The organism is Plantibacter sp. Mn2098 (assembly GCF_049319745.1).
Classification (GTDB): Bacteria; Actinomycetota; Actinomycetes; order Actinomycetales; family Microbacteriaceae; genus Plantibacter.
Genome location: NZ_JBMOUH010000005.1, coordinates 1 through 57,541, shown reverse-complemented (window position 1 = coordinate 57,541; position 57,541 = coordinate 1). Strand labels below are relative to the sequence as shown.

At 68.4% G+C, this 57,541-nt stretch carries 51 protein-coding genes and 1 tRNA gene (1 of these 52 cut by a window edge); 23 read left to right on the top strand and 29 right to left on the bottom strand.

Features of this window, described 5'->3' with window-relative positions; all coding sequences use genetic code 11:
* A protein-coding gene (locus tag ACL9RL_RS09020; protein WP_422780138.1) for an MFS transporter crosses the window boundary here: on the bottom strand, positions 1–275 show its 5' portion. The gene continues 1,207 nt to the left of window position 1, outside the view; 275 of the gene's 1,482 nt are visible here — the first part of the coding sequence; its start codon is at positions 273–275; its stop codon lies off the left edge, out of view.
* An 85-nt stretch (positions 276–360) separates the two neighbouring features.
* On the opposite strand from ACL9RL_RS09020, the gene ACL9RL_RS09015 reads away from it, so the two are divergent.
* The 5 genes from ACL9RL_RS09015 to ACL9RL_RS08995 are packed head-to-tail and all read left to right on the top strand — an operon-like array spanning position 361 to position 3,713.
* Positions 361–927, top strand: coding sequence for a phosphoribosyltransferase (locus ACL9RL_RS09015; protein ID WP_422779905.1), 567 nt, complete (start codon positions 361–363; stop codon positions 925–927).
* 9 nt (positions 928–936) lie between these two features.
* Positions 937–1,758, top strand: coding sequence for a Type 1 glutamine amidotransferase-like domain-containing protein (locus ACL9RL_RS09010; RefSeq protein ID WP_422779904.1), 822 nt, complete (start codon positions 937–939; stop codon positions 1,756–1,758).
* On the top strand, positions 1,758–2,309 hold the full coding sequence (locus ACL9RL_RS09005) for a hypothetical protein (protein ID WP_422779903.1): 552 nt from the start codon (positions 1,758–1,760) through the stop codon (positions 2,307–2,309). The genes ACL9RL_RS09010 and ACL9RL_RS09005 overlap by 1 nt, the downstream gene beginning before the upstream one ends.
* A 27-nt stretch (positions 2,310–2,336) precedes the next feature.
* Positions 2,337–3,122 (top strand): uracil-DNA glycosylase, encoded by a 786-nt coding sequence (locus ACL9RL_RS09000; protein ID WP_422779902.1) that lies wholly within the window; start codon positions 2,337–2,339, stop codon positions 3,120–3,122.
* 9 nt (positions 3,123–3,131) lie between these two features.
* Complete coding sequence (locus ACL9RL_RS08995; RefSeq protein ID WP_422779901.1) at positions 3,132–3,713, top strand: GNAT family N-acetyltransferase; 582 nt, start codon at positions 3,132–3,134, stop codon at positions 3,711–3,713.
* Between the two features lie 4 nt (positions 3,714–3,717).
* Here the strand turns inward: ACL9RL_RS08995 and ACL9RL_RS08990 are convergent, their stop codons facing one another.
* The 3 genes from ACL9RL_RS08990 to ACL9RL_RS08980 all read right to left on the bottom strand — a co-directional run bounded on the left by ACL9RL_RS08990 (position 3,718) and on the right by ACL9RL_RS08980 (position 5,833).
* Positions 3,718–4,503 (bottom strand): hypothetical protein, encoded by a 786-nt coding sequence (locus ACL9RL_RS08990; protein ID WP_422779900.1) that lies wholly within the window; start codon positions 4,501–4,503, stop codon positions 3,718–3,720.
* The gene (locus ACL9RL_RS08985) at positions 4,500–5,378 is read right to left on the bottom strand and encodes an ABC transporter ATP-binding protein (protein ID WP_422780137.1); all 879 of its coding nucleotides are present in this window, start codon (positions 5,376–5,378) and stop codon (positions 4,500–4,502) included. Before ACL9RL_RS08985 ends, ACL9RL_RS08990 begins: the two co-directional genes overlap by 4 nt.
* A gap of 92 nt (positions 5,379–5,470) precedes the next feature.
* Entirely contained in the window at positions 5,471–5,833 is a 363-nt protein-coding gene (locus tag ACL9RL_RS08980) for a GntR family transcriptional regulator (protein WP_422779899.1), read from the bottom strand.
* Between the two features lie 108 nt (positions 5,834–5,941).
* Between ACL9RL_RS08980 and ACL9RL_RS08975 the strand changes: the two genes are divergently transcribed.
* Positions 5,942–7,408 (top strand): amidase, encoded by a 1,467-nt coding sequence (locus ACL9RL_RS08975; RefSeq protein WP_422779898.1) that lies wholly within the window; start codon positions 5,942–5,944, stop codon positions 7,406–7,408.
* Here ACL9RL_RS08975 and ACL9RL_RS08970 read toward each other — a convergent pair.
* From ACL9RL_RS08970 to ACL9RL_RS08915, 12 genes are all read right to left on the bottom strand, one after another.
* On the bottom strand, positions 7,405–7,707 hold the full coding sequence (locus ACL9RL_RS08970; protein ID WP_422779897.1) for a transcriptional regulator: 303 nt from the start codon (positions 7,705–7,707) through the stop codon (positions 7,405–7,407). The genes ACL9RL_RS08975 and ACL9RL_RS08970 overlap by 4 nt on opposite strands.
* A complete protein-coding gene (locus ACL9RL_RS08965; RefSeq protein ID WP_422779896.1) occupies positions 7,697–8,164 on the bottom strand; it encodes a hypothetical protein in 468 nt (155 codons plus the stop codon). The genes ACL9RL_RS08970 and ACL9RL_RS08965 overlap by 11 nt, the downstream gene beginning before the upstream one ends.
* Positions 8,165–8,308: 144 nt before the next feature.
* Positions 8,309–9,559 (bottom strand): LLM class flavin-dependent oxidoreductase, encoded by a 1,251-nt coding sequence (locus ACL9RL_RS08960; RefSeq protein ID WP_422779895.1) that lies wholly within the window; start codon positions 9,557–9,559, stop codon positions 8,309–8,311.
* A complete protein-coding gene (locus ACL9RL_RS08955; protein ID WP_422779894.1) occupies positions 9,556–10,170 on the bottom strand; it encodes an LLM class flavin-dependent oxidoreductase in 615 nt (204 codons plus the stop codon). Before ACL9RL_RS08955 ends, ACL9RL_RS08960 begins: the two co-directional genes overlap by 4 nt.
* A complete protein-coding gene (locus ACL9RL_RS08950) occupies positions 10,163–11,152 on the bottom strand; it encodes an LLM class flavin-dependent oxidoreductase (protein WP_422779893.1) in 990 nt (329 codons plus the stop codon). Before ACL9RL_RS08950 ends, ACL9RL_RS08955 begins: the two co-directional genes overlap by 8 nt.
* Positions 11,149–12,096, bottom strand: a complete 948-nt coding sequence (locus ACL9RL_RS08945) for an ABC transporter ATP-binding protein (RefSeq protein WP_422779892.1) — start codon at positions 12,094–12,096, stop codon at positions 11,149–11,151. The genes ACL9RL_RS08950 and ACL9RL_RS08945 overlap by 4 nt, the downstream gene beginning before the upstream one ends.
* Positions 12,089–12,880 carry an ABC transporter ATP-binding protein gene (locus ACL9RL_RS08940; protein ID WP_422779891.1) on the bottom strand — a complete coding sequence of 264 codons (792 nt, stop codon included), beginning with the start codon at positions 12,878–12,880 and terminating at the stop codon, positions 12,089–12,091. Before ACL9RL_RS08940 ends, ACL9RL_RS08945 begins: the two co-directional genes overlap by 8 nt.
* On the bottom strand, positions 12,877–13,893 hold the full coding sequence (locus tag ACL9RL_RS08935) for an ABC transporter permease (RefSeq protein ID WP_422779890.1): 1,017 nt from the start codon (positions 13,891–13,893) through the stop codon (positions 12,877–12,879). Before ACL9RL_RS08935 ends, ACL9RL_RS08940 begins: the two co-directional genes overlap by 4 nt.
* Positions 13,890–14,849: an ABC transporter permease gene (locus ACL9RL_RS08930; RefSeq protein ID WP_422779889.1), complete on the bottom strand. Its 960-nt coding sequence runs from the start codon at positions 14,847–14,849 to the stop codon at positions 13,890–13,892. The genes ACL9RL_RS08935 and ACL9RL_RS08930 overlap by 4 nt, the downstream gene beginning before the upstream one ends.
* Positions 14,846–16,342, bottom strand: a complete 1,497-nt coding sequence (locus ACL9RL_RS08925; RefSeq protein ID WP_422779888.1) for an ABC transporter substrate-binding protein — start codon at positions 16,340–16,342, stop codon at positions 14,846–14,848. The genes ACL9RL_RS08930 and ACL9RL_RS08925 overlap by 4 nt, the downstream gene beginning before the upstream one ends.
* A 10-nt stretch (positions 16,343–16,352) precedes the next feature.
* Positions 16,353–17,708 carry an O-acetylhomoserine aminocarboxypropyltransferase/cysteine synthase family protein gene (locus ACL9RL_RS08920; protein ID WP_422779887.1) on the bottom strand — a complete coding sequence of 452 codons (1,356 nt, stop codon included), beginning with the start codon at positions 17,706–17,708 and terminating at the stop codon, positions 16,353–16,355.
* Positions 17,709–17,967: 259 nt separating this feature from the next.
* A complete protein-coding gene (locus ACL9RL_RS08915) occupies positions 17,968–18,942 on the bottom strand; it encodes an alpha/beta fold hydrolase (RefSeq protein ID WP_422779886.1) in 975 nt (324 codons plus the stop codon).
* Between the two features lie 178 nt (positions 18,943–19,120).
* Here ACL9RL_RS08915 and ACL9RL_RS08910 point away from each other — a divergent pair, with 178 nt between their 5' ends.
* Positions 19,121–19,567 (top strand): SIP domain-containing protein, encoded by a 447-nt coding sequence (locus tag ACL9RL_RS08910; RefSeq protein WP_422779885.1) that lies wholly within the window; start codon positions 19,121–19,123, stop codon positions 19,565–19,567.
* A gap of 190 nt (positions 19,568–19,757) precedes the next feature.
* Here ACL9RL_RS08910 and ACL9RL_RS08905 read toward each other — a convergent pair whose 3' ends face one another.
* From ACL9RL_RS08905 to ACL9RL_RS08880, 6 genes are all read right to left on the bottom strand, one after another.
* Complete coding sequence (locus ACL9RL_RS08905; protein ID WP_422779884.1) at positions 19,758–20,792, bottom strand: LLM class flavin-dependent oxidoreductase; 1,035 nt, start codon at positions 20,790–20,792, stop codon at positions 19,758–19,760.
* A 126-nt stretch (positions 20,793–20,918) separates the two neighbouring features.
* On the bottom strand, positions 20,919–21,320 hold the full coding sequence (locus ACL9RL_RS08900; protein WP_422779883.1) for a Fe-S oxidoreductase: 402 nt from the start codon (positions 21,318–21,320) through the stop codon (positions 20,919–20,921).
* Entirely contained in the window at positions 21,317–22,726 is a 1,410-nt protein-coding gene (locus ACL9RL_RS08895) for a dihydrolipoyl dehydrogenase family protein (protein WP_422779882.1), read from the bottom strand. Before ACL9RL_RS08895 ends, ACL9RL_RS08900 begins: the two co-directional genes overlap by 4 nt.
* Positions 22,723–23,640, bottom strand: coding sequence for an arginase family protein (locus ACL9RL_RS08890; protein ID WP_422779881.1), 918 nt, complete (start codon positions 23,638–23,640; stop codon positions 22,723–22,725). The genes ACL9RL_RS08895 and ACL9RL_RS08890 overlap by 4 nt, the downstream gene beginning before the upstream one ends.
* A 234-nt stretch (positions 23,641–23,874) precedes the next feature.
* Positions 23,875–24,669, bottom strand: coding sequence for a PspA/IM30 family protein (locus ACL9RL_RS08885; protein ID WP_422779880.1), 795 nt, complete (start codon positions 24,667–24,669; stop codon positions 23,875–23,877).
* A 76-nt stretch (positions 24,670–24,745) separates the two neighbouring features.
* Positions 24,746–26,785 carry a TPM domain-containing protein gene (locus ACL9RL_RS08880; RefSeq protein ID WP_422779879.1) on the bottom strand — a complete coding sequence of 680 codons (2,040 nt, stop codon included), beginning with the start codon at positions 26,783–26,785 and terminating at the stop codon, positions 24,746–24,748.
* Between the two features lie 301 nt (positions 26,786–27,086).
* Here ACL9RL_RS08880 and ACL9RL_RS08875 point away from each other — a divergent pair, with 301 nt between their 5' ends.
* The gene (locus tag ACL9RL_RS08875; protein WP_422779878.1) at positions 27,087–27,833 is read left to right on the top strand and encodes a gamma-glutamyl-gamma-aminobutyrate hydrolase family protein; all 747 of its coding nucleotides are present in this window, start codon (positions 27,087–27,089) and stop codon (positions 27,831–27,833) included.
* A gap of 197 nt (positions 27,834–28,030) precedes the next feature.
* Positions 28,031–28,864 carry a DUF3097 domain-containing protein gene (locus tag ACL9RL_RS08870; RefSeq protein WP_422779877.1) on the top strand — a complete coding sequence of 278 codons (834 nt, stop codon included), beginning with the start codon at positions 28,031–28,033 and terminating at the stop codon, positions 28,862–28,864.
* Positions 28,865–29,024: 160 nt separating this feature from the next.
* Here ACL9RL_RS08870 and ACL9RL_RS08865 read toward each other — a convergent pair whose 3' ends face one another.
* The gene (locus ACL9RL_RS08865) at positions 29,025–30,353 is read right to left on the bottom strand and encodes an aminotransferase class III-fold pyridoxal phosphate-dependent enzyme (protein ID WP_422779876.1); all 1,329 of its coding nucleotides are present in this window, start codon (positions 30,351–30,353) and stop codon (positions 29,025–29,027) included.
* A gap of 254 nt (positions 30,354–30,607) precedes the next feature.
* On the opposite strand from ACL9RL_RS08865, the gene ACL9RL_RS08860 reads away from it, so the two are divergent.
* Positions 30,608–34,798, top strand: coding sequence for a Pls/PosA family non-ribosomal peptide synthetase (locus ACL9RL_RS08860; protein ID WP_422780136.1), 4,191 nt, complete (start codon positions 30,608–30,610; stop codon positions 34,796–34,798).
* Complete coding sequence (locus ACL9RL_RS08855; protein WP_422779875.1) at positions 34,798–36,129, top strand: M1 family metallopeptidase; 1,332 nt, start codon at positions 34,798–34,800, stop codon at positions 36,127–36,129. The genes ACL9RL_RS08860 and ACL9RL_RS08855 overlap by 1 nt, the downstream gene beginning before the upstream one ends.
* 220 nt (positions 36,130–36,349) lie before the next feature.
* Here ACL9RL_RS08855 and ACL9RL_RS08850 read toward each other — a convergent pair whose 3' ends face one another.
* Positions 36,350–37,126 (bottom strand): 4'-phosphopantetheinyl transferase family protein, encoded by a 777-nt coding sequence (locus ACL9RL_RS08850; protein ID WP_422779874.1) that lies wholly within the window; start codon positions 37,124–37,126, stop codon positions 36,350–36,352.
* A 38-nt stretch (positions 37,127–37,164) separates the two neighbouring features.
* Positions 37,165–37,239: transfer RNA gene (locus tag ACL9RL_RS08845), tRNA-Arg, on the bottom strand.
* 141 nt (positions 37,240–37,380) lie between these two features.
* Between ACL9RL_RS08845 and ACL9RL_RS08840 the strand changes: the two genes are divergently transcribed.
* The 10 genes from ACL9RL_RS08840 (at position 37,381) to ACL9RL_RS08795 (ending at position 50,631) form a co-directional block, all read left to right on the top strand.
* Entirely contained in the window at positions 37,381–38,196 is an 816-nt protein-coding gene (locus ACL9RL_RS08840) for a transglutaminase-like domain-containing protein (protein WP_422779873.1), read from the top strand.
* A gap of 99 nt (positions 38,197–38,295) precedes the next feature.
* Positions 38,296–39,972 carry an arginine--tRNA ligase gene (argS, locus tag ACL9RL_RS08835; protein WP_422779872.1) on the top strand — a complete coding sequence of 559 codons (1,677 nt, stop codon included), beginning with the start codon at positions 38,296–38,298 and terminating at the stop codon, positions 39,970–39,972.
* Between the two features lie 155 nt (positions 39,973–40,127).
* Positions 40,128–40,898: a DUF2993 domain-containing protein gene (locus ACL9RL_RS08830; protein WP_422779871.1), complete on the top strand. Its 771-nt coding sequence runs from the start codon at positions 40,128–40,130 to the stop codon at positions 40,896–40,898.
* 268 nt (positions 40,899–41,166) lie between these two features.
* A complete protein-coding gene (gene lysA / locus ACL9RL_RS08825; protein ID WP_422779870.1) occupies positions 41,167–42,570 on the top strand; it encodes a diaminopimelate decarboxylase in 1,404 nt (467 codons plus the stop codon).
* Positions 42,567–43,898, top strand: coding sequence for a homoserine dehydrogenase (locus tag ACL9RL_RS08820; protein WP_422779869.1), 1,332 nt, complete (start codon positions 42,567–42,569; stop codon positions 43,896–43,898). Before lysA ends, ACL9RL_RS08820 begins: the two co-directional genes overlap by 4 nt.
* On the top strand, positions 43,898–44,977 hold the full coding sequence (thrC, locus tag ACL9RL_RS08815) for a threonine synthase (protein WP_422779868.1): 1,080 nt from the start codon (positions 43,898–43,900) through the stop codon (positions 44,975–44,977). Before ACL9RL_RS08820 ends, thrC begins: the two co-directional genes overlap by 1 nt.
* Entirely contained in the window at positions 44,974–45,915 is a 942-nt protein-coding gene (gene thrB, locus ACL9RL_RS08810; RefSeq protein WP_422779867.1) for a homoserine kinase, read from the top strand. The genes thrC and thrB overlap by 4 nt, the downstream gene beginning before the upstream one ends.
* 236 nt (positions 45,916–46,151) lie before the next feature.
* The gene (gene rho / locus ACL9RL_RS08805) at positions 46,152–48,509 is read left to right on the top strand and encodes a transcription termination factor Rho (RefSeq protein ID WP_422779866.1); all 2,358 of its coding nucleotides are present in this window, start codon (positions 46,152–46,154) and stop codon (positions 48,507–48,509) included.
* A gap of 129 nt (positions 48,510–48,638) precedes the next feature.
* Positions 48,639–49,718 (top strand): peptide chain release factor 1, encoded by a 1,080-nt coding sequence (prfA, locus tag ACL9RL_RS08800; RefSeq protein WP_422779865.1) that lies wholly within the window; start codon positions 48,639–48,641, stop codon positions 49,716–49,718.
* 16 nt (positions 49,719–49,734) lie between these two features.
* The gene (locus ACL9RL_RS08795) at positions 49,735–50,631 is read left to right on the top strand and encodes an EamA family transporter (protein ID WP_422779864.1); all 897 of its coding nucleotides are present in this window, start codon (positions 49,735–49,737) and stop codon (positions 50,629–50,631) included.
* Positions 50,632–50,826: 195 nt separating this feature from the next.
* Here the strand turns inward: ACL9RL_RS08795 and ACL9RL_RS08790 are convergent, their stop codons facing one another.
* Both ACL9RL_RS08790 and ACL9RL_RS08785 read right to left on the bottom strand, forming a co-directional pair.
* Positions 50,827–51,387 carry a hypothetical protein gene (locus ACL9RL_RS08790; RefSeq protein ID WP_422779863.1) on the bottom strand — a complete coding sequence of 187 codons (561 nt, stop codon included), beginning with the start codon at positions 51,385–51,387 and terminating at the stop codon, positions 50,827–50,829.
* Between the two features lie 179 nt (positions 51,388–51,566).
* Positions 51,567–53,162: an ABC-F family ATP-binding cassette domain-containing protein gene (locus ACL9RL_RS08785; protein ID WP_422779862.1), complete on the bottom strand. Its 1,596-nt coding sequence runs from the start codon at positions 53,160–53,162 to the stop codon at positions 51,567–51,569.
* Between the two features lie 925 nt (positions 53,163–54,087).
* Between ACL9RL_RS08785 and ACL9RL_RS08780 the strand changes: the two genes are divergently transcribed.
* Entirely contained in the window at positions 54,088–54,621 is a 534-nt protein-coding gene (locus ACL9RL_RS08780) for a hypothetical protein (RefSeq protein ID WP_422779861.1), read from the top strand.
* 107 nt (positions 54,622–54,728) lie between these two features.
* Here the strand turns inward: ACL9RL_RS08780 and epsC are convergent, their stop codons facing one another.
* A complete protein-coding gene (gene epsC / locus ACL9RL_RS08775; RefSeq protein ID WP_422779860.1) occupies positions 54,729–55,295 on the bottom strand; it encodes a serine O-acetyltransferase EpsC in 567 nt (188 codons plus the stop codon).
* A 10-nt stretch (positions 55,296–55,305) separates the two neighbouring features.
* The gene (gene cysK / locus ACL9RL_RS08770) at positions 55,306–56,244 is read right to left on the bottom strand and encodes a cysteine synthase A (protein WP_422779859.1); all 939 of its coding nucleotides are present in this window, start codon (positions 56,242–56,244) and stop codon (positions 55,306–55,308) included.
* Between the two features lie 251 nt (positions 56,245–56,495).
* Here cysK and prmC point away from each other — a divergent pair, with 251 nt between their 5' ends.
* Positions 56,496–57,398, top strand: a complete 903-nt coding sequence (gene prmC, locus ACL9RL_RS08765) for a peptide chain release factor N(5)-glutamine methyltransferase (RefSeq protein WP_422779858.1) — start codon at positions 56,496–56,498, stop codon at positions 57,396–57,398.
* Positions 57,399–57,541 lie beyond the last annotated feature (143 nt).

Sequence of the window (57,541 nt, the reverse complement as noted above, 5' to 3'; positions counted from 1 at the left end):
GCGCCGGCGGTCAGCACGGTCGCGATGAGGAGCACACGCTTGTGGCCGAACATGTCGCCGACCTTCGCGAGGACAGGCACCACGAGTGCGGAGAGCAGCAGCTGGGCTGCCTCGAACCAGTTGAAGTCCGCATCGTGGATCCCGAGGTGCTTGACGAGGTCGGGGATGAGCGGGACGTAGTAGCCCTGCAGCACACCGCTCGTGATCTCCACCAGGAAGAGCCATCCGATGAGCCCGAACGTGATGCCCGCGGCAGAGCCGCGGAAGAGTGCCATGCGATCCGTCGGAGCTTCGGGGCCAGTCGCCTTCGTCATGCACGGATGGTACAGGGAGCCGACACGCGCAGGATAGCGTTGGAGCATGTCGACAACGAACGAGGGTGCAGCGCCCGCAGAAGCTGTGCAGGAACCGCTCACGAGCGCATTGCCGGCATCGGCCCCCGAGCGCGAGGTCCTCACGTGGGCCGGATTCGGTGACGCGTCCCGGGAGCTCGGGACAGCGATCGTCGCAAGTGGATTCCAGCCCGATTCGGTCGTTGCGATCGCGCGCGGTGGACTGCTGCTCGCTGGAGCCCTCGCCTACGCGCTCGACGTCAAGACGTGCGGCGCGCTGAACGTCGAGTTCTACACCGGAGTCGACGCCCGCCTGCCCGAACCCGTCCTCCTGCCGCCGCTGCTCGACATCACGGGTCTGCCGGGGAGCCGGGTCCTCCTCGTCGACGACGTCTCAGACTCCGGTCGGACGCTCGCGCTCGTCCTCGAACTGATGAAGGCGAGCGGCGCAGAGGTCCGGACGGTCACGCTGTACGAGAAGCCGGGCACCGTCCTGCGCCCCGACTACGTCTGGAAGCGCGTCGATCGCTGGATCTCGTTCCCCTGGTCGACGCTGCCGACCATCACGCCGGAGTCGATCGCCCAGGGCCGGTAGGGTCGACGGGTGAGCGTATTCCTTGTCGGTGGGCCGAGCCTGCCTGAAACCGAGTCGACCGTCTACCGGGCCTTCCTCGCGGAGGCTGCCGCGCTCGCGGTCGTCGCCGGTCGCACGGCTCCGCGCATCGCGGTCGTTGTGGTGCACCACGAGGACGGGACGGACGATGCCGCGGCGCTCGCCGACAGCATCGCACGCGTCGCAGCAGCCTCACCAGACGCCCCCAACAGCATCGACGCGGCACAGATCGTCCTCGGCATCGGGGGAACGGTCGACCAGGCAGCACTCGCGAACGTCGACGGCATCGTCGTTGGCGGCGGCCTGCCGTCCGCGTACGCGAGCGCACTGGCACCCGTCGCGGGCGAGGTCCGCCGCCTCGTCGCGACCGGCCTGCCCTACCTCGGCATCTCCGCCGGTGCGATGATCACGGCCGACAACGCGATCGTCGGCGGCTGGCGCATCGGCGACGTCCCGGTGAGCCCTGAGGGCACCTCGGAGGGCCTGGACGAGGTCACCCTCGCGGACGGCCTCGGGCTCATCGACCTCGCGGTCGACGCCCACGCAGCCCAGTGGGGCACGGTGTCGAGGCTCGTCGCCGCCACGGAGGCCGGGATGGTCGACGGCGGCCTCGCTGTCGATGAGGACACGGCGCTCGTCGTCGGCCAGGGCGCGCTGCGCGTCCTCGGCGGCGGAAGTGTGTGGCAGGTCTTCACGACCGAGCACGGCGTCGTCGTGCGGACGGTCGGCGCAGAACACGAGGGCGACGACGACCTCGGGGACTTCGACGACCTCGACGACCGCACCACCGACACCGATGGGGAGCACGCCTGATGGAACGCCTCGAACGACTCCGTATCCCGGCCAGGCGCAAAGCCACCGAGATCGGCCGCCAGCTGACGGACACCACTCCCGGTTCGGTCGTCCGCGCCACCTTCGTGAGCGCCGGGTACGGCACGTACCAGGTCACCGGTTTCGCCAGACAGGTGTCCAACCTCTACGTCGCCGGACTCGAACTCGGCACGCCTGGGAAGCCGTCGCGCGACATCGTCGCACTCGAGCCGCGTGAGGACGTCGACTTCCCGACGGACACGGAGGCGGTGCCGGACCGGGCAGCGCTGCAGGCCTCGCTCGCCGCCGTGCAGTCCGGCGACGTCGTCCATGCGACTTTCGCCGACCCCAACTACGGGCCGTTCGCCGTGCTCGGCGTCGTCGTCGCGTCCCCGGATGCTCGCGAACGCCTCGTCGGCGCCTGGTTCCTCACCCGCGACGGCGGCCCGGCGGCCCGGCTGATCGACATCGAGGTCTTCGCTCAGGCCGCAGACCACGACCTCCCGGTCCCCGCCGCGCTCACGACCTGGCCGTCCGCGAAGGACGAGGCGTGACGATGACCGGGCCGCACGCGTAACGACATGGCCGCGGATATCAACGACGGCGCGGTTCCGCTCTGGGATCCTGAGCCGGGCGAGGCGGATCCGGCGCTTGCGGGTGTCGCAGCGGACAACGAGCCGTTCGGCACCTTCGCGGACCTCGTCGCGGCGGGGCGCATCGACGCGGGATGGGCCGAAGCCCTCGAACCCGTCGCCGCGCAGATCGATGCCGTCGGCCGGGTGCTCGACGCCGACATCGCCGCCGGTCATCCGTATCTGCCGGCCACCCTCAACGTCCTCCGGGTCTTCGAACGGCCCATCGACGATGTGCGTGTGCTGATCGTGGGCCAGGATCCGTACCCGACACCCGGGCATCCCATCGGCCTCTCGTTCGCGGCAGAGCGACACGTCCGTCCCGTCCCGCGCAGCCTGCAGAACATCCACCGGGAGCTCCGCGACGACCTCGGCATCGAGACGCCGGTGCACGGCGACCTCTCCAGCTGGAGCGAGCACGGTGTGATGCTCCTCAACCGGGTGCTCACGGTCAGGCCGGGTGAAGCCGGCTCGCACCGTCGCATCGGCTGGGAAGGGATCACCGAACACGCCATCCGGGTGCTCGCGGCACGGGATCGGCCGCTCGTCGCGATCCTGTGGGGGCGTGATGCGGCGACCCTCGCACCCGTGCTCGGCGACGCCGGGGTGATCGAGTCGGCGCACCCCAGCCCGCTGTCAGCATCGCGCGGGTTCTTCGGGTCCAAACCGTTCAGCCGCGCCAACGCGATGCTGGAAGCACGCGGTGCGGAACCGATCGACTGGCGCATCGCTTAGGCTTTCCTCGTGCTGGAAGAGGAATACGAGAACCGCCGGGTGCTGCCACCGCATCTGCGAAAGACCCCTGCGCCCGAAACACCGTTCACGTTCACGATGCGCGAGGCGACCGCGGAGGACCTGCCGTACATCCGGGAGATCTACAACCACTACGTGGCCAACAGTGTTGTGACGTTCGACGAGGACGCGATGACGCTGCGCGAGTGGAAGACGAAGTTCGCCTATCTGCAGAAGCAGGGCATGCCGTTCATCGTCGCGGTCTCGCCGACCGGTCAGATCCTCGGCTACGCGCTCGTCTCGCCGTGGAAGCAGAAGCGCGCCTACCGTTTTACGGTCGAGAACTCGATCTACCTCGGTGCAGCTGCCACCGGCAAGGGCCTCGGGACGGCGCTCCTCGGCGAGCTCATCGAGCGATCGAAGGCCGCCGGCCTCAAGGAGATCCTCGCCGTGATCGCCGACAAGGGCGCCGAGTCCTCGATCGCCCTGCACGAGAAGTTCGGATTCACCGAGGTGGGCCGGATGGGCCGGGTCGGCTTCAAGTTCGACCGCTGGATCGGGACCGTCCTGCTGCAGAAGTCGCTCAAGCGCTGATCGGTCAGAGCTTCGGGGTCGCCCGTCGCAGGATGAAGTACCCCGCGACGGCGCTGACCGCCGCCACGAGCAGCATCCAGGCGACGACGCCGACCGGCCCTGCCGTTGCGAACCAGTTCCAGAAGTCGCCCCAGGCGTGGTTGAGCGTCAGGAGCGCGATGCCGCCGGCCGTTGCCAGGGCGAGGACGCCCCCCATCACGTACATACCGTAGACGCGCCACCGCATGTACACCGTTCCCCAGGCGATGCCGAAGAAGGCGAAGAAGAGGAACAGCCCGACGAAGACGAACAGGCGCTCCCACACCGGCCCGTTGCCGAAGTAGACCACGGTGAACATGTGCCCGCCGAGCCACCAGCCGTTCGTCCACTGTTCGACGTAGGACAGGACGGTCAGGATGCCGCCCCACAGCGCCGACAGGAGCACGAGCGAGATCGCCGTGCCGAGGGAGAACTCGCGTCGGGTCACGCTGAGTCCGAGCGCGTAGGGGAAGGTGAGGTTGATGGCCTGGATCGAGATCACCATGAGGTACGCGAAGACGTAGGTCGTCGCACCCGTGAACTGTGTGCCCGCAAGCGCGTCCGCACGGTCGACCGGTGCCGTGTTCGCGACGATGAGCGCCCAGATGCTGATGTTCACCACCAGGATGAACGCGAGGATCATCGCAGGGATCCACAGGACGGTCCAGCGGTTGATCCAGCCGAGACGGACGACGTTCCAGATCCGGTTGCCGCCGATCGACGGTGTGCCGATGAGGTCGTGGGGCGATGGGGAGGCGATGGTCGTGGTCATGATGCGTTCTCGAATTCCTGCTCGGAAGACCGGGTCTTCTGCACGATGAGTTGTTGGAGGGACACCGGGGAGAGTTCGAGTCCGGCGCTGATGGCGGCGGTTCGCTCCGCGTCCGTGAGGCGGCCGACGGTCACGGAGGCGAGGCCGCCGATCCCGTCGCGGTGGAGGACTTCCCGGCCGGTGACGAAGTCGTCGACGGTGGTGCGGCGGCCGACGACGGTCGTGGCGGAGTCTCGCACGGTGTCGGCGTCCTCGTCGAGCAGGATGCGGCCCTGGTCGATGAGGATCACCCGTTCGAGGAGGTTCGCGACCTCATCGATGAGGTGGGTGGAGAGGATGACGGTCCGGGGGTGCTCTGCGTAGTCCTCGAGGAGCCGGTCGTAGAAGATCTGCCTGGCGACGGCATCGAGGCCGAGGTACGGCTCGTCGAAGAAGGTGAGGGGTGCGCGGGACGCGAGGCCGACGATCACACCGATCGAGGAGAGCTGCCCTCTGGACAGCTTCTTGATGCGGCGTTTGACCGGGAGCCGGAAGTCGTCGATCAGTCGTTCGGCGAAGTCCTGATCCCACTGCTCGGAGAACCACGGCGCGCTCCGGAACACGTGCAACGGTGTGAAGTCGTCCGGATACTTCTGGCTCTCCTTGATGAAGGACACCCTGCGGAGGACCGCCGGGTTCTCCATTGGATCCTCGCCGAAGACGCGGATGTCACCGCTCGTGCGGAACTCCTGACCCGTGAGCAGGTGCATCACGGTGGTCTTGCCGGCCCCGTTGCGACCGAGGAGGCCCGTGATCGTGTTCGGGTGGATGCGGAAGGAGACGTCGTCGACCGCCGTGAGGCCGCCGAAGCGCTTGGTGAGCCCTGCGACGTCGATGACGGGGGCGCCTGCTCCGTCCGCTCGATTCGAGACCGTCGCGGGGTGTGTGGCATCGGGTGCGGCATCGTGTGCTGCATCGTGTGCGGTGTTCACTGGGGAACCCCTTCCGTGTGGATCATGTCGGCCAGTTGGGAGGCATCGATGCCGAGCTTCGCGGCTTCGACGAGCAGCGGACGAACGTATTCCTCGCGGAACGCGTCCCTGCGGGTGCTGATGAGGCGCTCGCGGGCGCCGGTTGCGACGAACATGCCAATTCCTCGTTTTTTGTACAGGATGCCGTCGTCGACGAGACGATTGACCCCTTTTCCCGCGGTTGCGGGGTTGATGCGGTGGAATGCCGCGAATTCGTTGGTGGAGGGCACTTGGCCCTCCTCGGGGAGCGCGCCGTCGATGATGTCGTTCTCGATCTGCTCGGCGATCTGCACGAAGATCGGTCGTCCGTCCTCGATCATGGTCGTGCTCCGTTCGTGGTGCGGTGGTTCATTACTCAACTAATGAACCACCGAAGCCGCATCGTGTCAAGAGGATTCTGTGAACCTGTGCGGCCGTAGGGTTGGAGCATGCCTGAACTGCATGAGCTGAGCGCGCTGGAACAGTGGGATGCGTTGCACCGAGGAGAGGTCGGGCCACTGGATCTCGTGCGGCACTATCTCGATCGCATCGAGCGGGTGGACGGCGATGCGGTCCCGGACGATGAGCGGCTCGGGGCGTTCACGGCGATCGATCGGGAGGGGGCGGAAGCGCGTGCCAGCGGGCTGGGCGATCTCGTTCCACGCACGGCTGCGCTCTGGGGCCTGCCGTTCGCGGACAAGGACCTCGTCGCGCGGGCTGGAGTTCTGACCCGGTACGGATCGAAACTCTTCCGCGACAACGTCCCGACGAGATCGGACGACCTCGCCCTCGTGATGGACCGTGCGGGCGGCGTCAGCCTCGGCAAGACCGCGACGCCGGAGTTCGGGATGTACGGCTACACGACCTCGCTCATCGGCCCGCCGACGCGCAACCCCTGGGACCGCAGCCGCGGATCGGGCGGTTCGAGTGGCGGCGCGGCCGCAGCGGTCGCGGCGCGACTGCTCCCGTTCGCACCGGCGTCGGACGGCGGCGGTTCCATCCGGATCCCGGCGGCTGCGTGCGGACTCGTGGGCGTCAAGCCGTCGCGGGGACTCGTGCCGTCCGCATCGGGGATCGACAAGCTCGCCGGACTCCCGGTCGCCGGCCCCATCGCCCGCACAGTCGCCGACGCGGCCTTCCTCCTCGATCGCATGATCGAGCGCCGGAGGGGCCGCATCGACCACCGTTTCACCCTGCGCGCCCCCGACGTCGACGACGGCCCGCTCCTCGGGCACGCGATCCGCGGCGAGGGGCGGTTCCAGCTGGCGGTCCTGAACGGCACGCCGTGGGACACGGCCTACGATATCCGGATCGACGACGGCGCTCAGGCCGCGGTGGATCGAGCGGTCGAAACGCTCGCCGGGATGGGCCACGGCATCGAAGAGATCGGCCTGCGCGACGCTGAGGTCTACCCGGATGCCTTCCGGACGATCTGGCAGGCCTCTGCCGCCGGCATCCCGGCCAGGACTCCCGAGCAGCTCGCCCTGCTCGAGCCCATCACCCGCATCCTCGTCGAACGCGGACGTGCACTCTCGGCCGAGACCCTGCTCGACACCTTGGCCGTGCTCGCGCGGTTCGAGCAGAGCGTCATCGCCCAGTTCGCCGCCTATGACGCCGTGATCACGCCGTCACTCGCTCGTGCGCCGATCCCGATCGGGTCGTACGATCTGGAGTCGCCCGAACGGAACTTCGAGCAGCAGGTCCTCGATGCTCCGCACACCTCGTTCGTGAACGTCACCGGCCTGCCGGCCATCACGGTGCCGGTGCACCACGTGGCGGGTGTCGGGCCGGAGGGAATTCCGGCCGGTGTGCAGCTCATCGGGCGGCCAGGGGGAGAGGCTGCGCTGTTCGCGATCGCCGCTCAGTTGGAGCGGCGGTTCCACTGGGCGGAGCGGGTGCCTGCCATCGGTCGTTAGCGGGCCGTCGCGGCGTCGCCGTCGAGGAGTCGTCGCAGTGCCGCCACATAGTCGCGATACGCGTGTCTGCCGTCGGGGGTCAGGGCGATCCAGGCCCGTGCGCGGCCGAGCGAGGTGCGCCGCGACATGGTCGCGTAGCCCGCCTCGGTCAGGACGCGGAGGTGCTTGCTGAGCACGGAGTCGGATACGTCGAGAGCGGTCCGGAGCACGCCGAACTCCGCTTCCTCGACGACGGCCAGGTACGCGCAGATCTCCAGCCGCTTCGGCGCGTGGATGACCGGATCGAGGTCAAGCGCCATCTGGGCCCTGCCGTGTAGCCTGCCGGGACCTGCGGGCGAGCGTGCGCTCGAACAGGCGCCAGCAGAGGTTGCTCGTGCAGATGATGAGGGCTGCGGCTGCGATCGCCGGCCAGACGAGCGCCTGCGTGGTCCACAAATGTTCGGCGAGGAGCATGCTGCCGATGGCCAGCGCGACCCACGCGAACATCCAGATGCTCGCGACGCCGTTGCGGGTGCCGGAGACCCACATTCCGGTCGACCGGCGGTACGCGGCTTGCAGGAGCGCTCCGATCCCGAGGAGCGGCAGGACCGCGAGGGACCGCACGAACGGGGTGCCGAACACGAAGGTCAGTGAGAAGGCCGCGGTGAGGACGCCGATGCCCGAGGCGTACCACCACGGGGCTCGCAGTGCTCTGGTCGCAGCCGCCCGTCCTCGTTCCGCGGCGGCCAGCATCGCATCGTTCGACTGACTTTCCATGCCGGAAACCCTACGCTTTCCATCACGGAAAGTCGACGCCCGATGGATATCCCGATGCGCGAGGGGAGGCAGAGTGCCGTTCCTGGCGGCTCGGAAGGGCGAAGTGCCTCCCCTCGCGAAGGCAGGGGACGGGGCGGGACGACGTCAGGCGAGGCCGAGGCGGGCCCGAAGGGTGAGCGGGCGCGCGCCGGGGGCCGGGGCGGGGGACTCGGTGACGAGCCCGCGCCGCCGCAGCTCGGGGACCACGAGCTCGCAGAACGCGTCGAGCGTGTCGGGGAGGAACGGGAACGAGACGTTGAATCCGTCGGCCGCACCGGCCGACACGAGTGCCTCGACGTGGTCTGCGACGTCGGCAGCCGTCCCGATGATCGCGCCGTCGCCGCCCGCGACCTGCTTCGCGAGATCGCCGATCGTGAGCCCGTCGCGCGCGGCCTGCTCGTAGATCTCGGCACGCGCACCCAGACTCTTGTTGCCGGGCGGGGTCTCAGGCAGCGGCCCGTCGAGCGGGAATGCGGACAGATCGACACCGCCGAGCCAGTACTCGAGATCGCCGAGGGCGACGCGCGGATGCAGCAGATCGCGCACGGCGGCGAAGCGGTCCTCTGCCTCCGCCCGCGTGGCGGCGACGACCGTCGGCAGCTCTGGCAGGATCTTGATCGCGTGCGGATCGCGGCCGAGTCCAGCCGCCGTCGCCCGCAGCCCCTCGGCGTACGCAACCGCTTGATCGAGGGGAAGCGTCCTGGTGAAGACGAGATCCGCGACCCGGGCGGCGAGTGCCTGCCCCGGCCCGCTCGAACCGGCCTGGGCGATGACGGGCCGCCCGCCCGGCAACTCGTCGCGCGCCCATCGCCCGAGCACCTCGTCGACGAACGCTTCAGCCCGTGCGTAGCGCTCGGCGTGCCCGATGTGGCTGTCGAGACCGAAGTTGCGGGCCTCCGCATCGTTCAACGAGGTCACGAGGTTCCAGCCGGCCCGTCCGCTCGACAGCCGGTCGAGGGAGGCGAAGGTCGCTGCGACCGCAGCGGGGGAGCTGTAGGTGGAGGAGACGGAGGCGATGAGCCCCAGCGAGGTGGTCCGTGTGGAGAGCGCGCCGAGGAGCGTTGTGGGCTCGAAGGCGTCGTTCACCACGGCGACGCGCGAGAGGACCTCCGGATCCGCGTCAGGCACACCGACGAGGTCAGGTAGGAAGAGCGCGTCGAACCCTGCACGTTCCAGCCGCTTCACGAGCCCGGTGACGAACGGGAGGTTCACGCCGGCGTCGGCCGGCGCTCCTGGATGCCGCCAGCCGGCCAGGTACTCGCCGGCCGGTTTGAGGAAGGCGCCGAGCACGATGCCGCGGGTCGCCGACCGGGATGACGATGTGGCGGACACATCGCCGCCTGCGGAGTTGCTCATGCGTCGTCCTCCTGGACTGCGCCGATGAGACCACCGCGGTAGACGGCCGGCGATCCCTGCGATGCACGCGAGATGTTGAGCGGACCAGCGACGCTGAAGTGCTGTCCGACATGATTCACGGCTGGACGGCCACCGGGCCGCAGGTAGACGCCCCGCTCACGGTCCCGCGGGATCCCGTCGGGCTCTTCGGCAGACCAGAGCGCGTGGAGGATCGCGACGAACTCGTCTGCGACCGCAGAGCCCGCAGCATCCTCACCGGCGTCGACGTCTCCACCACCATCGGCGTCCCCGTCCCCGTCCCCGAGCACAAGCACTCCCGCACGCCCACCGGACAGGTGCTGGAGCGACGTCGCCTTCCTGGCGACCGTGTACGGCGGGTCCGTCAGCGGATCGACCGCCGCGAGCAGCCGGATGGTCGAGGTCGTGGTGCTCAACGCGCCGAGCAGCGTGAACGGTTCGAACCCGCCGTCTGCCGCCAATCCGGCGACGACGGCAGATGCTCCCGCCTGCTCAGCGTCGTGGGCGATCGCGGCGATGTCCGAGAACGTGACATCGGATCCGCCAGGTAGACGGACGACCGAGACGGCGTCGCGCGGTCGGGACTCAGACATCGCTGCGGCTCCAGCCGAGGGCGGGCGCGATCTCGGTCGCGATGAGTTCGAGCGTGCGGATGGCCTCGTCGATGGGGGTGCTCTCGTTCTGCACTGCGAGGATGAGGTCGCTCGAGTACGGCAGCACCGGGTCGGCACGGAGGTCGTCGATGATGTCCGCCGGTGTGCCGTGGTAGACGTTCATCGCATCGAGGAGTTCGTGCATCGAGGCGTCCGGCTCGAGCCAGCGGTTCGCGACGTGGTACCCGAGGTGCCGGCCGGTGTCCGGGGCGAGGCGGTTGTGGACGGCCTCGCGACTGGCGCCGGGGAACGCGGCGCGCACGGCGGCGGTCCTCGGCGAGCCGGTGCGCCCCGCCGCGTGGTGCGCATCGTGGAACGCCTGCGCGAGGGGCAGTTGGATCGCCTCCGCCGGACCGAAACCGAGCAGGAGTCCACGGCCATCCGCGGCGGCGGCACGCACACGGTCCTCGCTCGCGTGCGAGTCCCAGATCCGATCGGCGAGCCCTGGCGACGGCGGTTGCAGGACGAGGTCGCCGGCGATCGTCTCACCGCGGAGTGCGGCGTCGAGACGTGCATCGTGGTCGGCGTAGAGCGCACGCTTGTCGGCCGGGTCGCGTCCGAACGCCGCGAACTGATCCTCACTCGGACCGCCGCTGCCGATGCCCAGCTCAAGGCGTCCGTCGGAGAGCGCGTCGAGGACGGCCGCGTCCTCCGCGAGCCTGACCGGGTGCTCCAGCGGGAGGACGACGATCGCCGTCCCGAGGTGGATGCGCTTCGTCCGGGCGGCGACGGCTGCGAGCAGGACGAGCGGCGACGGCAGGCGCCCCTGCTGCGTCTGCAGGTGGTGCTGCGACACCCAGCCGGACTCGAAACCGAGCTCCTCCGCGGCGACGAAGAGGTCGACGACCGCGGGATACAGTTCCTTCGCCGGCATCGCCCCGTGCACGTGGGTGAGGAAGCCGAGACGGAAGGGGTTGGTCATACTTCGGCTCCAGGGGTGCTGTCCGACGGTGGGGTGGACGGGTCGTGCGGTGCTGCAGGCCGAGCCGTGGCGCCGCTCGTTGTGGCGCCGCCCGTCGGAACACTGATCGTCGGGACGCTGTCGAGCAGCTCCCGTGTGTACGCGTGCTTCGGGCGGTTGAGCACCTCGCCGACAGGCCCCTGCTCCACGATCTCGCCGTCTTTCATGACCACGACCCGGTCGCACAGATGCTGGACGACGCCGATGTCGTGCGAGACGAGGACGATGGTGAGGCCGAGTTCTGCGCGCAGCTTCGCGAGGAGTTCCAGGATCTGCGCCCGGACGGTGACGTCGAGCGCGCTCAGCGGTTCATCGCCGACGAGGAGCTTCGGACGGTGCACGATTGCGCGGGAGAGTGCGATGCGCTGCCGTTGGCCACCGGAGAATTCGTGCGGGTACCGGTCGGCGGCATCGGCATCGAGCCCGACGAGGCGGAGCACACCGTGCACCTTGGAGCGTCGGTCGCCCGGGATGTCGAGCGCGAGGAGGGGCTCTGCGATGATCCGCCCGACGGTCATCCGCGGGTCGAGGGACGCGTAGGGGTCCTGGAAGACGATGCCGGTCTCCCGGCGGAACCAGTGCAGGTCCCGGCCGCTCGGCGCCTTCCGGCCGTCCGTGGCGGTGACGGGCCGGCCGTCGAATTCGACGGTGCCGGTCGTCGGGGTGTCGAGCGCGAGGAGGAGGCGGACGAGCGTGGACTTGCCGGATCCGGATTCGCCGATGATCCCGACCGTCTCGCCGGTCTGTACATCGAGGTCCGCGGCGTGCAGTGCGGTCGTCGTCCGCTGACGTTGGAAGAAGGAGTCGCGGGGGAGCGTGTACGCGCGGCTGAGGCCGCGCGCGCGCAGGAGCGGCTGCCCCGGTTCTGCCGTCCGCGTGCTCGTGGTGGTCGTCGGCTCACTCATCCTCGTCACCTGTCTTCCAGCTGAGCGTCGTCGCAGCTTCGAGGAGTCGCTTCGTGATGGGGGAGCTCGGGCCGGTCAGCAGCGTCGAGACCGGTCCGGCCTCGACCACCCGTCCCTGCGACATCACCACGGCATCGGTCGCGATGCGGGACAGCACGGCGAGGTCGTGGGTGATGAACACGAGCGACGCGCCCGTCTCGGTCACGAGTCGTTCGAACAGGCCGAGGATCTGCGACTGGATCGTCACGTCGAGCGCCGTCGTCGGTTCATCGGCGATGAGCAGCGACGGCGAACAGGCGAGCGCAATCGCCGTCGCGACGCGTTGCCGCTGCCCGCCGGAGAGCTGATGCGGGTAGCGCCTCACGATCTGCGCCGGGTTCGGCAGGCGGACCCGCTCGGCGAGGTCCACGGCTCGCGCCATCGCCTCCCGTTTGCTCGCACCCGTGTGAATGCGCAACGGCTCGCCGATCTGCCGACCGATGGTCCTGATCGGGTTGAGCGCCGTGCGCGGCTCCTGGAAGACGATCCCGATCTCCTGCCCGCGCACGGTCGCGATCTCGCGATCGCTCAGGCCAACGAGTTCGCGGCCGTTCCAGCGGATGCTGCCGGTCACCTGCGCGCCCTCTGGCAGGAGCCCGAGGATCGCGAGGGAGGTGAGCGACTTGCCGGAGCCGGATTCCCCGATGATGCCGAACCTGGCGCCGTCGGGCACGCTGAAGCTCACGCCGTCGACGACCCGGCGGCCGCCGAGTTCGATCGTGAGGTCGGTGACGTCGAGGGTCACGAGGTCACTCCCTGTGGTGAGGTCGGTGTGCTGACGGTCGCATCGGCCGGGGTCGGTGCGACGGCGTCGGATGCCTGGCGGCGGCCGAGCGTCGGGTCGGTCGCATCACGCAGGGCGTCACCGAGGACGTTCAGCCCCAGCACGGTAACGGTGATCGCGAGCCCTGGCCAGAGGACCGTGAGCGGGTGCACGGCGAGGTACGTCTGCAGCTCGCTCAGCATCCGTCCCCACGACGGGACGGTCGATGGCGCGCCGTAGCCGAGGTAGGACAGGCCTGCCTCCGCGAGCACGGCCACCGCCATCGCCCAGGACAGCTGCACGATGAACACCGGTGCGATGTTCGGCAGCAGGTGCGTGGTGAGGTTGCGGAAGCCGCCGAGGCCGGCTGCACGGCCGGCGAGCACGTACTCGCTGTTCGAGACCCGGCGGATCTCCGGCCTCGTCACCCGGCCGATGTTGACACCGAAGCTGATGCCCACCGCCCAGATGACGACCCACAAGGATCCGCCGAACACGGAGGCGAGCATCATGGCGATGAGCAGCGTCGGGAAGGCGATCAGGATGTCGATGAGCACGGCCACCGATTCCCGGACCCACCGCCTCGTGAGCGAGCCGAGCGCCGCGAGGGCGATGCCGATGACGGTCGACACGATGGCTGACCCGACGGCGACCGCGACGGTCACCCTGGCGCCGACGATGATGAGGCTGAAGATGTCCCGGCCCACGGCGTCCGTCCCGAGGAGATGGGTGAACGACGGCGGCAACCACTTGTTGAACGGGTCGGCGACAGCCGGGTCGTACGGGGTCCAGAGGTAGGAGAGCGCGGCGGTCAGGACGACGATGCCGAGCACGATGACGCCGAAGAGCCCGCCCGGCTGCCGCAGGAGCTCGCGCACCCAGGAGGAGCGGGAGCGTGTGCGGGCAGCGCTGCTGCTGCTGGTCGTGGTGGCGGTGGTGGTCCGGCGGCCGCCGCGGCGAGCACCACGGCGAGCATCGGGTCGGGGATCGCTCATGATGCGCTCTCCCGTTCACGCAGGCGCGGGTCGACGAGTCGGTGGATGATGTCGACGATCGCACCGATGATGAGGACGACGCCCGTGAGCACGAGCAATTCGCCCTGCACCTTCACGAGGTCGCGGTTGCCGACGTCGGAGACGAGCATGCGGCCGATGCCTGGGAGGGTGAAGAGCTGCTCGATGATGACGCTGCCGACGATGAGGCCGGCGATCTGCAGCCCGAGCACGGTCACGACCGAAAGGGCGACGTTCGGCAGGCCGTGACGGATGAGCGCCGCGCTCTTCGTGAGCCCCTTCGCGGCGGCCGTGCGGACGTAGTCCTGGCCGATCGCATCGAGCGCGGCCGAGCGTACGAAGCGCAACAGCACGGCACCCTCGACGATGCCGATCGTCAGCGCAGGCAGGATGAGCGAGCGGAACGCGAGCCCAGGGTCTGACCAGCCGCCGCGCGGGAACCCCTGCGCAGGCAGCCAGCCGAGTGTGACGGCGAACACGAGCACGAGGATCATGCCGGCCCACACGACGGGCACGGCCGCGAGGCCCTGCGCCGCGAAACCGACCGCCGCGCCGCTCGGACGGTGGCGGCGTGACGCCGCGAACACGCCGAGCGGCACGCTGAAGGCGAGGGCGACGACGAGCGACATGATGCCGAGCGGAACCGTGACCTGCGCCTTCTGGGCCAACTCGCTCGCCACGGGAGTACCCGTGACGAGCGAGTTGCCGAGGTCGCCCCGGAAGATGCCGCCGATCCAGTCGAGGTATTGCACCAGCACGGGCTCGTTCAAGCCCAACTTCTCTCGCAGACTCGCGATCTGCGCCGGCGTGGAATCCGTACCGGCGATGACCTGCGCGACGTCCCCAGGCAGCACCCTCAGCGTGAAGAAGATGAGGGCACTGGCTGCGAGCAGTCCGATGACGAGCAGAATCAGTCTCGTCAGGACGAAACGCGTCACTGGGACACGGCGACCTTCGCCAGGTTGATGCGCGAGTTCACGGAGTCGACCGGGAAGCCGGTGACGCCGCTGCGCACAACCGTGAGGGTGATCGCGGTGTAGAGCCAGTCGGCTGCGTTGTCCTTCGACACGAGGTACGCCGCCTCCTTGAGCTTCTCGTCTGCGACAGCCGGGTCGGTCGCCGCTACGGATTCAGCATAGAGCGACTGCACCTGCGCGTTGTCGTAACCGAAGTAGTAGTTCGGGTTGGCCCAGTTGCCGAAGTCGCGCGCCTCGACGTGGTTGACGAAGCTGAGGTCGTAGTCGTGGTTCGTGTAGACGTTGTTGAGCCATGCGGTGAACTCGACGCTGTCGACCTTGAGGGTCACACCGATGGCCTTGAACTCGGAGACGAGCACATTGGAGACGTCGGTGCCGTAGAAGCTCGGGATGGTGAGCGTCAGCGTCAGGTTCTCCTGGCCGGCCTGCTTGAGGAGGTCCTTGGCCTTGGCCGGGTCGTAGGTGACGAGCTTGCTGAGGTTCTCGTAGCCGGGGTCGAGCTCCGGGATGGGGCCGAACTGTTCGACCGCTGCGCCGCCGACGGCCGCGACGATCGCCTTGTGGTCGATGGCCGAGCGGAGCGCTTCACGCACGAGCGGGTTGTTGAGCGGCGCCTTCTGGTTGTTGAAGGCGAGCGTGTACTTGTCGGTCGTCTTGCCCTCGGTGACCGAGAGGTCCTTGTCCTTGGCGATCTGGTCGCGCAGGTTGGCGTTGAGGGCCGTCTGCACGTCCACCTCGCCGGCGAGCACGGCGTTCACGGCCGCTGCGGGGTCCGGGATGTAGCTGAAGACGACCTCCTTGACCTTGACCTTGTCGCCCCAGTAGTCGGCGAAGCGGTCGAGCGTGATGCTGTCGCCCTGCTTCCACGTCTTGAGCGTGAACGGGCCGGTGCCGTTCGCGGTGTCGGAGAGGTTGTTCGTCGCGCCCTTCTCCAGGACGAGGCCGGCGCGGCCGGTCAGGTTCCAGAGGAGGTTGGAGTCAGGAGCGGACAGCTTCAGTTGAACCGTGTGGTCGTCCGGGGCGGAGATGTCCGAGACCTTCTGCAGGTCTGCGTTGCCCTGCACGGATGCGTCGCTCTTGACCTGCTGCAGTGAGTCGACGACATCGTCGACCGTGAGCTTCTTGCCGTCGTGGAAGGTGACGCCCGACTGCAGCTCGAAGGTGTAGGTGAGGCCGTCGGAGCTGATCTCGTGGCTCTTCGCGAGCGTGTCGACGATCTTGCCGTCCTCCGTGCGGGACACGAGGCCCTGGTACACGTTGTCGATGAGCACCTGGTCCAGCGCTGCGCCGGACGTCTTCCTGATGTTGAGGTCCGTCGGCTCGAGGACCAGGGCGACCTTGAGGGTCGCGTCGGTGCTCGCCGAAGGGGTTGCGGACGGGCCGGAGCACGCGCTGAGCATGATGGCAGCCGAGGTGACGGCTGCTGCCACGAGCAGGAGCTTGCGATGACGCATGGTGTTCCTTTCAGGAATGCTGTGGGTGGTGCGATGTCGACGCCACAGTGGCGTTCACCCGGGCGAAAGCCGTGTCGAGATCCGTGATGAGATCGCGTGCGTCTTCGATGCCTATGGACAACCGGATGAGTGTGGGGGAGACTCCCGAGCGCCGCTGCTCGGCCTCCGACAGCTGCGAGTGCGTTGTGGACGCGGGGTGGATGACGAGGGAGCGCACGTCGCCGATGTTGGCGAGGTGGCTGAACAGGTCGAGGGACTCGACGAAGGCGCGGCCGGCTTCGAGACCGCCGACGATGTCGAACGACAGGATGGAGCCCGCGCCGTTGGGGAGGTAGGCGGCGACCCGCTCGGCTTCAGGGCTCGTCGGGAGGCCGGCGTAGTGGACCGCTTCGACCTGCGGGTGGGACTCCAGGTAGGCGGCGATCGTCTTCGCGTTCTGCACGTGCTGGCGGATCCGCAGGCTGAGCGTTTCGAGGCCGAGGATGAGGAGGAAGCTGTTGAACGGGGACACGGCCGCGCCGTAGTCGCGCAGGAGGTTGGCGCGCAGCCGCAGGGAGTACGCGATGCCGCGCGCACCGAAATCGGGCCAGTAGCGGAGCGCTTCACCTGGCTGGTCCGGCTCGTTGAAGCCGGGCCACTTCTCGGGCTCCGCCCCGAAGTCGAAGGTGCCGTTGTCGACGACGACGCCGCCGATCGCTGCTCCGTGACCTGCGAGGAACTTCGTCGTCGAGTGGACCACGATGTCGGCGCCGTGCTCGAGCGGGCGGACGAGGTACGGCGTCGCGAGCGTGTTGTCGATCACGAGCGGGACACCGGCCGCGTGGGCGACGTCTGCGACGGCACGGATGTCGAGGACGCTGCCGAGCGGGTTGCCGATGCTCTCGGCGAAGACGGCACGGGTGCGCGGCGTGATGGCGGCCGCCCAGGCCTCAGGGTCGTGGATGTCGTCGACGAAGGTCGTGGAGATGCCGATCTCGGCGAATCGGCGGAGGAAGAGGCCGGTTGTGCCGCCGTAGACGTTGGAACTCGACACGAGGTGGTCGCCAGAGCGCAGGAGGTTCAGGAGGGCGAAGGTGGTTGCGGACTGGCCGCTCGCGAACGCGACGGCGGCCCGGCCGCCTTCGAGCTCTGCGATGCGCTGCTCGGCGACGGAGGTCGTCGGGTTGCCGGTGCGCGTGTAGGAGTATGAGCCGAGGTCCTGGAGCGTGAAGATGTCGCTCGCCGCCTGCGAGGACTCGTACACGTAGCTCGTGGTCTGGAAGATCGGCGTGGCGCGGGCACCTGTTGTCGGGTCCGGGCTGGCGCCTGCGTGCACCTGCACGGTGTCGAAATGCCATCCCTCTGCGTTGTGTTCGTGCGCGGTCATGCTGGCTCCAACTGGATCGGGTCCGGAAATCGTGCGGACGTGGGTGATGCGAGGGGGTGAGGCGAGCGTAGTTGGCCCTCCTGGACGCCGCCAGTTGGAGCGTTGCACAACGTCACAGAGTGACCTGATTGTGATGTCGCGTGGTATTCGAGCCTGGTCCGGTCGGAGATCGCTTGAGGCAGCGCATCGCTGATCGGACCGGGCTCGATCGCCTCTGGTCGGTGCAGGTCGGTGCAGGTCGGGCTGGAAGGCCGCTGGATCAGTCGGTCACGCCGTCCACGATGTCGCGGATCGCCGCTGCGAGGGCGACCGGGGCGTCCTCCTGGATGTTGTGTCCGGCCTCGATCGTGATGATCGTCGAATCCGTCAGGCGCTCCTGGAACTCGGCGAGCTGGGCTGCGTCGAGCACGCCGTGGGTGCCGGCGATGAGCGTCACCGGGACGCGGACGGCTTCGAGATCCGCCCAGATTCCGGAGAACGCGGACTGCTCGATCTCCGGGATGCCGCCGAGGTTCGCGAAGTGGTGCTTCCATGCGGCGCGACCGTCCTGAGTGATGCGGGAGTTCAGGAAGACGCCGCGTTCGACATCGGCCCGGCTCGGCCCGAACCCGAACGCGATGGCGCGGTCCACGATCTCCTCTCGGCTCGCGAAATCGGACGGGCCGGAGAGGAACTCGCGGACCTGGGATGCGCCGGTCGACGCGTTGAGGCTGGGGGAGACGTCCACGATGACGAGGGCGCGGACGAGCTCCGGGTGGGCCGCTGCGACGATCGCCGCGGTCAGACCGCCAAGGGACTGGCCGACGAGGACGATGCCTGAGTTGGTGCCTGAGTTGGTGCCTGCGTCGGTGCCTGAGCCGGCATCGGAGCCCGTCCCGCCGACGATCGCGGCTGTCGCCTCGGCGACGGCCGGAGCGATCGTCCGCGGCCGATAGTCCGCATCGTCCCGCCAGGTCGAATCGCCGTGCCCCGGGAGGTCGAGAGCGATGGCCGGGGTTCCGAGCGCGAGGACCGTGCCGTCCCAGGTGTGGGCGTTGAGGCCTGCGCCGTGCAGGAGGACGACGGCCGGAGCGGCGTCACCCCAGGCGATGGCGCTCACTGAGCCGTCCGCGGTCTGGACGCCCGTGCGAGCGACGGGCGGCAGATCTCCGAGGAGCCCAACGTCCTGCGCTTCTGCGTCGAGGAACTGGAATTCGCTCTGTTCGGAGAGCGGCGCGGACGTTTCGTGTGACATGGGGGCCTCTCTGACGGTGCGCGCCATTGCGTCGCGCGGTATCCATCCTTCGCCTCTTTGCCCCGAGCGCCAAGTCGATGTCGAGGTATGTCGGCCTCCCCACGGCGAATGGTCGTTGCGCCTGTGATCGTGGTGGGAAAGGTGTCCAGGTCAGGTTAGGCATGCCTATACTGAAATGGTGAGTTACTTCGAGGATCCAGCCGAGTTCGCGGTTGCAGACGCACGCCACGTGCTGCTGGCCGGCGATGCTTCGTCGATCGACGAGATCGATGCGGTCCTCGGCATGCTCCCCATCTGCGCTCGTGGTCAGGTCTTCGTGGAGGTCGACGCGGCGGCGGACGTCCGCACGCTCACCGCTCCCGGTCGTGTCGTTGTGACGTGGCTCGTCCGTGCCGATCGCACCGGTGAGCCCGGTTCAGGCCAGGCGTGCGCCGCAGGTCAGGCCGTCTCGCGTGCTGCCCGTGCCTGGGCGAGCGAGATGCTCGATGTCGACGGTCAGGACTCGGCCGACTACCACGTGTGGGTCGGCGGCTCCACGGCGCACCTCGTCGAACTCCGCAACGAACTCCGGATGGCGCTGGCCTCCACGGCTGCGGCGAAGCAGCGTCAGCACGCCTCCCGCTAGTCCCCCCGCCGTCGGTCCCCGACCCCGTCGAAGCGCCCTTCCTCGACGTCTTCCACCGCCGGTCCCTGAGCCTGTCGAAGGGTCCTTTCTCGACGTCTTCCACCGTCGGTCCCTGAGCCTGTCGAAGGGTCCTTCCTCGACGTCTCCCACCGCCGATCCCTGAGCTTGTCGAAGGGCCCTGGTCAGCCCCTCAGGCCCCCAGCTCCCGATCCACCTGCGGCTTCACCTCGGTCGCGAGCAGCTCGATCGATCGCAGCACCTCGCGTTGCGGCAGACCGGACAGGTCCATCTGGAACGTCTGGCGGTCGTGCCGCAGGTGCCCGTGCAGGGCGATGATCCGGTCGGCGATGTCGTTCGGCCCGCCGACGAAGAGGGCGCCGCGTGCAGCGGTCTCGTTCTCGAACGACATCGGCGTCGGTGTGGGGAACCCGCGTTCTGCGCTGATCTTCCGCATCGAGTCGAGCCAGTACGGCAGGAAGGTGGACTTGGCCTTCGCGCGGTCGTCCGCGACGAATCCGAATCCGGACACGGCCACCTTGAGGGCTGCCGCGTCGTGTCCGGCCTGTGTGGCGTGTTTGCGGTAGTGGTCGACGAGGGGCGCGAATCGCTCCGGGAGTCCGCCGATGATCGCGTAGTTGACGGGCAGTCCGAGCCGGCCGGCGCGGGCCGATGACGCCGGGCTGCCGCCGGTCGCGACCCAGATGTCGAGGTGGTCGCCGTTCGCGCGGGGCAGGATCTGTGCGTCGACGAGTGCCGGGCGGAAGTGCCCGGACCAGGTCACGCGTTCATTGCGGTCGATCTCGAGCAGGAGGGCGAGCTTCTCCTCGTAGAGGGCGTCGTAGTCGTTGAGCGTCGCGCCGAAGAGTGGGAAGGACTCGATGAAGGACCCGCGTCCTGCGGTCAGCTCGGCCCGGCCGGCGCTCAGGAGGTCGATCGTCGCGAACTGCTGGTAGACGCGCACGGGGTCTTCCGTGCTGAGGACCGTCACGGCGCTGCCGAGGCGGATGTGTTCGGTCACGGTCGCTGCCGCGGCGAGGACGGTCGCGGGCGCTGAGATCGAGTAGTCCGGTCGGTGGTGTTCTCCGATCCCGAACCAGTCGAGTCCCAGCTCATCCGCCAGTTTGACCCGCTCGATCGTGTTGCGAAGCTGTTCCGCCGGCCCCATCCGCTCCCCACTGACCGGGTCGCGATGAATATCCCCAAACGTATACACACCAAGTTCCATACCTATGCATACAATCCCGCGCGCCGATCTATTCCCCCCAGTCCGCGAGGGGTCGCAAATGGCGAGTTCGGAGGGCGTTCAACCCGCCATTTGCGACCCCTCGCGAGCAGAGAGCGGGGAGACGGGCTAGCGGAGGTAGCCTCCGCGTTCGAGGCCGGCTTCGATCTCGAAGCGGTTGCGGAGGGGATCGCGTCCGGAGATCGCGTACATCAGGGGGAAGAGCATGCCGTAGCGCTGCCATTGGCGTTTGTGCACGGCCTCGTGCTGCAGCACCGCCGATGACACGTTCTGGTTCGTGAGATAACACGCGCCGACACACGAACCGCCCCGACCGAAGGTCCACGACGGCATGCCCCTGAACACGAACAGGCCGTCGCGCCGCTCGATGCGCCCGGTGCTCCAGATCGAACCCCACGCGTACCCGACCGCGGTCGCGTACCAGTAGCCCAGGCGACTCAGCGGTGTGTCCAGGAAGAACCCGCCGCTGCGTCTGGACCTGGGGACTCCCGTGACGGGGCGTCGACTCACGCCTCGCTCCGGTACGTCTCCAGCAGTCGCAGCCAGACCTCGCTCATCGTCGGGTACGACGGCACCGCGTGCCACAGCCGTGACAGCGGTACCTCGCCGACGACGGCGATCGTCGCGGCGTGGATGAGCTCCGCGACGTCTTGGCCCACGAACGTCGCACCGACGATGACGCCGCGGTCCTCATCGACGACGATGCGCGCCTTCCCGGAGTAGCCGTCGGCCTGGAGGCTCGATCCGGCGACCCAGCCCAGTTCATAGTCGACCACCCTGGTGCGGAGTCCGGCAGCCTCCGCAGCGGCCGCGGTGAGCCCGACGGCCGACACCTCCGGCTCGCTGAAGATGACCTGCGGGACGGCGGCGTGATCCGCCGTGGCGACGTGGTCGCTCCACGGCGTCGACACGATCTGCGTACCGTTCGCACGGGCTGCGATGACCTTCCCGGCCGCACGGGCCTGGTACTTGCCCTGGTGGGTGAGGAGTGCGCGGTGGTTGACGTCGCCGGCGGCGTAGAGCCAGTCGAAGCCGTGCACCTGCAGGTGGTCGTCGACGTCGAGCCAGGTGCCTGGCTTCAGCCCGATGTGGTCGAGGCCGATGTCGCCCGTGCGCGGAGTGCGCCCGGTCGCGACGATGAGTTCCGCACCGGAGACGGATTCGTCGCCGAGGGCCAGTGTCACGACCCCGTCCTCACGAGTGACCGATGTGGGAGAGCCGTGGACGATCGTCACACCCAGCTCCCGCAGACCGGCGGACACGGCATCGCCCACGAACGGTTCCTGCCCGCCGAGCACCGACCCGCGCGCCACGAGCGTCACCTGCGAGCCGAGCGCCTGGTAGGCGGTCGCCATCTCGGTCGCGACGACCCCGCCGCCCAGGATGATCACGCTCTCCGGGATGACCTCGACGGCCGTCGCCTCTCGGCTCGTCCACGGGGCTACCTCGGTGATGCCGGGGATGTCCGGGAGCAGCGCCGCGCTGCCCGTCGTCACGGCGACCGCGTGGGTCGCGCGGAGGATGCGATGCTCGCCGTCCGGCGTCTCGACCGTCACCTCGCGCTCGCCCGTGATGCGTCCGTGCCCGCGGACGAGGTCGATCCCTGCGCCCTGCAACCAGTCCACCTGGCCGGCGTCGGACCAGTTGCTCGTGAACGAGTCGCGGCGGGCGAGGACGGCGATCGGGTCGAGCTTGGCGTCGGCCGGTGCAGCTCCGGCGACGCGCTGCGCCGCCCGCAGTGCCGAACCTGAGCGCAGCAACGCCTTCGAGGGCATGCAGGCCCAGTAGGAGCACTCGCCGCCGACGAGTTCGCTCTCGACCACAACGACGCTCAGCCCGTCGCGGTGGGCGTAATCGGCGACGTTCTCGCCGACGGGTCCTGCTCCGATGACGATGAGGTCGTACGTGGTGCTCATGATTCCTCCGTGGTGCTCGTGTGGTCCGTGTGGTCCGTGTCGTCCGTGGTTGTCGTTGGGGAAGTTTCGGGGGTGGGCTTCGGCTCCCGGGAGAGAGCACCGATGATCCGCAGGATGGTTCCCAGGTCCTCGCCGGCGGCATTCGCCGATGCCGGAGCGAAGCCGGTGACGCCGCCGCCGATGAAGGTGAAGCGGCTCTTGAGCGCCGTGATCGACTCGACGAGCGCGGGGAGTGGGACGCCGAACGGGACCGCTGAACTCACCGCGGTGAGATCGGCAGGATCGAGGACGTCGAGGTCGACGTGCACGTAGACGTGCGTCGCGCCCGTGGACGATACCGCGGCAACGATCTCCTCAGGACTGACGATGGCTGCACCGACGCTCGGCAGACCCGTCTCGTCGAGATAGGAGACTTCCGCGTCATCGAGATCACGGGCGCCGACGAGCACGAACCGTGACGGATCGATCCCTGGGGATGCGACGAGCGGGGCTTCACCCTCGCCGAGGAGCGCCCGGGCGACCATCCCGCTGAAGGCGCCGGTGATGGACGCGGCCGGGGTGTTGAGGTCGCCGTGCGCGTCGAACCAGACGAGTGCGATGTCGGACACGGCGGCAGCGGAGCGTGCGATCGCGTGCTGCACGGACGCGAACTCGACGCCGCAGTCCCCGCCGATCGTGATGACCGGGCCGTCCGTGTGCCCGAGCGCGATGCGCTGACGCTCAGCGGTCACCGCGAGAGTGCTGAGTCGGCGGACTCCCGTGTCGAGCGATTCGCCGGCCTCGGACGGAACGTCCACGACGGTCGTCGCGGCGCTCGGCAGGTCGCCGCGGATGGCGTCTGCGCCGTCGATGAGCTGCATCGCCCGCGACGATCCGGAACCCTGCCACTGGGGGACGACGACGAAGCTGGTCATGCGGTGCCTTTCAGAGCGGAACCCGTCGGAGGACGGGAGGGGAGGTCGAGAGCGGTCGACGGGACGAGACGGCGGTCAGTCCGGACGAGCCGGCAGCCAGCCCAGGGATGCGACGACCGCCGGTGAAGCAGCCCGGTGACGCAGCCCGGTGAAGCAGCACAGGGCCCGGGCCGAGCCGTGACGGCTGCGGTTCCGGACCCTGCACTGTTCCATGTACTGCTGGAACGACGTCGGTCAGTTCGTTGTTCCCGGCGTGTACTCGGGGCCGGACGCCTCGATGGCGCTCGCGGCAGGAGCCTGCGCCACGGCCGGCGCGCCGCCACCCTTGAGCGCTGCGAGACGGGCCTCGACCTCGGTGAGCTCACCCAGGTCTTCGAGGTCCTTGAACTGGTTGTCGAGGCTCGATGCTGCGAGTTCGGACTGGCCGAGGACCTTCGCCTCTTCGCGACGGATCTTGTCCTCGTAGCGGCTGAGCTCGCTCGTCGGGTCGAGGAGGTCGATGCTGCCGACGGCGTCGTTGACCTTCTTCTGCGCTTCTGCCGTCTTCGAACGGGCGACGAGCTCGCTGCGCTTCGACTTCAGCTGCTCGAGCTTCTGCTTCATGCCGTTGAGGCCGTTCTTCAGCTGATCGACGACCTTGGTCTGCGACGCGATCTGCGGTTCGGCCTGCTTGGCCTCGCCCTCCGAGCCGATCTGACGCTGCAGCGCGACCTTCGCGAGGTTGTCGAACTTGTCCGCGTCCGAGCCGTTGCCGGCAGCGCGGTACTCGTCGGCCTTGCGGCTCGCAGCGAGGGCCTTCGCGCCCCACTCGGCTGCCGCCTCGACGTCTTCCTTGTGGTCCTGCTCCAGCAGGCGCAGGTTGCCGATGGTCTCGGCGATGGCGCTCTCGGCGTCGGCGATCGAGTTCGTGTAGTCCCTGACCATCTGGTCGAGCATCTTCTGCGGGTCCTCTGCCGAGTCGAGCAGCGCGTTGATGTTCGCCTTCGTGAGCTGGGCGATGCGTCCGAAGATGGATTGCTTGGCGGTCATGGTGTTTCCTCCCTGGTTACTGCCGTACGTGTGGTGTGAGTGTTTCGAGTCGCGATGCGGACGATGGGACGACTGGTCAGAATCGACCGCCGCCTCTGCGGTCCCTGGTGCCGCTGCCGCCGAAGCTGCCTGAGCTGCTCCCGCCCCCGCCGCCTCCGCCGAACATGCCGCCGCCGGAGTTGTGCCGGCTGCCTCCGCCGCCCCCGCCCCCGAGCACGGAGTTGATCAGGATGCCGCCGAGCACGGCGCCGAGCACGCCGTTGTCTCCGCCGCCCTGCCCGCTGCTCTGGTTCTGGAACTGGCCGACGTCGTCGTTGGCACGTTTGATGGCCTGCGCCGCGAGGCTGTTGGCGCGTTGGGCGAGGGTGAGCGCCTGCGCCGGGTCGCTCTGCGCGAGTCCCTCCGCCTGGACAAGCGACCTGCCTGCTTCGGCGAGCCTCGTCCTGGCTTCGGCTCCGACGGCCCCTCGGCGCGAGGTGATGAAGTCCTCGGCCGCAGAGACCTGGGCCTGGGCGGTCGTGAGCGCCTGGCCGAGCGCGGCTGCCGCACGCTGCTGCTGTTCGAGCGCGGTGCGCACACCCTGCATCGCGCCGTCGATCTGCGTGTTCGCCGCATCGAGTTGCGCAAGGACGGGGAGCGGGTTGGCGCGCCCGGCCGAGAGGGTCTGCCGAACCTGGGTGACGGTCGACGTGGTCGATGCGATGACGGGGGCGAGCGCACCGCTCGGGTCGGCCTGGGCCTTCGCACCGGCGAGGTCGCCGTCGAGTTCGGCGAGGCGTGCGACGACCGCCTGATCCGCGGCCGCGAGATCCGATTCGACCCGGGTCACGGCGGACAGGAGCAGCGCAGACTGGTCGAGCGCCTCCTCGGCCGCCCGGATGCCGACTGCTGCTCCTCCGGTGTCTCCTGCTGCGAGCTTCGTGCTCGCGTCCGCGACGGCCGTTTCGACGAAGGTGAGGCGTTCAGCCGCCTGATCCGCGTTGTCGTGGACGGTCGTGATGGCGTCCGGCGTGTACTTCGTCGCGAGCGCGGCGAGCGTCTCTCTGGCATGTTGGACGGCTGGAGCCGATGCCGCTGCGCGAGCACGCATCTCCTCGATGGCCGCCGGGGCGTTCTTCTCCAGTGCGCGGAGTTCGTCGAACGCAGCCGCCTGCTCGTCGAGGACGTGGTTGGCGCGCTCGCATCGGCGGATGATCTCGATGTTCCACAACCGCTGGTCCGCTTCCGTGTCCGGTTCGGAGTCGTCGAGGAGCTGTTTGCGGGCGAACGCAGCCGACAGGTCGGCCTTCGCGAGCTCGAGGGCGTGGGTGAACGCCCTGGTCGACGCGTCGCCGTACGAGGCGGTCGCGAACCCGAGCTCCTCCTCGCTCGTGCGGACAGCATCGTCTGTCTGTACGAGCGCGCTGCCGGCCTGGCGGCGCAGATCCGTGAGGGAGAGCGTCGTGAGCGGATCGACCGGGGGAGCGACGGCGCCGCCTGCACCGGTCTTGCCGCTCGCGGCTGCCTTGCGTCGGGCGCTGCGGATCCTGATAAACGCCAGGATGCCGAAGAACACCGCGATGCCGATCAGGATCCAGAGGACCACGTACGCCCCTGCGTCGGACTTCCCGCCCGCCGCCGTTCCACCGCCCGTCGATCCGCCGGAGCCCGAGGTGATCGTGCCGCCGCCGATCGCGGTCGTGAGGCCGGCCGCCGCCTGCACGCCGGCTCCGGCCCAGTCGTCGTTGCGGAGCGCCGGAAGGATGAGCTTCTGCTCGATCGCGGTCAGCTGATCGCCGGAGACCGGACCGGACGAGTCGCCCGACAGATACATCTGCCGTCCGTCCGTCGAGATCGCGAGGAGGTACTGGTTCGGACCGAGGCCGTTCTGCTGGGCGGTGTCGTTGGCCCAGGTCTCCGGATCGCTCGGGTTCGTGAACGTCGGCACGTAGACGACCCACAGGTCGGCGCCGGTCTTCGAGGCGAGCTGCGTGGACGCCGCCTCGACCTTCGACACGTCGGCCGGTGTCAGCACGTTGGACTGGTCGTCGACGCGACTGCCGCCGAGGGTGACGGGATCGGTGGCCCAGGCTGCGACGCCCGTCCCTCCCACGAAGAGGGCTACGCAGAGCGCCAAGATTGATACCGTCCACCGCGCCCGCATCGGCCCACCTCTTCATTCAGCCTGTGGTTGCTCCGAGTCTAGGGTGAGCGGGGACCATTCTCTACAGCAGGCTCACAGCGAATCATCGGCTGCCGGGCGTGTCGGAACGGCTGCGCCCACGCGCGTGATCGTCGGTGGCGACGGACAGCTCCTCGGCGTGTGTGACAGCCTGTTACGCCGGTGCTGGCCTTCCATCTGTGCCCCGGGAAGACTGGTCTCGCGCCGATTTCCGGCGTGGATTGCTGACGACGACACGGGAAGCGCGGAGGGCACGATGCAAGGACACGTTTCACCGATGCTGGCCGTCGTCGAAGTCACCCGGTTCCGTGAGGACGACCAGGCGTACCACGAGTACGTGCAGGTCCTCATCGGCCGCACCATCGCGGCCGCCGAACGAGCCGGATGGCGGGTGACCCGTCTCGCAGCAGCAGACCTCGGCACCGAGACCCTCCTCTCCGCCACGGAGTCGGCGTCGGCCATCGTCATCATGGGCGGTGCAGACATCGACCCGATCCACTACGGTGGCGACGCCTCATACCGTGGCAAGGGGCAGCACTTCGCCGTGGCCGATGAGGCCCAGTTGGCGCTCGCCCACCGCGCCGTCGAACGGCAGACCCCGCTCCTCGGCATCTGCCGTGGACACCAGATCATCAACGTCGCGCTCGGCGGCACGCTCGTGCAGGACCTCGGTGAGCACACCTCGCACCGCAACGAGGGTGTGCCGGTCGATCAGATCATGACCTCGCACGAGGTCGAGCTGTCGCCGACGTCCGCACTCGCGTTCCGTCTCGGGCACCGCACCGTGCAGGTGCAGAGCGCCCACCACCAGTCGGTGGATCGCCTCGGCGACGGGCTGCGCGCGGTCGGCTGGTCCTCCGACGGCACGATCGAGGCGATCGAGCACGAGACGCTGCCCATCACGGGTGTGCAGTGGCACCCGGAGGACCCGGGCACCTCCGACGAGCAGCTGTCGCTCCTGCTCGGCGGTCTCGCCCGAGAGGCCGAGCGCGCCGCCGCCTGACCCCCGGCCATCGCGGTCCCCGCCATCGCAGTCCCTGCCCGCGAGCTGTCACTCGTGGCGGTTCTGACGTGCCGGGAACAACCACGACTGCCAGCTCGCGAGCTGGCACTTGTGGCTGGTTCGGAGCGCTGAGAACCGCCACGAGTGACAGTTCGCGAGCGACGCGATGCGGCGAGGCGGACGGGTAACGTGGTGGGGTGAGTGACGACAGGTATGGATCCGATGTGCTGGCCGGCGACTGGCGGAAGAAGCATCGCGTCGTGGCACGCGAGGTCGAGGCGGTCTCGGACCTCGTCGTCGAAGAGCTCGGCGGTTTCTGCGGCGCCGTCACCCGCGTCGAGGCGAAGATGGTCGAGCTGGAGGACTACCGCGGCAAACGTCGTGTCTTCCCCCTCGGCTCCGGCTTCCTGCTGGAGGGCCAGCCCGTCATCCTGATCGCGCCGAAGGCGGCGAAGCAGGGCCGGGCGAGGACGGCCTCCGGATCATTCGCCGTGGAGACCAAGGCGAGGGTCGCTCGCGCGAGCCGCATCTTCGTCGAGGGTCGACACGATGCTGAACTCGTGGAGCGCGTCTGGGGAGACGACCTCCGGGTGGAGGGCGTCGTCGTCGAGTACCTCGCAGGCGTCGACCATCTCGATGCTGCGCTCGCCGAGTTCAGGCCGGGCCCTGGACGCAGGGTCGGTGTGCTCGTCGATCACCTGGTGAAGGGGTCGAAGGAGCAGCGGATCGCCGATGCCGTGATGGCCGGTCCGCACGGTCGCAACGTCCTCATCGTCGGGCATCCGTACGTCGATGTCTGGCAGGCCGTCAAGCCGGCGCGTGTCGGGTTGCGCGAGTGGCCGATGATTCCGCGGTCGATCGAGTGGAAGCACGGCATCTGCGAGGCGCTCGGTTGGCCGCACGACTCGCAGGCCGACATCGCGCGTGCCTGGCAACGCATCCTCGGTCAGGTGCGCAGCTTCAACGATCTCGAACCGGAGCTCCTCGGCCGAGTCGAGCACCTCATCGACTTCACCACAGCCGTCGACTGATCCCGCCGTTGACCGGCGGCCCCGCTGTCGGCCGCCCCGCCGCCTCCGCAACCACCAGCTCAGCTGTTGCAGAATTCAGGACCGCACGCGCAATTCAGGACGATTCGGCGGCGTGTCGGGCCGACTCGTCCTGAATTGCGGAAATCGTCCTGAATTCCGATCAGACGGCGGCGATGGCGCGTTCGAGGACGTCGGCCGCGTCGTGCAGGAGCGCGTCGGACATGACCGCGCTCGGCAAGAGGCGCAGGACCGAGTCCCAGGAGCCGGCGTCGAGCGCCAGGACGCCCTCGGCGATGGCCGCGTCGATGATCGACTGCAGCGCGGTCGGGTGCGGCTGCTTCGTGCCGGGGACGACGAGCTCGACACCAGCCATGGCGCCGATGATGCGCACGTCGCCGACGATGTCGAAGCGGTCGGCCCAGTCGCCGATGCGCGCCCGCAGCGTCGCCTCGACCCGTCGAGCTTCACCGAGGATGTCGTTCTGCTCGATGAAGTCGAACGTCGCGAGCGCAGCCGCCGTGGAGACGGGGTTGCCGCCGAAGGTGCCGCCGATGCCGCCCGGCTGGACCGCATCCATGATCTCGGCGCGGCCGGTCACGGCGGACAGCGGGAAGCCGCCCGCGATGCCCTTCGCCGTGGTGATGAGGTCCGGGACGACGCCGTGGTGCTCGATCGAGTACCACGCGCCCGTGCGGCCGATGCCGGCCTGGATCTCGTCGGCGACGAACACGATGCCGTTCTCGGTGCACCACTCGCTGATCCGCTTGAAGTAGCCGGGGGCCGGGATGACGATGCCGCCGTCGCCGAGGACGGGCTCGGCGAAGAACGCGGCCACCTCGGAGGCGCCGATGTGCCGCTCGATGTAGTCGATCGTCACGGCAGCCGCTTCCTCGCCCGTGAGGCCGTCGCGGAAGGGGTAGGAGAGGGGGACGCTGTAGATCTCGCCCGGGAACGGACCGAAGCCGAGGCGCTCGGGCGCCGGCCGGTAGGTCATCGCCATGGTGAGGTTGGTGCGGCCGTGGAAGGCGTGGTCGAGGGCGACGATTGCACGGCGTCCGGTGAACTTCTTCGCGATCTTGACGGCGTTCTCCACCGCCTCGGCTCCGGAGTTCAGGAGGATCGAGTGCTTCTCGAAGTCGCCAGGGGTGATCTCGGCGAGCTTCTCCGCGACGCGCAGGTAGTTCTCGTACGGCGTCACGGTGAAGAGGGTGTGGGTGAGCTTCTGCGCCTGCGCGGCGGCCGCCGCTGCGACCTCGGCGTTCGCGTGCCCGATCGTGGTCACGCCGATGCCCGTGCCGAGGTCGATGATGCGGTTGCCGTCGACATCGACCAGGATGCCTCCCGATCCATGATCCATCCACACGGGGGCGAGGTTGCCGGCCCCTCGTGAAACGGCCTTCCGGCGCCGCTCGGTGAGGGCGAGCGACTTCGGGCCTGGGATGGCGGTGACGAGCTGACGTTCCTGGGGCACACTGAATTCGAGGGTCACCCGGCCATGATAATCCGCGTGCTTCCGAGCCGGCTGGACGTGCACGGTGTTGTGCCACACATCGACCGATGCGGCCGGTCGCCGCCGCTCGGATCGCGCCGACGCGTACGATTCGGGACAGCGCCCGACACCTGTCGGTTGGAGTTCGTTCACCGCCGGTCCACCCGGCGAATCTAGCCTGATGGGGTCAGGCGGAGGATCATCGAAGCCGGGGCACGATGACGGACCGACTGATTGGCGGGTCGACGCAGCACATGGACGACCGAGACACGAACGACACCGAGCGCGTGGGGGACACTGCGAACGTGGAAGACACTGCGACAGCGCACGACCAGACGACGACGGGCGACCAGACGACGGGTGACGACCGCAGGACCGCTGACGCACAGGCGGCGACCGACGGGTCGCGGCCCGGTCTGCTCCTCGGCAGCGAACGCACACCACCCGTGCGCACCCTGCTCGACATCCTGCGCGCGAGCGTCGCCGCCCACCCGGAGGCGTCTGCCCTCGAGGACGCCGCAGGCGCGCTCAGCTATCGAGAAATGATGGTGCGCGTCGACGCGATCGCCGCCCGCCTCGTCCTCGCGGGCGTGAGCCGGGGCGACCGCGTGGGGGTGCGCATCGGTTCTGGCACCAGGGAGCTGTACCTCGCGATCCTCGGTGTGCTCGCTGCAGGCGCTGCGTACGTCCCGGTCGACGCCGACGACCCGGAGGAGCGCGCGAGCCTCGTCTTCGGGGAGGCGCAGGTCGCCGCGATCATCACCGACGGCGGCGCGCTGGAGCTGCGGAAGCAGGAACCGCAGTCAGGAGAAGCCGCGACAAGCGCGAGCGCGGCAGCGGACCCGGCAGCAACTCCGGCCGCATCGGCCCCGGGCACCGTCTTCGCCGGCACAGCGCCGCACGCGGGCACGAGCACGATCGTCCTCCCGCCGCAGCCGACACCGGACGATGACTCGTGGATCATCTTCACCTCCGGCTCCACGGGCACCCCGAAGGGCGTCGCCGTCTCGCACCGCTCTGCCGCGGCGTTCGTTGACGCGGAGTCCCGCCTGTTCCTGCAGGACGAGCCGATCGGCCCGGGAGACCGCGTCCTCGCGGGCCTCTCGGTCGCGTTCGACGCCTCCTGCGAGGAGATGTGGCTCGCGTGGGCGCACGGCGCCTGCCTCGTGCCTGCCCCTCGCTCGCTCGTTCGGAGCGGCATGGACCTCGGCCCGTGGCTCGTCGCACGCGGCATCACGATCGTGTCCACCGTGCCGACCCTCGCGGCGATGTGGCCGCCGGAGTCGCTCGAGAACATCCGGATGCTCATCTTCGGCGGCGAGGCCTGCCCGCCGGAGCTCGCGGCCCGTCTCGCCGTCGACGGCCGGGAGGTCTGGAACACGTACGGCCCGACCGAGGCGACCGTCGTCGCATGCGCCGCGATCCTCACTGGGGAGTCGCCTGTGCGCATCGGCCTCCCGCTCGACGGGTGGGATCTCGCGGTCGTCGATGCGGAGGGGCAGCCGGTCGAGGAGGGCGGCGTCGGTGAGCTCATCATCGGCGGTGTTGGCCTCGCCAGGTACCTGGATCCGGCGAAGGACGCGGAGAAGTACGCGCCGATGCCCTCACTCGGCTGGGACCGCGCGTACCGCAGCGGCGACCTGGTCCGGTTCGAATCCGCCGGTCTCGTGTTCCAGGGGCGCGCCGACGACCAGGTGAAGATCGGCGGTCGACGCGTCGAACTCGGCGAGATCGAGGCGGCGCTGCAGGCGCTCGCCGGCGTCCAGGGCGCGGCGGTCGCCGTGCAGCACACCGCTGCGGGCAATGCCGTGCTCGTCGGCTACCTCGCCGTCGCCGATCCCGACGCGTTCGACACGGAGGCGGCGCTCGCCGCACTGCGCGAGGAACTGCCGGCGCCGCTCGTCCCACTGCTCGCCCTCGTCCCCGATCTCCCGACGCGCACCTCGGGCAAGGTCGACCGTGCAGCGCTGCCCTGGCCGTTGCCCGGCGCGAACGGCGATGCCACCTCGAACCTCAGCGGAACCCCGGCCTGGCTCGCTGAGCAGTGGACCGCGGTCCTCGGCGTCGCCGTCACACGCGAGGGCGACAACTTCTTCGACCTCGGCGGCGGCAGCCTCGCGGCTGCCCAACTCGTGTCGCTCATCCGCACACGCGATCCGGAGTTCACCGTCGCCGACATCTACGGGCACCCCCGCCTCGGCGCGATGGCTGCTGAGCTCGACGGCCGCCACCCGGAGGCCAGACGGAACGCGGCGACCGCGACGCCGGTCCTGCCGACCCCGGTGGGCACGCAGTGGCTGCAGACGGTCCTCGGCATCCCGTTGTTCATCCTCGTCGGACTGCGCTGGATGACGTACCTGCTGGCCGGGGCGCGCATCCTCGATCTGGTGGCGGACGTGCCGTTCCTGCCGATCGTGTCGTGGTGGTGGATCATCGCGGCGTTCGTCCTGTTCATCACGCCGATCGGGCGGATGGGGATCACGGTCGCAGCGTCCAGGCTCCTGCTGCTCGGTGTGCGTCCCGGCGACCACCCTCGCGGCGGCTCCGTGCACGTCAGGCTGTGGCTCGCGGAGCGCATCGCGGACTCCGTCGGTGCGGTGAGTCTCGCAGGGGCACCGTGGATCTCGACCTACGCGAGGGCGCTCGGCGCGAGGATCGGCCGTGACGTCGATCTGCACAGTGTGCCGCCCATCACGGGGTTCCTGACGATCGGCTCCCGGGCGTCGATCGAGCCGGAGGTCGACCTGCGCGGCTACTGGGTCGACGGCGACGTCCTCCGCCTCGGCGCCATCCACGTCGGTGCGGATTCGACCGTCGGCGCCCGCAGCACCCTGCTCGCGGGGACGCGCATCGGCAAGCACGCGGAGATCGCGCCGGGCTCCTCCGTCTTCGGGCGGGTGCCGTCCGGGCACCTGTGGTCCGGTTCCCCTGCGGTCCGCGTCGGCAAGGCGAAGCCGGTGTGGCCGGTGGAGCGACCGGAGCGCAAGCGCCGCTGGCTGCTCGCGTACGGGGTCGGCTCTGCCGCGCTGTCCGTGCTGCCGTTCCTCGCGTTCGCCCTCGGGGCGGTGGTCCTCGCCGCCGGTGCGATCAATCCGACCGGCAGGCTCGCCGCCGACGGTCAGCCCGAACCGCAGAGCCTCCTCGACTTCACGCTGCGCGCTTCCGCGTGGGTGCCCGTCGCGACGCTCGTCTGGTTCGTCGTCCTGGCGCTCAGCACCATCGCGCTCGTGCGTCTGCTCGGCCTCGGCCTCAGTGAGGGGTTCTTCCCCGTCCGCAGCCGTGTCGGCTGGCAGGTGTGGGCCACCGAGCGCCTGCTCGACTCCTCGCGCACACTCCTCTTCCCGCTGTACGCGTCGCTCATCACGCCCGTGTGGTTGCGGGCGCTCGGTGCGAAGGTCGGCCGGAACGTCGAGGCGTCGACCGTGCTCCTCCTGCCGAGGATGACGACCGTCGGCGACGGCGCGTTCCTTGCGGACGACACGATGATCGCCTCCTACGAACTCGGCGGCGGCTGGATCCGCATCGCGCACGCCTCCGTCGGCAAGCGCGCATTCCTCGGCAACTCCGGCATGGCCGGGCCGGGCACCAACGTGCCGAAGAACGGCCTCGTCGCCGTGCTCTCGGCGGCTCCCCGCAAGGCGAAGTCCGGCTCATCGTGGCTCGGCAGCCCGCCCATGCGCTTGCGCAGGCAGGTGGCCGAGTTCGACGACGACCGCACGTTCTCTCCGCTGCCGAGGCTCAAGGTGGCGCGTGCGTTGTGGGAGATCTGCCGGTTGCTGCCCGTGATGGTGACGACGCTCATCGGACTGCTCGTCCTGCTGTCGCTCGCCTGGCTGTCCGACGTCATCGGCCTGTGGGGCGCGATCGCGGTGAGCGGTGTCGTCCTGATGATCGCCGGTGCAGTGGCCGCCGTGGTGACGACGGTCGCGAAGTGGACCATCGTCGGTCGGATCCGGGTCGGCGAGCATCCGCTCTGGTCCTCGTTCATCTGGCGCAACGAGGTCTCCGACACCTTCGTCGAAATGGTCGCTGCGCCCTGGTTCGCGCTGCCGGCGACCGGCACGCCTGCGCTCGTGTGGTGGTTGCGGTCGCTCGGCGCCCGCATCGGCCGCGGTGTGTGGTGTGAGACGTACTGGTTGCCGGAGGCCGACCTCGTCGAGCTCGGCGACGGCGCGACGGTCAACCGGGGCTGCGTTGTGCAGACACACCTGTTCCATGATCGAATCATGAGCATGGATGCAGTCGAACTCAGCCGGGGCGCCACCCTCGGCCCGCACAGCGTGATCCTGCCCGGCGCGCGGATCGACGCCGACGCGACGGTCGGACCGGTGTCGCTCGTGATGCGCGGCGAGAGCGTTCCGGCCGGAAGTCGGTGGAGCGGCAACCCGATCGGCCCGTGGCGCGATGTGACGACGGCGGAGTACCGCACGCTGGTGTCGCACTGATGACGGCGCAGGAATCCGGGCCGGACCCGTACACGCCGTCGAGCGGCAACACCGGGTACAGCGTCGACCACTACGACCTCGACCTCGAGTACGACGTCGACCGCAACGGCCTCCGCGGCACCGCGACGATCGCGGCGACCGCCGACGCGGGGGAGCCGTTGAGCAGGTTCGCGCTCGACCTCGTCGGCCTGCGCGTCTCGAAGGTCACGGTCGACGGCGGCGCGGTCGCCAGGGTCACCCACTCGGGCGGCAAGCTCCGCATCACGCTGCGGCGCGCTGTGCCGGCCGGGGCGTCGTTCACGGTCGTCGTCCGGTACACGGGATCGCCCCGCCCCGTCCGCAGCCCGTGGGGCGAACTGGGATGGGAGGAGCTCGAGGACGGCGTCATCGTCGCCTCCCAGCCCAACGGCTCCGGCAGCTGGTTCCCCTGCAACGACGTCCCGAGCGACAAGGCCACCTACCGCACGAGTGTCACGACCGCGTCGTCGTACTCGGTCGTCGCGCAGGGCGAGCTCGTCTCCCGGGTGCCGAAGTCGAGCACAACGACGTGGGTGTTCGATCAGCGGGAGCCGACCGCGAGCTATCTCGCGACCCTGCAGATCGGGCACTACGAGCGGTTGTCGATCGCGGCAGGCACCGTACCGATGGTCGCGCATCTGCCCGGTGACCTCGTCACCGCGTTCCGACACGACTTCGCCGACCAGGCCAGGATGGTGCAGGTGTTCGAGGAGCGGTTCGGACCGTACCCGTTCGGCTCCTACGGCATCGTGGTGACCGACGACGAGCTGGAGATCCCGCTCGAAGCGCAGGGCATGTCGATCTTCGGCCGCAACCATGTCGATGGCGTCGGCGGGTCTGAACGGCTCGTCGCACACGAGCTCGCCCACCAGTGGTTCGGCAACAGTGTGACCGCGGCCAGATGGCAGGACATCTGGTTGCACGAGGGGTTCGCGTGCTACGCGGAGTGGATCTGGTCGGAGGCGTCCGGTGGACCGAGTGCCGATGCGTGCGCCAGGTCGCACCATCGCTCGCTCGCGCAGGCGCCGCGGGACCTGCTGTTGGCAGACCCTGGGCCGGAGCTGATGTTCGACGATCGTGTGTACAAGCGCGGTGCGATCACGCTGCATGCCGTGCGCGTGCTGCTCGGCGATGTCGTGTTCTTCCGGTTGCTGCACGAGTGGACGCGGCGTTTCCGTCACGGTTCGGTGCGGACGGCGGATTTCCAGGCGCTCGCTGCGGAGGTCGCCGGGTCGGCGCTCGCCGCATCGCTCGACGACATCTTCGCCCGCTGGCTCTTCGAGACCGATCTGCCGTCCTTCCCCAAGCGCTGACCCCGTCCCGCCCCGTCGACCACCGGTCCCTGAGCCTGTCGACCCCGGTCCCTGAGCTTGTCGAAGGGCCCACCCACCGCCCCCTGAACCTGTCGAAGGGCCCACCCCGGACCCCGAACCCGCCGAAACATCGAGCACAACTCCTTCAATTCGGACGACGATTCCAGCTCGCCCGCGGAATTCCGGGGCTCCGATCTCGGCGGCGTCAAAATCGAAGGAGTTATGCTCGATCGGCTCCGGCGGGTGCCGTGGGTTCAGATGGGTCAGACAGGTCAGACGGGTCGGCGGTCAGGATGATGGCGATGCTCGCAGCGAGACCCTGGGACAGCTGGACGTCCTGGAGTCGGATCGACGTCGAGAGTGCCGGAGCGGCAGGCCTGGCCAGCGCAGCAGGCCCCGCCAGCGCAGCGGGCAGGACGAGCACGCGCGGGGCGTGGTCCCTGCTCGGCGTCGTGACCTCGATCGTCGCCGGATCCACGCGCAGCCCGGTGCCGATCGCTTTGAGCACGGCCTCCTTCCGCGTCCAGAACTGTGCGAGCGCCGGCAGACGCTGTCGCTTCGGAAGCTGAAGCCATCCGGCACGCTCCCGTGCCGACAACGCCACGTCCTCGACGCCCGCGAACCGCGCAGCATCGATCATCTCCACATCCACGCCGATGTCACCGGCGAGCGACGCGACCGCCACGGTCGCGGTGGGCGAATGGCTGAGCGACACGTGCACCCGTCGCCCGTCGGGCAGGATCGCCTCCGGACGTCCGTGCTCCGTGCCGCATTCCGGGCAGGTCGCGATGATCCGCACCTCGTCGGGGGCGGCGCCGACGAGTTCGGCGGCGGTGGCGCGGAGGAGCGCCCGGCCGAGCAGGAAACGGCGTCGGTCGGGGACGGTGGCGAGACGGCGATGCTCGGCGTCGCTCAATGGGAGGACGGCGGCCGCTTCATCCACGACGTCGTCGCGCGGGTCGACCCAACGGAGGGCGACGTGCTGCTCGGCGGACATGCCTCAAGTATCTCGGCTGCCGTGCAGATCTGGTGCTGTGGTGCCCTCGACTGGATTCGAACCAGCGACTTCTTCCTCCGGAGGGAAGCGCTCTTCCGCTGAGCTACGAAGGCGGACACCATCAAGTTACCAGAGTCTCGGGCGCGGGTGGGACGATGCGGGCGGACGGGGTGCGAATTCACACGGTTGACGGCACGGTGAACAAGCGGTGAATGCGGCCTGGAGCGCTCCTTCGCGCGTGTGAGAATGATGCAATGCAGCGTACGGTCACCGCCTCCATCGACCTCCAGGTGCACGGTTCGAGCGACCTCATCTTCTCGATCGCCGTCGCCGCAGGCACGCCACTCGTCGACGAACAACTGACGGTCTTGTCGGAGTCGGGCGCGTATGCGGTCCGTGAGCTCATCGGGGAGGACGGGACACGGTTGCACCGGGTTCAGGCGGAGCCAGGACGGGTCGAGGTGTTCTACCGGGCGAGCGTCGGCGACGATGTCCGCAGTGTCGAGCGCGGCCTCCGCTCCGTGCACGTTGAGGAACTGTCGAGCATCGCGTATCTGCGTCAGAGCCGGTACTGCGAGTCCGATCGTCTGCTCGGGCTCGCGAGGTCGGAGTTCCGCGGGCTGACAGGGCTCGCGCTGCTGCATGCTGTGGGGGAGTGGGTGCACGGGCGCCTCGAGTACGTGTCCGGGTCCACGAACTTCAGCGACAGCGCCATGACGACGCTCGACGGCGGCCGTGGAGTGTGTCGCGATTTCGCGCACCTCACGATCGCGCTGTTGCGCGCGCTCGACGTCCCGGCCAGGTACACCTCCGTCTACGCCCCTGGCCTCGCGCCGATGGACTTCCACGCGGTCGCGGAGGCGAAGGTCGACGGTGAGTGGCACGTGATCGATGCGACGAAGCTCGCCCCACGGCAGTCGTTCGTCCGCATCGCGACGGGCAGGGACGCGGCCGATGTCGCGTGGCTGACCAATCACGGCGGCCGGTTGAGCGTCGAGCGGTTGAGCGTTACGGCGGTGGCGGACATCCTTCCCGTCGACGACAGCCTCGGAGCTGTGCTCCTCGCCTGACCTCGTTCCTCCGTTCGTCCGTCCCTTCCTCCGTCCGTCCGATTCTCCTGGCAACGGTGGAGAACGACGGGTCCGGCCAGCCCGGTAGAATTGCTGCTCGTGACTCCTGAAGACCTCGCCAAAGCCCTGTTCGACATCGTCCTCCCGATCGCGGACCGACGACGCCAGGCTGCCGGCATCGAGGAGGAGGTCACGCTCAGCCCGGCCGATGTGGTGCTCGAGCGTCCCAAGAACCGCGACCACGGCGACTGGGCGTGCAACATCGCCATGAAGCTCGCGAAGCGCGTCGGCTCGAACCCGCGTGAACTCGCCCAGGAGCTCGTCGAGGCCCTCGCCGGCATCGATGGCGTCGCCTCGGCCGAGGTCGCTGGGCCCGGCTTCATCAACATCCGTCTCGATGCAGCAGCCGCCGGCGCGCTGGCGAAGACGATCGTCGACGCCGGTGCGGAATTCGGCCGCAACGAGTCGCAGGCCGGTGCGTCGATCAACCTCGAGTTCGTCTCCGCGAACCCGACCGGACCGCTGCACATCGGCCACACGCGTTGGGCGGCGCTCGGCGACTCGATCGCTCGCATCCTCAAAGCCTCGGGCGCGACCGTCGCGAGCGAGTACTACATCAACGACGCCGGCAACCAGATGGACACGTTCGCCGCGTCCATCCTCGCTGCTGCGAAGGGCGAGCCGACCCCGGAGGGCGGCTACCCGGGCGCCTACATCGCCGAGCTCGCCGCCCAGGTCCTCACGGAGGTCCCCGACCTGCTGGAGCGCCCGGACGCGGAAGCCTCCGACATCGCCCGCGAGCACGCATATGCGCTGCAGCTCGCGGAGATCAAGGCGTCGCTCGCGCGCTTCAACGTGGACTTCGACGTGTGGTTCAGCGAACGCACCCTCCACGCGGCGGGCGAGGACGGCACGAGCCTCATCGACCAGGCCATCGACCGTCTGCGCGAGCAGGGCCACGTCTACGACGACGAGGGCGCCGTGTGGGTCCGCACGACCGATTTCGGTGACGACAAGGACCGTGTCATCCGTCGTGGCAACGGCGTCTTCACCTACTTCGCAGCCGATGCCGCCTACTACCTCAACAAGGGCGACCGCGGCTTCCAGCACAAGATCTACCTCCTGGGCGCCGACCACCACGGCTACGTCCACCGTCTGCGCGCCCTCGCCGGTGCTGCCGGTGACGACCCGAACCGCGACATCGAGGTCTTGATCGGTCAGCTCGTGAGCGTCAACGGCGCGCGTCTGTCCAAGCGCGCAGGCAACATCATCGAGATGAACGACCTGCTGGAGTGGATCGGCGCGGACGCGCTCCGCTACTCGCTCGCGCGCTACCCGGCCGACTCGCCGCTCGCGCTCGACCCGGAGCAGTTGCGCAGCCGCACGAACGACAACCCCGTCTTCTACGTGCAGTACGCGCACGCCAGGACGAGTTCCGTCGGTCGCAACGCGGCAGCGTCGGGTGTCGACCGCAGCGCGTTCGCTCCGGAGATGCTCGAACACGAGACGGAGTCCGCGCTGCTCGGCGCCCTGCAGGAGTTCCCGCGCATCGTCGCCCAGTCGGCGGAGCTGCGCGAGCCGCACCGCATCGCCCGTCACCTGGAGGAGATCGCGAGCCTCTACCACCGCTGGTACGACAACTGCCGTGTGGTGCCGATGGGTGAGGAGCCGGTCACGGACCTGCACCGCACGCGCCTGTGGCTGAACGACGCGACCGGTGTTGTCATCCGCAACGGCCTCGACCTCCTGGGAGTCTCCGCGCCAGAGCGCATGTAGTCCCATCCGCCCGGGTGGCTGTTCAGAATTCCGGAACTCTCGGCCGAAATGCGGCCCGGCATGCGCATTCCGCGTCCGTGAAGCGCTTTCCGGCCGCAGAGTTCCGGAATTGTGGACACACCCGATGCGCAGGGCTCGACGGATACGCTGGTCGTATGACTGCGACCACCGCCCCGTCCGCCAGGAAACGTCGCCCCTGGGTGCCCGTCGTCATCGTGCTCGCGGTCATCGCGGCACTTGTCGCGGTGTTCTTCATCGCCGACGCGATCGTCCGCGGTGTTGCCGAGCAGCGCGTCAAGGCCGAGATCGAGCAGCACCTCCCGTCGAACGTGCAGGCCGACGTCCAGGTGTCGATCGGCGGCGTCTCGGTCATCGGGCAGTACCTCGCGGGCACCTTCGACGAGGTCCGACTGTCCGACGCGAAGCTCACGGTCGACGGCATCCCGCTCGACGTGGACGTCACGGCGACGGGTGTGCCGGTGGAGCAGGACCAGCCGATCGGCAACGTCACCTCCACCATCACGGTCGACGCCCAAGGCGCCCAGCAGATCACGAAGGCCGCCGGCCTGACGGGCAAGCTGACGCTCGGCAAGGACGTCGTCGGCTACGCCGATGAACTCAAGGCCCTCGGCCTCACCGTCCCGTACAGCTTCGAGGTCAAGCCGACGACCTCGGCGGACCGCGTCACCTTCGTACCGACGAAGGTCGACGTCGATGCCGGCGCGTTCGGCACGATCGACCTCAGCCGCGCCGCGGAGGCGCTCCTCGCGACGAACCCGCCGAGCCTGTGCGTCGCACAGTACCTCCCTGCCGGTGCAACGCTCGACGGCCTCACGATCACGCCCAAGCAGGCCACGGCCCATCTGTCCTCGACCACGCTGCGCCTCGATGCTGCATCCCTGCAGACCCTCGGCACGTGTTCCTGAGTGCCGGCACCCTTTCGTGACGTTGTCGATTTCGGTGCTGACGTGCGGCATCGGTAGACTCTGACGCACACCCGCCGTACGATCCGGCGGTGACGTCTGCGGTTCACCAGCGGCTGTCCGTTGCGTGTCCACAGATGCAATGCGGTGCCGCGGATGCTGCGTCAATATCCGTGAATCGCGAACCACTCATACGGTGCTTCAGGGGCCAAACCGGGTCCGCTCGCCCAACGAGACCTCCTCATCCGACTCTTCAGGACTCAGGACACCCGTGGCCAGAAATCCCCTCGCCCCCGGTTGGCTCGACGAGCCGACCGACGCCAACGCGATCGACGCAGCCGTCTGGCCGCTCGGCACGACCAGAACCGACGCCGGTGTGTTGACGATCGGCGGTGTCGACGTCCTCACGCTCCGTGAACGGTTCGGGACGCCGCTGTACGTCGTCGACGAGACCGATGTCCGCACGAGGGCCAGAGCGGTCCGTGAGGCGTTCGAGCGAGAGACCGCGAAGCACGGCACGACCGCGGCCGTCTACTACGCCGGCAAAGCGTTCCTCTCGACCGAGGTCGCCCGCTGGGTCACCGCCGAAGGGCTCCGCATCGATGTCTGCAGCGGTGGAGAGCTCGCCGTCGCGCTGGCGTCGGGGGCCGACGCCGGCAGCCTCGGCTTCCACGGCAACAACAAGTCGATCGCCGAGATCGACCGCGCTGTGCAGGTGGGCGTCGGGGCGATCGTGATCGACAGCCTCGTGGAGATCGAACGAGTAGCTGCCGCTGCGGAACGCGCCGGTCGTGTCCAGGCCGTGCGTCTGCGCGTCAACAGCGGTGTTCATGCACACACCCACGAGTTCCTGGCCACGGCGCACGAGGACCAGAAGTTCGGTCTCCCGCTGGACGGCGCTGCCGCTGCCGTCGAGGCCATCCGCAGCCACGACAGACTCCGCTTCCTCGGTCTGCACTGCCACATCGGTTCGCAGATCTTCGGCGCAGAGGGCTTCGCCGAGTCCGCCGCCCGTCTGCTCGCCGTCCATGCGGAACTCCTCGCCGGCGGGCCCGTCCCGGAGCTCAATCTCGGCGGCGGCTTCGGCATCGCGTACACCTCGGCCGACACCCCGACCCCGATCGACGAACTCGCCGCGGCGATCGTCGACGGCGTCGTCGCAGCGGCGGCGGCCCACGGCGTCCCGATCCCTGCACTCGCGTTCGAGCCCGGCCGCGTCATCGTCGGCGGCGCAGGGGTGACGCTCTACGAGGCCGGAACGGTCAAGGACGTCACGGTCTCCCTGGAGCAGGGCGGCACGGCCGTCCGCCGGTATGTGAGCGTCGACGGCGGCATGAGCGACAACGCCCGCCCCTCGCTGTACGGCGCCGACTACACGGTCCGCATCGCCGACCGACGCAGCGACGCAGAACCTGCGCTCGTCCGCATCGCCGGCAAGCACTGCGAGGCCGGCGACATCGTGGTCAACGCCGACTACCTGCCTGCCGACGTCCGAGCAGGCGATCTCCTCGCCGTTCCGGCGACCGGCGCGTACTGCTGGTCGCTCGCGAGCAACTACAACTACCTCGGTCGTCCTCCCGTCGTCGCCGTCGCAGACGGCGACGCCCGCGTCATCGTGCGCGGAGAGACGGAAGACGACCTCCTTCGCCGCGACGCCGGATTGGACGCCGAATGATCGAATACCGCAACCTCAAGGTCGCGCTGCTCGGCGCAGGATCGGTGGGCTCCCAAGTGGCCCGCCTCCTGCTCGAGCAGGCCGACGAACTCGCAGCGCGCTCCGGCGCGAGCCTGGAGCTCATCGGCATCGCCGTGCGCGACGTCGACGGCAAGCGCGACGTCGACCTCCCGCGTGAGCTCTACACGACCGACGCTGAGGCGCTCATCGTGAGCGCCGACATCGTCATCGAGCTGATGGGCGGCATCGAGCCGGCCAAGAGCTACATCCTGCAGGCGATCAACGCCGGGGCCGATGTCGTGACCGCCAACAAGGCGCTCCTCGCCACCCACGGACCCGAACTGTTCCAGGCGGCCGACCAGGTCGGCGCGCAGCTCAACTACGAGGCGGCCGTCGCAGCGGCGATCCCGATCATCCGCCCGCTGCGCGACAGCCTCGCCGGCGACCGCATCAACCGCATCCTCGGCATCGTCAACGGCAGCACGAACTACATGCTCGACCGGATGGACCGCTTCGGCGACACGATGGAGGACGCAGCCACGATCGCGAGCGAGCTCGGCTACCTCGAAGCCGACCCAACGCTCGACGTCGAAGGCTACGACGCCGCGCAGAAGGCGACGATCCTCGCGAGCCTCGCCTTCCACACCACGGTCCCCGTCGAGGCAGTGCACCGCGAGGGCATCACAACGGTCACCAAGGCCCAGGTCGATTCCGCCAGGGCGGAGGGCTACGTCATCAAGCTCCTCGCTATCGCGGAGCGCATCGTCGACGCCGAGACCGGTATCGAGGGGCTCTCGGCCCGCGTCTACCCGGCGCTCATCAGCCGCGAGCACCCGCTCGCAGCAGTCCACGGCGGCAACAACGCCGTGTTCGTCGAGGCGGAGAACGCCGGAAGCCTGATGTTCTACGGCGCGGGAGCCGGTGGCAAGGAGACCGCATCCGCCGTCCTCGGCGACGTCGTCTCTGCAGCGCGCAGGCACGTCGCCGGCGGCCCGGGCGTCGGCGAGTCGACGCACGCCGACCTGCCCGTCCTCGACATCGGCAAGGTGTCGACCAGGTACCAGGTCACCCTGGAGGTCGACGACCAGCCGGGTGTCCTCGCGGCCATCGCCGGTGTCCTCAGCGAGGGCGGCGTCTCCGTCGAAACCGTCCAGCAGTCCATCGCATCGTCCGTGGCGTCGTCCGACGGCACGAAATCCACCGCTACCCTGGTCATTGGCACACATCGAGCACTCGAATCGTCCCTCGCGGCGACCGTCGAGCAGCTCGCCGCCAACGATCACGTCGAGGCAGTGGTGTCAGTCCTACGAGTTGAAGGAGCCGAATAGTGGCCAAGCAGTGGCGTGGAGTTCTCCGCGAGTACGCGGATCGTCTCGATGTGACAGAGGCGACCCCTGTCATCACCCTCGGTGAGGGCGGCACGCCGCTCCTCCCCGCTCCGGCGCTGTCCGCGCGAACGGGTGCGAACGTGTGGGTCAAGTTCGAGGGCATGAACCCGACCGGTTCCTTCAAGGACCGCGGTATGACGATGGCGGTCTCGAAGGCCGTCGAGCACGGTGCGAAGGCGATCATCTGCGCTTCCACCGGCAACACCTCCGCATCCGCAGCTGCCTACGCCGCCCACGCCGGCATCACCGCGGCCGTCCTCGTTCCGGAGGGCAAGATCGCGATGGGCAAGCTCAGCCAGGCGGTCGCGCACAACGGCCAGCTCATCCAGGTGCAGGGCAACTTCGACGACTGCCTCGAGATCGCTCGCGAGCTCGCGGAGCACTACCCCGTCCACCTCGTGAACTCGGTCAACAACGACCGCATCGAGGGTCAGAAGACGGCCGCGTTCGAAATCGTCGAGGTCCTCGAGGACGCTCCGGACTTCCACTTCATCCCGATCGGCAACGCCGGCAACTACACGGCGTACACGCGCGGCTTCACGGAGGAGCTGGAGCGCGGCATCACCACGAAGCTCCCGCGCATGTTCGGCTTCCAGGCCGCAGGCAGCGCGCCCATCGTCCACGGCGAGGTCGTCAAGAACCCCGACACGATCGCGTCCGCGATCCGCATCGGCAACCCGGCTTCGTGGGAGCTCGCCCTTGAGGCCCGCACCCGCACGAACGGCTACTTCGGCGCCATCGAGGACACCAAGATCCTCGAAGCGCAGCGCATCCTGTCCTCCGAGGTCGGCATCTTCGTCGAGCCGGCGTCCGCGATCAGCGTGGCCGGCCTCCTCGAGCGTTCGGCCGCCGGCGAGATCCCGGCCGGTTCAACGGTGACCCTGACGGTCACGGGCCACGGCCTCAAGGACCCGCAGTGGGGCCTCCGCCTCGAAGACGGTTCGCAGGCGCAGCCGACGATCGTCTCCGCCGAGACCTCCGCCGTCGCGGATGTGCTCGGCCTGAAGGCGCAGGCATGACCCACGTCGGTCGCAGCGTCACCGTCAAGGTGCCTGCGACCTCGGCAAACCTGGGGCCGGGCTTCGACACGCTCGGCCTCGCGCTCGCGCAGTACGACGAGCTGACCGTCACGGTCCGCGAGGAGCCCGGCGTCTTCGTCGAGGTCATCGGCGTCGGCGCAGGCGAAGTGCCGACGGACGAGAGCAATCTCGTCATCACGGCCATCGCGCACGCCTTCACGGATGTCGGACGGGAACTCCCCGGGCTCGACGTCGTTGCGCGGAACACGATCCCGCACGGCCGGGGACTCGGATCCTCCGGTGCAGCGATCGTCTCGGGCATCATGGCGGCGAAGGGACTGCTGGAGGGCGAGGTCGAACTCACCTCGGACGACCTCCTGCGTCTCGCCACCGAGATGGAGGGTCACCCGGACAACGTGGCGCCTGCCCTCTTCGGCGGCCTGACGATCGCCTGGACGACCGAGACCGGTCCGCAGCACAAGAAGCTCATCGTGCACCGCGGCGTCTCGCCGCTCGTGTTCGTGCCGGAGCACACGATGTCGACGCAGCTCGCTCGCAGCCTGCAGCCGGCGAACGTGCCGCACGCCGACGCCGCGTTCAACGTGTCGCGTTCCGCCCTGCTGGTCGCAGCGCTCACGCAGAGCCCTGAGCTGCTGCTGGCCGCCACGGAGGACCGCCTCCACCAGAGCTACCGTGCCGCGGCGATGCCGGAGACGAACGCACTCATCACGCTGCTGCGGGAGAACGGCTTCGCGGCCGTCGTCTCCGGTGCAGGTCCCTCGATCCTCGTCCTCGCTGACGACCCGGGGAAGCGTCTCGAAGCCGCGGCACTCGTTGCGGAACACTCCGCGACACCCTGGCAGGCACTGATGCTCGCGGTGGACTTCAAGGGTGCTACAGTTGGACTGCACCCGGCCCACCCCGTCTCTTTGGCGTAACCGGCTTCCGGGGCAATTCCGCACATTCATCGCTTTCGCACCAGTTGAACGCGTCTGTGTTGTTCCACACCCGAGTGATTCCTGTGCTGAGACATCGTTCTCTGCTCAGACAACTCGACGGGACACCCGCACAGGCTCTGCGTCGTGTGAACATCGTCCACTCGACGCACAACTCCGGGGCTGAGGCCGCCCGTTCGAACACAACTCTGTGTCGTTCCGGGGGAAGGAAAATCTGAGTGACTGACGTCAACGTCAACACAATCCACGCGGCCGCTGGTGCCGAGCTGACCTCGCTGAAGGTCGCCGATCTGCAGAAGCTTGCGGGTCAACTGGGCATCCAGGGCGCGTCGAAACTTCGTAAGGGGGAACTCGTGGAGGCAATCTCCGAGATCCAGGCCGGGGCAGGCACTGCCGCGGCACCGACGATCCAGCCCTCGCTGCTGGACGCCGAACTGGACGTGAACCAGGCTGGGGAGCCTGAAGCCGCGGTCGCAGCCGAGCCGGAAGCGGCTGTCGCCGTTGCCGAGCCGGTTGTTGCCGAGCCCGTTGCAGCTGAGCCCGTTGCAGCTGAGCCTGCTGCCGAGCCCGTCGCGGCTCCGGCGCGCAAGCGCGGCTCGCGTCGTGCAACGTCCGCCACGGTGGTCGAGGCAGCAGCGGCCGCACCGGCCGAGGCGCCTGCCGCTGAGGCACCCGTTGCCGCCGCTGCGACTCCGGTCGCCGAGGTGCCGGCAGCTGACGCTCAGGGCGACGCAGCCCAGGCCGATGCGGCCGAGGCTGATTCGGCACAGGCTGATGCGGCTCAGGGCGATTCCGCCCAGGGTGAGCAGCAGGAGCGCACCGAGCGCCCAGAGAAGCGCTCGCGCAACAGCCGCCGCGGTCGTGGCAAGAACACCGACACCGAGACCCAGCAGGACGGCGACGCCGCCCAGGGTCAGGGTGCACAGGGCCAGCAGGCCGCACAGAACCAGCAGGCAGACGCCGCTGCAGCGGACGACGCCCAGCAGGGCGACGCCGAGCAGGGCGATGCCGATGCTCAGGCGCAGGCCGACGGCCAGAACGGCCAGCAGCAGGGTGGACGCGGCCGTGGCCGTGGTCGCAACCGCGGCGGCCAGAACGGTCAGCAGAATGGCCAGCAGGGCGGCCAGAACGGCCAGAACCAGGGCGGCCAGCAGAACGCCGGCAACCAGGCCGACGCCGCGGGCAACCAGGGCGAGCAGAAGCAGGACCGTCAGGACCAGCAGAAGCAGAACAACCAGGGCAACCAGCAGAACGGCAACCAGCAGGGTGGCCGCAACGGCAACCAGCAGGGCGGCAACGCTGCAGACCTCGACGGCGAAGGCCGCGGCGGTCGCAGCCGGTACCGTGACCGCAAGCGTCGCGGGAACGCCCAGGGCGATGACATCGAGCCCGAGATCGCAGAGGACGACGTCCTCATCCCGGTCGCCGGCATCCTCGACGTCCTCGACAACTACGCGTTCGTCCGCACCTCCGGCTACCTGCCGGGCACGAACGACGTCTACGTCTCGCTCGGCCAGGTCAAGAAGTACAACCTCCGCAAGGGTGACGCCGTCGTCGGCGCCATCCGTCAGCCGCGCGAGAACGACAACAACAGCCGCCAGAAGTACAACGCGATCGTCAAGGTCGACTCCGTCAACGGCCTGTCCGTCGACGAAGCCGCCGGTCGTGTCGAGTTCGGCAAGCTGACGCCGCTGTACCCGCAGGAGCGCCTCCGCCTCGAGACGGAGCCCACCAAGCTCACGCAGCGCATCATCGACCTCATCGCTCCCATCGGCAAGGGTCAGCGCGGCCTCATCGTCGCGCCGCCAAAGGCCGGCAAGACGATCGTGCTGCAGCAGATCGCCAACGCGATCTCGATCAACAACCCTGAGGTCCACCTCATGGTCGTCCTGGTCGACGAGCGTCCAGAGGAAGTCACCGACATGCAGCGCACGGTGAAGGGTGAGGTCATCGCCTCCACCTTCGACCGTCCTGCAGAGGACCACACCACGGTGGCGGAGCTCGCCATCGAGCGCGCGAAGCGCCTCGTCGAGCTCGGGCACGACGTGGTCGTCCTCCTCGACTCGATCACGCGTCTCGGCCGTGCGTACAACCTGGCCGCCCCGGCGTCCGGTCGTATCCTCTCCGGTGGTGTCGACGCCTCGGCGCTGTACCCGCCGAAGCGTTTCTTCGGTGCTGCGCGCAACATCGAGAACGGTGGATCGCTCACGATCCTCGCCACGGCGCTCGTCGAGACCGGGTCCAAGATGGACGAGGTCATCTTCGAGGAGTTCAAGGGCACCGGCAACTCGGAGCTGCGCCTCTCGCGTCAGCTCGCCGACAAGCGCATCTTCCCGGCCGTCGACGTCAACGCGTCGTCCACCCGCCGTGAAGAGATGCTGCTCGGTGCCGACGAGGTCAAGGTCACCTGGAAGCTGCGTCGCGCCCTCGCCGGTCTCGACCAGCAGCAGGCGCTCGAAGTGGTGCTCGGCAAGCTCAAGGAGACGGCGTCCAACGTCGAGTTCCTCGTGCAGATGCAGAAGTCGATGCCGGCTCCCACCTCGCACAGCCACGGACACGAGAACAACCACCGCTAGCTGTTCCGACCGACCCCACCGCCCGCTCCGCATCCCGGAGCGAGCCGGTGGGGTCGGTCGTTTTTGTGCGGTTGCCGAGGCGCAGTCGCAGGATGTGCACATGCGGGATGATGGTCATGGAGGATGGAAATGTTCGAATCAGTTGAGACGCTCATCGTCGAGCACAAGGATCTGCAGGATCAGCTCGCCGACCCGGCGGTGCACGCCGATCCGGCACGTTCCAAGAAGATCAACCGCCGATACGCGGAGCTGTCGAAGATCATCGCGGCGTACAACGCCTGGAACGCGACGATCGAGGACCTCGAGGCCGCCAAGGAGCTGGCCAAGGAGGACGAGGCGTTCGCGGACGAGGTGCCGGCGCTCGAAGAGCTGCTCGTGACCAATCAGGAGAAGGTCCGTCGTCTCCTCATCCCGCGTGACCCGGACGACGGGCGCGACGTCATCATGGAGATCAAGGGTGGCGAGGGCGGCGCGGAGAGTGCGCTGTTCGCAGCGGACCTCCTGCGCATGTACCTCCACTACGCGGAATCCAAGGGCTGGAAGACGGAACTCCTCGAACGCACCGAGAGCGACCTCGGCGGGTACAAGGACGTCCAGGTCGCCATCAAGTCGAACGCCACGGACCCATCGCAGGGCGTGTGGGCGCACCTCAAGTACGAGGGTGGCGTGCACCGCGTGCAGCGTGTTCCGGCCACTGAGTCCCAGGGGCGCATCCACACCTCCACGACCGGTGTCCTGGTCTTCCCCGAGGTCGACGAGCCCGAAGAGGTCGAGATCAGCCAGAACGACCTGAAGATCGACGTCTACCGCTCCAGCGGCCCCGGCGGGCAGTCCGTCAACACGACCGACTCCGCCGTCCGCATCACCCACCTGCCGACGGGCATCGTGGTGTCGATGCAGAACGAGAAGAGCCAGCTGCAGAACCGCGAGGCCGGCATGCGCGTGCTGCGCGCCCGCATCCTCGCGCGTCAGCAGGAGGAGCAGGCGCTCATCGACAGTGCGGCGCGCAAGACGCAGATCCGGACGATGGACCGTTCCGAGCGCATCCGGACCTACAACTTCCCGGAGAACCGCATCGCGGATCACCGCACCGGGTACAAGGCCTACAACCTCGACGCCGTGATGAACGGTGCGCTGGAGCCCATCATCGAGTCGGCGATCCAGGCCGACGAGGAAGCGCGTCTGGCCGACATCGGCGACCAGAGTTGAGCCGGCAGAACCTGCTGTGACCGCGCGGGGGAGTGCGCGCGGCCGGACGACGGCCGGTGCCGTCACCCAGCTCGGCACCGAGGTCAGCATCAACCTCGGATCAGCTCTCGCCGGTCTGGCGATCCCGCTCGTCGGCGCGCCCGTTGTGGTGGCTGTGCGGCAGATCGTGATGGTCGCGGTCGTCGCGCCGTTCTCCAGGCCCAGGTTCCGGGACCTCTCGTGGAGGAAGCACTGGCCGGCGATCCTCCTCGGGCTCGACCTGGCGGTCATGAACCTCGCGTTCTACCAGTCCGTGCACCTGCTCGGCCTGGGCATCGCTGCGACGATCGAGTTCCTCGGGCCGCTCGCGATCGCGTTGCTCGCATCGAGGCGGCTGCTCGATGTGATCTGCGCGATCATCGCTGGCGCCGGGGTGGTCATGCTGACCGGGTTCGACGGGACGATCAACGTGTGGGGCGTGGTCCTCGCGCTCACGGCTGCTGCGGCGTGGGCCGGGTACATCCTGCTCACCAGACGGGTCGCGATGACGCTGCCCGGGCTCGAAGGACTCACGGTCGGTGGTGTCGTCAGCCTCGTGATCCTGGTGCCGTTCGCGCTCATCGGGATCGGTTCTGCACGATTCGACTGGGGCACGATCGGTCTGCTCGTCGCGATCGGGGTGCTGTCCTCGGCCCTGCCGTATAGTCTCGACACGTTCATCCTGCGGCGGATCACGCCGCGGCTCTATGCGATCATCACGGCGTTCGGGCCGGTCATCGCTGCGCTCTTCGGATGGATGCTGCTGGGCGAGCAGTTCACGACGGTGGAGATCATCGCGATCCTCGTGGTCTGTGTCGCCGCTGGAACGGCTATCGTGACGCAGCGGGAGCAGCCGCAGTCGCCGCTCGAACGCACCGCAGAGGGTCTCACCTAGAGCGTCCCCTGAGCTTGTCGAAGGGCAGGTCCTCGTTCCCGGTCCCTGAGCTTGTCGAAGGGCCGGGTCATCGCTCCCGGTCCCTGAGCTTGTCGAAGGGCCCAGACCTACGCGCCCGGTCCCTGAGCCTGTCGAAGGGCCCAGACCTACGCGCCCGGTCCCTGAGCCTGTCGAAGGGCCCAGACCTCAACTCACTCAGCTCAGCACAACGCCAGCCACCAGGCTCCCCGTGAGCGCAGCACCCTCGGCATCGCCCGCATCGACAGCCTGTGCCATCGCGAGCAGCTGCACGTGCGCCAACACGGAACCGTCCGCAGCACGGAAGCGTCGGACCGTCGCACGACGGATGGAACGGATCGTCGCCGCCTGCAGCCGTGGATCCGGGCAGGACCGGACGACGGACACGAGCGCCGATCGCAGGGTGCGTCCGAACCGGCGGTCCCGCTTGTCGATCGCCAGCTGGGCGGCGAGTTCGATCTTCGCAGCGAGGGCGGCCCGTTCTGCCGGTCCGAGCTCTGGCACGGACGTGCGGACGGCGCGGCCCACGAGTGCGTCGAGCGGCGCGTCGCGATGGGTGTACGCCTCGGCGGTGCGTCGGTCGAGATCAGCGCTGTGGGTTCGGTAGGTGCTGCGGGCTGCAATGCCGTGCGCGTGAGCCGTCCGGCGGGAGGCGTGGTGGCTGGAACTGCCGGAGCGGGTGTTGCCGTAGAACGTGCTGCCCTGGTTCGCGGGAGTCGGGATCGTCGCGGTGGTCATCGGTCGTCTGCTTTCGTCACGGTGCACCATCGGCACACTCACATGACATCAACATATCAGATAATCACATATTTCACACGCATGTGTTGTTCATCGCCCGTTCTCAGGACGAGGAGACTGTCGGCCGCGAGGTGCAACCGACGTCCACCCCTTCCTGAATACGGAGGTTGGGGCCCGCGCTACGCGGACCGGACGTCGATCGTTGCCGGCTGGGTGGCGTCGGCGTTGAAGACGAGGTGGCGGTTCGAGACTTTGTCGGCGAAGAACCGGTCGTGGCTCACGACCACGATCGCGCCGGGGAAGTGCAGGAGCGCCTGCTCCATCACCTGGGTACTTGCGAGGTCGAGGTGGTTCGTCGGCTCGTCGAGCAGCAGGACCGATGCGCCGGACAGCAGGCACTGGGCCATTGCCACTCGCGCGCGCTGCCCGCCGGACAGGTTGCCGATGCGCTGCTTGAGGTCCGCTTCGGAGAACTGGAACATCGCGAGGAAGCGGCCGACGGACTTCCTGGTCGCCGTGAATGCGAGGCTCCCCGGCATCGCGTTGACGGAGTGCGTGACCGTATCCGCGTCATCGAGTTCGTCGAGCATCCGGTTGTATGAGACGACGTCGACGCCGGCCGTCCAGGCGACATCACCGTGGTCGGCGCGCTCTTCACCGGTCAGGATGCGCAGGAGCGTGGACTTGCCGCTGCCGTTCGCGCCGAGGACGACGATGCGGTCGCGTCGACCGATCTCGAAGCTCAGGCCCGTGAACAGCGTGTGGTCGCCGTACGCCTTGCCGAGGTCGCGGACGCGGCAGAGGGTCTCCTTGACGTGGAGGCCACCGTAGATCTCCGTGATGATCTGATCGACGGGGCGGGGAGCCCTGGCCTTCTTGATCTTCGCGAGCTGGTTGCCGAGGCCCTTGTTCGACGCCTTCGCAGCCGCTCTGCGGTCGGCGATCCCCTCCGCTTCGAACGCGAGGAGTTCAGACTCGTGCACGAACTGCTGCTCGAGAGTCTTCAGCCGGAACTGCTTCTGGATGACGTACTCGCCGAAATCGCCCGGGTACTCGTGCAGGTGGAAGTTCTCCACCTCGACGATGCGGGTGACGACGGCGTCGAGGAACTTCCGGTCGTGCGACACGATGATCGCCGCACCGCGGAACGTCCTGAACCAGGATTCGAGCCATTCGACGCCGGCGACGTCGAGATAGTTCGTCGGTTCGTCGAGCAGGAGGACGTCGGGTGCTTCCAGCAGGATCTTCGCGAGCGCTGCGCGGTTGCGCCAGCCGCCGGACAGTGCGTCGATGGGGGAGGAGCGGCGTGCCTCGTTGAAGCCGAGCGTCGTCAGCGCCGTGTCGATGTGGCGGCGGTAGTCCCAGCCGTCGAGCCGGTCCATGTCCTCGAACAGGGTCGCCTGGCGTTCGATGTGCCTCGTGACGGCATCGGCGTCGTTGGGATCGGCTGCGATGGCCGCGTCGATCGAGGCGAGTTCGGCTTCGATCTCGTGGATGTGGGAGAAGAGACCCTCGAGGACCTCCGTGATCGTGGCGTCGCCGTCGAGTTCGGAGAACTGCGAGAAGTAGCCGATGCGGGTGCCCTGTTCGACGGTGACGGTACCGGTCTCGGGTTCGACCTGTTCGAGTGCGAGCTTCAGCAGGGTCGATTTACCGGAGCCGTTTCGGCCGATGACACCGACGCGGTCTCCGGTCTCGAGGCGGAAGAACGCTTCCCGGAGGACCGGGGTGTCTCCGAAGCGAACGGCGACGTCGTGCAGGCGGATCAGGCTCAAAACTGTGGTCCTCTCAGTTGGCGACCCCGATCGGGTCGGGACGCCGACATCGGATGCAGCCAGTCCACCTCAACCGTATCCGGAGTTCGGGCGCTGATGATCATGTGCGCGGGGGCCCATGACGTCGATCTTCGGTGGCTATAAAACTGTATAGATGGTAGACATACCACATTTAACCTGAGAGGGTGGCATGAAGTCGCGCGAGCGCTCTCGGCGCTGGCGACAGTTGAACGGAGAAAACACCATGAGAACGTTGACTCGATGGAAACTCCTGACCGTTGTGTGCGCAGTGTCCGGGCTCGTCGGGTCGGGGTGAGCAACCGATACTCGTGCGGAGGCGAGCGAAAGTCTCGAAGGCGGCACGACGACCATCGCGCAGCAGGTGGTCGCGGATGCGAGATTCGTGAGTTCGCTCGCCACCGCGACGGCGACAAACTTGGCAACGGGAGGCTCGGTCTCGCCGCTGTCCATACCTCCGCAGGGTGGGTGCAGCTGGGCAAATCTCACTGGTTCTTTCACGTCTCACTATGTCAATGGTGCGCTTGTTGGGGTCGACGGCTTCTACCAGGGCAGCGTCGGCTGCACGGCGACTGGTCCCGATCAATCCATGGCACACATGTCGAATATCGTGCGTGTCTACCGTGACCACGTCGTCGTATCCGATGGCTCGGTTGGCGAATGCAACGAGTCGCTCGTGGCCTGCTTGTTTGCACATTCAGCAGGAGAATACGTGTGCACGCTCTACGCGACGTGCGCCGGAATCTACCAACTGATGCACTATCCGACGATGTTGCTTCCAGACGGATGGGTGTGGTCATCCTGGCCACCCGAATGTGATGCGTGGGGCGGCAACCGGGAGCTTCATTGCACGGGATACTCAGACACAGTCGTCGTCACGCCCACGATTCCGGTGAGGGCGTAGATCATGCAGGTAGCCTGGTCCGCCGAAAGTGTTGAGGTGTTGGAAGAAGCCGAATTGTTCGCGCTGAGCGCGGACCGTCGATACATCGACGTCGCGGATGTCGTCTCGGCGCTGCATTCCCCGCGCCCTGGTCGCGCGGCGGCATTCCTTGTGGAATTGGGGATGCGTTCGATTGTGAGAGAGGCGAGCGACCGCCTTGTTCCCCGATCCGCTGTCCCGCTGCCTCGATCTGACGCGCTCGGCACGCTGATGCACGGCGCGTGGCTCGCGTCGAACGCGGCCGCGCTGCCGCACACGACGACGGTCCATCTGCTGGGATGCGCGATGTCCAGCCCGACCGCGCACGGCCCGACCATCGATGCGATCAGAGCAGTGTGGACTCCGACGCTCTGGGAAGAACTTCGACGCGAGAGTCGTGTGCCCGAGACAACGCTCGCGGCCCTCTCCGAACGCTGGCGATTCGACGTGCGAATTCGTCCGCGTCGCTCACCGAATCGTGTCATCGGTCCTGAGTCTTTTGAGCGAACAGGCGAGTGAGCTTCGTGCACGGCCCATCGTGTCTGCACGCCGAGACGCGTTGCGTGCTCAGCCGGCTCCGGCCCGTGCTCCGGCGCCGCGCGTTCGCCGGGACCGACGCCGGAGTGTCAGATCTGGTACTCGGGGTCGAGGAGCGCGAGACCGTGATCGCCTTCTCCGCGTGGCCTCGCAATTGCAGGCACGCCGACCAGCAGACTCTGCGGCGGTGCGTCCTTCGTGACCACGGCGTTGGCGCCCACGATGCTGCCGGCGCCGATGACGATCGGACCGAGGATCTTCGCCCCGGCTCCGATCGTCACTCCGCGTTCGATCGTGGGGTGACGTTTGCCGGTGCCCCGGCTCTTCCCGCCGAGCGTGACGCCGTGGTACAGCATGACGTCGTCGTCGACCTCCGCGGTCTCGCCGATGACAACGCCCATCCCGTGATCGATGAAGAAGCGTCGACCGATGCGCGCGCCGGGATGGATCTCGATGCCGGTGAGGAAACGGGTGAACTGCGACACGAATCGTGCGGCCGTCTTGAACCCGCGCGACCAGAGCCGATGGTGTACCCGGTACGCCCACACCGCGTGCAGTCCGGAATAGCTGAGGAACACTTCGGCGTTGCCGCGCGCCGCCGGATCGTGTGCTCGCGCCGCTCTGATGTCCTCGCGGATACGCGAGAGAACCCCCATCGGGCGGCTCCTAGTCGCGGAGGTCGTCGTACATCGCCGTGGACAGGTACCGCTCTCCGGAGTCGGGGATGATGACGACGATGTTCTTGCCGGCGAATTCAGGACGCTTCGCGACCTCCAGGGCGGCCCAGGTGGCGGCACCGGCCGACATGCCTCCGAGGATGCCCTCGTCCGTCGCGAGCTTGCGGGCGGTCGCGAGGGCGACATCGGTCTGCACCGGGATGATCTCGCTGAAGATCGAGGTGTCGAGGATGGGGGGAACGAAGTTGGGGCCGATGCCCTGGATCTTGTGACCGCCTGCGCGACCCTCGCTGAGGAGCGGGGAGTCTGCTGGTTCGACCGCGACGATGTGCACGTCGGGGTTCTTCTCACGCAGCCACTGACCGACACCCGTGATGGTTCCGCCCGTTCCGATGCCGGCGACGAACACGTCGACCTTGCCGTCCGTGTCCTCCCAGATCTCCGGAGCGGTGGTCTTCTTGTGGATGGCGGGGTTCGCCTCGTTCTCGAACTGACGCACCCACACGGCGCCCGGCGTCTTCGCGACGATGTCCTGAGCCTCTTCGACCGCGAGCTTCATGCCCTTTGTCGGGTCGGTGAGGACGATCTCCGCACCGTATGCCCGGAGGAGCATACGACGTTCCTTGCTCATGGAGGCCGGCATCGTGAGGATGACCTTGTAGCCGCGCGCCGCTCCGACGAGTGCCAGGGCGATGCCCGTGTTGCCGCTCGTGGACTCCACGATGGTGCCGCCTGGCTGCAGCTGGCCGGACGCCTCCGCCGCGTCGACGAGGGCGACGCCCAGGCGATCCTTGACGCTTGAACCGGGGTTGTAGAACTCCAGTTTGCCGAGCACCGTTGCTCCGAGGCCCTCGGTGAGGCGGTTCAAACGGACGAGCGGGGTGCGGCCGTAGGCCTCGGTGATGTCGGAGAAGATGCTGCCTGCCACGATCCGGCCTCTGCTTTCGTTGAAAAGGGGTGTCGTGAACAGAATATGACCTCATGCGTCGCTCCGCCGCTCTGTGACGTGGACCTGTGGAGGAACCTCGCAGATCGATGGCTGTGGAATGTGGTGCGAGGGGCCGTGAGCCGGTGCGAAATGGTACGCGGCCATGGAGTGATGCCCTGGATGCGGAGCGTTCCCGTCGCAACGCCTGCGGTAGGCTCATGGCGGCCCACTCCGATGCGGCCACTCCTCTTATGCAGACTTCTCCCACCCCATCCCAGCAGCCGGATCCGGCAGCGTTCACGACCGTCGCCGAGGCGCGGTCGTCCATCACCGACCGGCTCGCCCAGGCGGGTGTCCCGTCAGCCGACGTCGACGCCGAGTTACTCATCGGCCACGTCCTCGGTCTCGGTCGGGGAGCGGTGCAGGCTGCCGCGGTCACGGGTCGCATGATCGAACCGGAGCAGTTGGGGCTCCTGGAGGAGATCGTCGCTCGTCGTGCTGCCAGGGAACCCCTGCAGCACATCACGGGGCGTGCCGCGTTCCGGTCGATGGAGCTCGCGGTGGGTCCTGGCGTCTTCGTGCCGCGACCTGAGACGGAATCGGTTGTGCAGTTCGCGATCGATGCGCTGCGTGCCGTTCCGTCGGAACATCCGATCGGTGTCGACCTCGGGACGGGAAGCGGTGCGATCGCCCTCGCAATGGCGACCGAGGTGCCACACGCGCAGATCCATGCGACGGAGAACTCGGTCGAGGCGTTCATCTGGACGAAGCAGAACTTCCGCGAATCCGGCGCAGACAATGCACGGCTTGTGTTCGAGGACCTCGCCAACGCCTTCCACGATCTCGATGGCACCGTCGACGTCGTGATCTCCAATCCGCCGTATGTTCCCGATGATGCGATCCCTCGCGATCCCGAGGTCCGTCTGCACGATCCGGCGGCGGCGCTCTACGGTGGACCGGATGGACTCGACGTCGTGCGCGAGGTGTCCGCGACCGCCGCACGTCTCCTGCATCCAGGGGGGACGCTCATCATCGAGCACGGCGAATTGCAGGGTGCGGCGATCCGCGACATCCTGACCGCGGACGGCTGGCATGCCGCTGCGACCCACCGCGACCTGACCCTGCGGGATCGCACGACGATCGCGTTGCGCTAGCTCCTCCTGTTCGTCCCGCCCCGGTCCCGAGCCTGTCGAAGGGCAGCCCCGCAAGTCGTCGGTTCCCCGGTCCCTGAGCTTGTCGAAGGGTCCACCCCGTGTGCCCGTCACCCGTCGCCTCTGTTCCCCGGTTCCACCCCACA

Bases quoted from the DNA above. Each gene is read 5' to 3' on its own strand.
- ACL9RL_RS09015 (WP_422779905.1), top strand. From the start codon at position 361: ATGTCGACAACGAACGAGGGTGCAGCGCCCGCAGAAGCTGTGCAGGAA.
- ACL9RL_RS09005 (WP_422779903.1), top strand. From the start codon at position 1,758: ATGGAACGCCTCGAACGACTCCGTATCCCGGCCAGGCGCAAAGCCACC.
- ACL9RL_RS09000 (WP_422779902.1), top strand. From the start codon at position 2,337: ATGGCCGCGGATATCAACGACGGCGCGGTTCCGCTCTGGGATCCTGAG.
- ACL9RL_RS08990 (WP_422779900.1), bottom strand. From the start codon at position 4,503: ATGACCACGACCATCGCCTCCCCATCGCCCCACGACCTCATCGGCACA.
- ACL9RL_RS08980 (WP_422779899.1), bottom strand. From the start codon at position 5,833: ATGATCGAGGACGGACGACCGATCTTCGTGCAGATCGCCGAGCAGATC.
- ACL9RL_RS08975 (WP_422779898.1), top strand. From the start codon at position 5,942: ATGCCTGAACTGCATGAGCTGAGCGCGCTGGAACAGTGGGATGCGTTG.
- ACL9RL_RS08970 (WP_422779897.1), bottom strand. From the start codon at position 7,707: ATGGCGCTTGACCTCGATCCGGTCATCCACGCGCCGAAGCGGCTGGAG.
- ACL9RL_RS08965 (WP_422779896.1), bottom strand. From the start codon at position 8,164: ATGGAAAGTCAGTCGAACGATGCGATGCTGGCCGCCGCGGAACGAGGA.
- ACL9RL_RS08960 (WP_422779895.1), bottom strand. From the start codon at position 9,559: ATGAGCAACTCCGCAGGCGGCGATGTGTCCGCCACATCGTCATCCCGG.
- ACL9RL_RS08955 (WP_422779894.1), bottom strand. From the start codon at position 10,170: ATGTCTGAGTCCCGACCGCGCGACGCCGTCTCGGTCGTCCGTCTACCT.
- ACL9RL_RS08950 (WP_422779893.1), bottom strand. From the start codon at position 11,152: ATGACCAACCCCTTCCGTCTCGGCTTCCTCACCCACGTGCACGGGGCG.
- ACL9RL_RS08945 (WP_422779892.1), bottom strand. From the start codon at position 12,096: ATGAGTGAGCCGACGACCACCACGAGCACGCGGACGGCAGAACCGGGG.
- ACL9RL_RS08935 (WP_422779890.1), bottom strand. From the start codon at position 13,893: ATGAGCGATCCCCGACCCGATGCTCGCCGTGGTGCTCGCCGCGGCGGC.
- ACL9RL_RS08925 (WP_422779888.1), bottom strand. From the start codon at position 16,342: ATGCGTCATCGCAAGCTCCTGCTCGTGGCAGCAGCCGTCACCTCGGCT.
- ACL9RL_RS08920 (WP_422779887.1), bottom strand. From the start codon at position 17,708: ATGACCGCGCACGAACACAACGCAGAGGGATGGCATTTCGACACCGTG.
- ACL9RL_RS08915 (WP_422779886.1), bottom strand. From the start codon at position 18,942: ATGTCACACGAAACGTCCGCGCCGCTCTCCGAACAGAGCGAATTCCAG.
- ACL9RL_RS08905 (WP_422779884.1), bottom strand. From the start codon at position 20,792: ATGGAACTTGGTGTGTATACGTTTGGGGATATTCATCGCGACCCGGTC.
- ACL9RL_RS08895 (WP_422779882.1), bottom strand. From the start codon at position 22,726: ATGAGCACCACGTACGACCTCATCGTCATCGGAGCAGGACCCGTCGGC.
- ACL9RL_RS08890 (WP_422779881.1), bottom strand. From the start codon at position 23,640: ATGACCAGCTTCGTCGTCGTCCCCCAGTGGCAGGGTTCCGGATCGTCG.
- ACL9RL_RS08885 (WP_422779880.1), bottom strand. From the start codon at position 24,669: ATGACCGCCAAGCAATCCATCTTCGGACGCATCGCCCAGCTCACGAAG.
- ACL9RL_RS08875 (WP_422779878.1), top strand. From the start codon at position 27,087: ATGCAAGGACACGTTTCACCGATGCTGGCCGTCGTCGAAGTCACCCGG.
- ACL9RL_RS08860 (WP_422780136.1), top strand. From the start codon at position 30,608: ATGGACGACCGAGACACGAACGACACCGAGCGCGTGGGGGACACTGCG.
- ACL9RL_RS08855 (WP_422779875.1), top strand. From the start codon at position 34,798: ATGACGGCGCAGGAATCCGGGCCGGACCCGTACACGCCGTCGAGCGGC.
- ACL9RL_RS08850 (WP_422779874.1), bottom strand. From the start codon at position 37,126: ATGTCCGCCGAGCAGCACGTCGCCCTCCGTTGGGTCGACCCGCGCGAC.
- ACL9RL_RS08840 (WP_422779873.1), top strand. From the start codon at position 37,381: ATGCAGCGTACGGTCACCGCCTCCATCGACCTCCAGGTGCACGGTTCG.
- ACL9RL_RS08830 (WP_422779871.1), top strand. From the start codon at position 40,128: ATGACTGCGACCACCGCCCCGTCCGCCAGGAAACGTCGCCCCTGGGTG.
- ACL9RL_RS08820 (WP_422779869.1), top strand. From the start codon at position 42,567: ATGATCGAATACCGCAACCTCAAGGTCGCGCTGCTCGGCGCAGGATCG.
- thrB (WP_422779867.1), top strand. From the start codon at position 44,974: ATGACCCACGTCGGTCGCAGCGTCACCGTCAAGGTGCCTGCGACCTCG.
- prfA (WP_422779865.1), top strand. From the start codon at position 48,639: ATGTTCGAATCAGTTGAGACGCTCATCGTCGAGCACAAGGATCTGCAG.
- ACL9RL_RS08790 (WP_422779863.1), bottom strand. From the start codon at position 51,387: ATGACCACCGCGACGATCCCGACTCCCGCGAACCAGGGCAGCACGTTC.
- ACL9RL_RS08780 (WP_422779861.1), top strand. From the start codon at position 54,088: ATGCAGGTAGCCTGGTCCGCCGAAAGTGTTGAGGTGTTGGAAGAAGCC.
- epsC (WP_422779860.1), bottom strand. From the start codon at position 55,295: ATGGGGGTTCTCTCGCGTATCCGCGAGGACATCAGAGCGGCGCGAGCA.
- prmC (WP_422779858.1), top strand. From the start codon at position 56,496: ATGCAGACTTCTCCCACCCCATCCCAGCAGCCGGATCCGGCAGCGTTC.